Annotated in this window: 33 protein-coding genes; 15 read left to right on the top strand and 18 right to left on the bottom strand. The window is 73.5% G+C overall.

Going from position 1 to position 40747, the window contains the following annotated elements; genetic code table 11:
* On the top strand, positions 1–274 hold a 274-nt coding region (locus tag ACJ6WD_RS38815), incomplete at its 5' end, for a hypothetical protein (RefSeq protein ID WP_407617597.1).
* A 149-nt stretch (positions 275–423) separates the two neighbouring features.
* Here the strand turns inward: ACJ6WD_RS38815 and ACJ6WD_RS38810 are convergent.
* On the bottom strand, positions 424–1431 hold the full coding sequence (locus tag ACJ6WD_RS38810) for a stage II sporulation protein M (RefSeq protein ID WP_233661780.1): 1008 nt from the start codon (positions 1429–1431) through the stop codon (positions 424–426).
* Between the two features lie 168 nt (positions 1432–1599).
* Here ACJ6WD_RS38810 and ACJ6WD_RS38805 point away from each other — a divergent pair, with 168 nt between their 5' ends.
* Positions 1600–2664: an RDD family protein gene (locus tag ACJ6WD_RS38805; protein WP_407617596.1), complete on the top strand. Its 1065-nt coding sequence runs from the start codon at positions 1600–1602 to the stop codon at positions 2662–2664.
* Positions 2665–2697: 33 nt separating this feature from the next.
* Here ACJ6WD_RS38805 and ACJ6WD_RS38800 read toward each other — a convergent pair whose 3' ends face one another.
* The 8 genes from ACJ6WD_RS38800 to ACJ6WD_RS38765 all read right to left on the bottom strand — a co-directional run bounded on the left by ACJ6WD_RS38800 (position 2698) and on the right by ACJ6WD_RS38765 (position 11023).
* Positions 2698–3312, bottom strand: a complete 615-nt coding sequence (locus ACJ6WD_RS38800; RefSeq protein ID WP_233661782.1) for a hypothetical protein — start codon at positions 3310–3312, stop codon at positions 2698–2700.
* Positions 3313–3450: 138 nt separating this feature from the next.
* Positions 3451–4908 (bottom strand): adenosylhomocysteinase, encoded by a 1458-nt coding sequence (ahcY, locus tag ACJ6WD_RS38795; RefSeq protein ID WP_233661783.1) that lies wholly within the window; start codon positions 4906–4908, stop codon positions 3451–3453.
* A 378-nt stretch (positions 4909–5286) separates the two neighbouring features.
* Positions 5287–6231: a cation diffusion facilitator family transporter gene (locus ACJ6WD_RS38790; protein ID WP_331249532.1), complete on the bottom strand. Its 945-nt coding sequence runs from the start codon at positions 6229–6231 to the stop codon at positions 5287–5289.
* Positions 6232–6347: 116 nt separating this feature from the next.
* The gene (gene manA / locus ACJ6WD_RS38785; protein ID WP_038519787.1) at positions 6348–7550 is read right to left on the bottom strand and encodes a mannose-6-phosphate isomerase, class I; all 1203 of its coding nucleotides are present in this window, start codon (positions 7548–7550) and stop codon (positions 6348–6350) included.
* 73 nt (positions 7551–7623) lie between these two features.
* Positions 7624–8760: an SIS domain-containing protein gene (locus tag ACJ6WD_RS38780; RefSeq protein WP_331249533.1), complete on the bottom strand. Its 1137-nt coding sequence runs from the start codon at positions 8758–8760 to the stop codon at positions 7624–7626.
* Between the two features lie 43 nt (positions 8761–8803).
* Complete coding sequence (locus ACJ6WD_RS38775; protein ID WP_016573075.1) at positions 8804–8986, bottom strand: Trm112 family protein; 183 nt, start codon at positions 8984–8986, stop codon at positions 8804–8806.
* A 128-nt stretch (positions 8987–9114) separates the two neighbouring features.
* On the bottom strand, positions 9115–10473 hold the full coding sequence (locus tag ACJ6WD_RS38770; protein WP_038519790.1) for a phosphomannomutase/phosphoglucomutase: 1359 nt from the start codon (positions 10471–10473) through the stop codon (positions 9115–9117).
* A 103-nt stretch (positions 10474–10576) separates the two neighbouring features.
* Entirely contained in the window at positions 10577–11023 is a 447-nt protein-coding gene (locus tag ACJ6WD_RS38765; protein ID WP_078486929.1) for a DUF3499 domain-containing protein, read from the bottom strand.
* 268 nt (positions 11024–11291) lie between these two features.
* On the opposite strand from ACJ6WD_RS38765, the gene ACJ6WD_RS38760 reads away from it, so the two are divergent.
* On the top strand, positions 11292–11750 hold the full coding sequence (locus tag ACJ6WD_RS38760; protein ID WP_407617595.1) for a metallopeptidase family protein: 459 nt from the start codon (positions 11292–11294) through the stop codon (positions 11748–11750).
* Between the two features lie 49 nt (positions 11751–11799).
* On the opposite strand, the gene ACJ6WD_RS38755 is transcribed toward ACJ6WD_RS38760, so the two are convergent.
* The 3 genes from ACJ6WD_RS38755 to ACJ6WD_RS38745 all read right to left on the bottom strand — a co-directional run bounded on the left by ACJ6WD_RS38755 (position 11800) and on the right by ACJ6WD_RS38745 (position 17869).
* Positions 11800–13404: a DUF5719 family protein gene (locus ACJ6WD_RS38755; protein WP_407617594.1), complete on the bottom strand. Its 1605-nt coding sequence runs from the start codon at positions 13402–13404 to the stop codon at positions 11800–11802.
* On the bottom strand, positions 13401–17285 hold the full coding sequence (locus ACJ6WD_RS38750) for a glycosyltransferase (protein WP_407617593.1): 3885 nt from the start codon (positions 17283–17285) through the stop codon (positions 13401–13403). The genes ACJ6WD_RS38755 and ACJ6WD_RS38750 overlap by 4 nt, the downstream gene beginning before the upstream one ends.
* Before the next feature lie 320 nt (positions 17286–17605).
* A complete protein-coding gene (locus ACJ6WD_RS38745) occupies positions 17606–17869 on the bottom strand; it encodes a WhiB family transcriptional regulator (protein WP_003983763.1) in 264 nt (87 codons plus the stop codon).
* A 694-nt stretch (positions 17870–18563) separates the two neighbouring features.
* Between ACJ6WD_RS38745 and ACJ6WD_RS38740 the strand changes: the two genes are divergently transcribed.
* The 3 genes from ACJ6WD_RS38740 to ACJ6WD_RS38730 all read left to right on the top strand — a co-directional run bounded on the left by ACJ6WD_RS38740 (position 18564) and on the right by ACJ6WD_RS38730 (position 21579).
* Entirely contained in the window at positions 18564–19094 is a 531-nt protein-coding gene (locus tag ACJ6WD_RS38740; protein WP_233661788.1) for a cysteine dioxygenase family protein, read from the top strand.
* A gap of 116 nt (positions 19095–19210) precedes the next feature.
* Complete coding sequence (gene cofD, locus ACJ6WD_RS38735; RefSeq protein WP_233661789.1) at positions 19211–20200, top strand: 2-phospho-L-lactate transferase; 990 nt, start codon at positions 19211–19213, stop codon at positions 20198–20200.
* Positions 20197–21579, top strand: coding sequence for a coenzyme F420-0:L-glutamate ligase (locus tag ACJ6WD_RS38730; RefSeq protein WP_407617592.1), 1383 nt, complete (start codon positions 20197–20199; stop codon positions 21577–21579). Before cofD ends, ACJ6WD_RS38730 begins: the two co-directional genes overlap by 4 nt.
* A 39-nt stretch (positions 21580–21618) precedes the next feature.
* Here the strand turns inward: ACJ6WD_RS38730 and ACJ6WD_RS38725 are convergent, their stop codons facing one another.
* From ACJ6WD_RS38725 to ACJ6WD_RS38715, 3 genes are all read right to left on the bottom strand, one after another.
* Entirely contained in the window at positions 21619–22524 is a 906-nt protein-coding gene (locus tag ACJ6WD_RS38725; protein WP_233661791.1) for a DNA-3-methyladenine glycosylase, read from the bottom strand.
* Between the two features lie 74 nt (positions 22525–22598).
* Entirely contained in the window at positions 22599–23681 is a 1083-nt protein-coding gene (locus tag ACJ6WD_RS38720; RefSeq protein ID WP_020931099.1) for a sugar phosphate nucleotidyltransferase, read from the bottom strand.
* A 333-nt stretch (positions 23682–24014) separates the two neighbouring features.
* Complete coding sequence (locus ACJ6WD_RS38715) at positions 24015–25370, bottom strand: peptidoglycan recognition protein (protein ID WP_376444986.1); 1356 nt, start codon at positions 25368–25370, stop codon at positions 24015–24017.
* 125 nt (positions 25371–25495) lie between these two features.
* Between ACJ6WD_RS38715 and ACJ6WD_RS38710 the strand changes: the two genes are divergently transcribed.
* From ACJ6WD_RS38710 to ACJ6WD_RS38695, 4 genes are all read left to right on the top strand, one after another.
* Complete coding sequence (locus tag ACJ6WD_RS38710; RefSeq protein WP_233661793.1) at positions 25496–26254, top strand: TIGR03089 family protein; 759 nt, start codon at positions 25496–25498, stop codon at positions 26252–26254.
* Between the two features lie 384 nt (positions 26255–26638).
* The gene (locus ACJ6WD_RS38705; protein ID WP_374206913.1) at positions 26639–27772 is read left to right on the top strand and encodes an LCP family protein; all 1134 of its coding nucleotides are present in this window, start codon (positions 26639–26641) and stop codon (positions 27770–27772) included.
* 251 nt (positions 27773–28023) lie between these two features.
* On the top strand, positions 28024–29787 hold the full coding sequence (locus ACJ6WD_RS38700) for an LCP family protein (protein ID WP_407617591.1): 1764 nt from the start codon (positions 28024–28026) through the stop codon (positions 29785–29787).
* A gap of 148 nt (positions 29788–29935) precedes the next feature.
* Entirely contained in the window at positions 29936–31660 is a 1725-nt protein-coding gene (locus ACJ6WD_RS38695; protein WP_407617590.1) for an LCP family protein, read from the top strand.
* Positions 31661–31715: 55 nt separating this feature from the next.
* Here the strand turns inward: ACJ6WD_RS38695 and ACJ6WD_RS38690 are convergent, their stop codons facing one another.
* On the bottom strand, positions 31716–32744 hold the full coding sequence (locus tag ACJ6WD_RS38690; RefSeq protein ID WP_016572511.1) for a glycosyltransferase family 2 protein: 1029 nt from the start codon (positions 32742–32744) through the stop codon (positions 31716–31718).
* Between the two features lie 446 nt (positions 32745–33190).
* On the opposite strand from ACJ6WD_RS38690, the gene ACJ6WD_RS38685 reads away from it, so the two are divergent.
* From ACJ6WD_RS38685 to ACJ6WD_RS38675, 3 genes are read left to right on the top strand one after another with little or no spacing between them, the layout of a single operon-like run.
* Entirely contained in the window at positions 33191–34498 is a 1308-nt protein-coding gene (locus ACJ6WD_RS38685) for an LCP family protein (RefSeq protein WP_376558375.1), read from the top strand.
* Positions 34495–34947, top strand: coding sequence for a hypothetical protein (locus ACJ6WD_RS38680; RefSeq protein ID WP_016572660.1), 453 nt, complete (start codon positions 34495–34497; stop codon positions 34945–34947). Before ACJ6WD_RS38685 ends, ACJ6WD_RS38680 begins: the two co-directional genes overlap by 4 nt.
* Before the next feature lie 45 nt (positions 34948–34992).
* Positions 34993–35592 carry a VanZ family protein gene (locus ACJ6WD_RS38675; RefSeq protein ID WP_376444970.1) on the top strand — a complete coding sequence of 200 codons (600 nt, stop codon included), beginning with the start codon at positions 34993–34995 and terminating at the stop codon, positions 35590–35592.
* A 28-nt stretch (positions 35593–35620) separates the two neighbouring features.
* On the opposite strand, the gene ACJ6WD_RS38670 is transcribed toward ACJ6WD_RS38675, so the two are convergent.
* A complete protein-coding gene (locus ACJ6WD_RS38670) occupies positions 35621–36175 on the bottom strand; it encodes an acyl-CoA thioesterase (RefSeq protein WP_016572658.1) in 555 nt (184 codons plus the stop codon).
* A gap of 284 nt (positions 36176–36459) precedes the next feature.
* On the opposite strand from ACJ6WD_RS38670, the gene ACJ6WD_RS38665 reads away from it, so the two are divergent.
* Positions 36460–37752 carry an LCP family protein gene (locus ACJ6WD_RS38665; RefSeq protein ID WP_233661799.1) on the top strand — a complete coding sequence of 431 codons (1293 nt, stop codon included), beginning with the start codon at positions 36460–36462 and terminating at the stop codon, positions 37750–37752.
* 76 nt (positions 37753–37828) lie between these two features.
* Here the strand turns inward: ACJ6WD_RS38665 and ACJ6WD_RS38660 are convergent, their stop codons facing one another.
* The gene (locus ACJ6WD_RS38660; RefSeq protein WP_233661800.1) at positions 37829–39001 is read right to left on the bottom strand and encodes an acyl-CoA dehydrogenase family protein; all 1173 of its coding nucleotides are present in this window, start codon (positions 38999–39001) and stop codon (positions 37829–37831) included.
* 207 nt (positions 39002–39208) lie between these two features.
* On the opposite strand from ACJ6WD_RS38660, the gene ACJ6WD_RS38655 reads away from it, so the two are divergent.
* Complete coding sequence (locus tag ACJ6WD_RS38655) at positions 39209–40552, top strand: UDP-glucose dehydrogenase family protein (protein ID WP_407617589.1); 1344 nt, start codon at positions 39209–39211, stop codon at positions 40550–40552.
* Positions 40553–40747: the final 195 nt, after the last annotated feature.

Raw genomic sequence — 40747 nt, 5'->3', positions numbered from 1 at the left:
CGGCTTTCTCGCGGTTCCAACCTTACCAGATCCGTTTCCGTCTCTGGCCCCCTGCTGGAGCGGGGTCCGGCCGATTCGCTTTCGCTTCTCGACCTTTCCGACTTTATCAGATCTTCTTTCCGTTCCAGACCGCGAGGCGGTTGGTGCGAATTTCGTTCTGAATTACCCGTCAGAGGGGCTTGTCTTTCGACTTTTCCGACTTTATCAGAAGGCATTCGATCGAAATGATCGGGTGGCGCTTCTGGTAAATGATCGACGCGCTCGGCCGATGTGAAGTGCGGCCGGAGCGGAGGAGAGACTAACTGTCGCGATCGAACCTGTCCAGTTCGTTGCAACCGTTTGAATCTACCTCCCCCTCTGACCCGTGTCAACGGGTTTTTGGGACGGAGAGGAGATTAGCAGGTCAGGAGGGTCGTCCGCACATCACGCGGCGGTGGGGAGCAGAGCGGCGCGGTCGGTGGTGTCGACGTCGCCGGTCTCGCCGGCGCGCACGGCGCGGCCGCCCAGGACGTAGACGTAGATGAGGAACGCCAGCTCGGCGAGGACACCGATGGTGATGCGGGCCCAGGTCGGGAGGCCGGACGGCGTGACGAAGCCTTCGAGGATGCCGGAGACGAAGAGGACGGCAGCCAGGCCGACGGCGACGCCGAGGGCGGTGCGGCCCTCTTCGGCCAGTGCCGTGCGACGGGTGCGGGGGCCCGGGTCGATGACGGTCCAACCCAGGCGCAGGCCGATGCCGGCGGCGACGAAGACGGCGGTCAGTTCGAGGAGGCCGTGCGGGATGAGCAGGCCGAGGAAGGTGTCCAGCCGGCCCGCGGAGGACATCAGGCCCAGGCCCGCGGCCAGGTTCAGCATGTTCTGGAAGAGGACCCACAGGACGGGGAGGCCGAGGAAGGCGCCGAGGACCAGGCAGAGGGCGACGGCCTGGGCGTTGTTCGTCCATACCTGGGCGGCGAAGGCCGCGGCGGGGTGGTTGGAGTAGTACGCCTCGTACTCGCCGCCGGGGCGGGTCATCTCGCGGAGTTGCCGGGGGGCGCCGAGGGTGGACTGCACCTCGGGATGGGCGGCTATCCACCAGGCCATGAGGGCGGCGACGGTCAGGGAGAGCACCGCCGTGGGGATCCACCAGCGGCGCAGGCGGTAGACGGCGGCGGGGAAGGAGGCGGTGAAGAAGCGGGCGGCGTCGCGCCAGGAGGACGGGCGGGCGCCGGTGACCTTGCTGCGGGCGCGGGCCACGAGGGAGGTGAGGCGGCCCGTCAGGGCGGGGTCGGGGGCGCTGGACAGGAGGAGGGAGAGGTGGGTGGTGGTGCGTTGGTAAAGGACGACCAGTTCGTCGGCTTCGGCGCCGGTGAGGCGGCGCTTGCGACGCAGCAGGGATTCCAGGCGGTCCCATTCGGCGCCGTGGGCCGTGACGAAGACATCCAGGTCCATTACGGGGTCGCTCCTCGCAGCGCGGTGGGTGGGTGTCGGGTCAGCTTGGCAGACTGGCCGGGCGCGGGGCCCCGGACCTCAGGGGCAGGGGCACCGTGCGACGAGGCCGCGCGGTGGCGGGCTCGGGAGCAGGGCCACGAGGGAACTGGGTCGAGAGGGAGTGGACGGGTGAGCCAGTTGGTGACGGGGGAAGCGGTGGTGCTGGGGCTGCGGCCGGCCAGGCTGGCGAGCCGGGGCCTGGCGGTGGTCGTGGACCTCGCGGTGGCCTGGGGGACGTACCTCGTGGTGACGCTGGTGATGGTGGGCACGGCGTCCTCGTTGGACGGTGCGGTGCTGGCGGCCATACAGGTGGCCACGTTCGTGCTGGTGCAGGTGGGGATACCGATCGCGGTCGAGACGCTGAGTCACGGGCGGTCGTTGGGGAAGTTGATCTGCGGGTTGCGGGTGGTGCGGGAGGACGGCGGGCCGATCCGGTTCCGGCACGCGCTGGTGCGGGGGGCCATGGGGGCCGTCGAGATCGTGATGACGATGGGGGTGCTGGCGTCGATCGCGTCGATGGTGTCGGCACGGGGGCGGCGGCTGGGTGACGTGTTCGCCGGGACGCTGGTGGTGCGGGAGCGGGTGCCCGAGGCGGAGGGTGGGGGCGTGGTGCTGCCGGCGCCGCCGCCGTGGCTGGCCGGGGAGGTCGCCGGGCTCGATCTGTCGCGGGTGCCGGACGGGTGGTGGTTGGCCGTGCGGCAGTACCTGGGGCGGTTGGGCGAGTTGGACCCGCAGGCGGCCGCGACGATCGCCGGGCGGCTCGCCGGGGACCTGCGGGGGTTCGCGGGGGCCGTGGTGCCGGCGGGGACGGACCCGGTGGTGTATCTGGACGCGGTGGTGCGGGAGCGGCAGGAGCGGGAGTCGCGGCGTGCGTTCGGGGCGAGCGGTGTGCCGGGGGTGCGTCCTGGGGCGGATGTGGCGACGGGCCCGGGGGTCGGGCTGGGGGCCGTTTCGTCAACCGGGCTTGCTGTGGGCGGTGTTGGTGCGGGGGACGTTCCCGCGGGGGTGCCGGAGGAGCGTGCCGGTGGGGCGTGGGTGGCGCCCGGGGGTGCGGTGACGGCCAGGTCGGAAGGCGACGGTGGTGCGTCGGGCGGCGGGGTGGCGTGGCCGGCGGCGGAAGTGCCGGGGGTGTCGGGTGACGGCGGGGGCGGTCGGGCGCCGCGGAGTGGCACCGGGTTCGCGCCGCCCGTGTGAGAGGGGACCCGGGGGCGGCGTACCGGGGCGGCGTCAGCTGAAGGTCGAGGGCGGTGTGTCGAGGGATTCGAGTTCGATGCCGGGGGCGGCGAGGACGACGTCGCCGGCGAGGTGGACGGCGTGCTGTTCGCCGGTTTCGAGGTCGGTGACCTGGTACGCGTCGGCGATGAGCGGGGCGATGTCAGTGGCGTGTGGTGTGCTGGAGAGCAGTGCCCAGGACTGGTCGAGGGTGCGGGGGGCGAGGACGGGGGGCGTGAAGGCGACGAGGCGCACGCGGGTGGCGCCGGCGCCCTGGGCGGGGCGCAGCAGCCGGGCGGTGGCGACGAGGAAGGCCGGGGAGGCGCCGGTGAAGGCGTGGGCGGGGACGTTGCCCTCGGTGGCGTGGGCGCCGGTGGGGTCGGTGCGCACCCAGGTGACGCCGTCCAGGGCGGCGCCGCGGACCTGCCAGGCGGAGGCGTGGAGTTCGAGGCGGATCGGGCGGCCGAGTTCGTCGAGGGTGAGGTCGACGGATCCGGTGTGCTCGCCGGCGGTGTTGAGGGTCTGGGAGACGTAGCGCCAGCCGGAGGGGCCGGTGGCGCAGTGGAAGTGCTCCTCGCCGAGGGGGGTGTGGTCGTGCGGGTCGTACAGCGAGTAGTGGCCGCGGGGCATGGGGGTGCAGTCCTTGCGAGGGGCGGGTGGTTCCGGGGGTTCTGCGGGCCAGGCCCCCGCCGGGAGGGCGAGGGCCTGGTGCCAGCGTCTGCTGGAGGGGTGCCGGTCGCCGGCCCGTGGGTGGGCCGGCGGTAGCGGTCAGTAGCGGTAGTGGTCGGGCTTGTACGGGCCCTCGACCTTGACGCCGATGTAGTCGGCCTGCTCCTTGCGCAGGGTGGTGAGCTTGACGCCCAGCGCGTCCAGGTGGAGCCGGGCGACCTTCTCGTCCAGGTGCTTGGGCAGGACGTAGACGTCGGTCGGGTACTGCTCGGGCTTGGTGAACAGCTCCAGCTGCGCCAGCGTCTGGTCCGCGAACGAGTTCGACATCACGAACGACGGGTGGCCGGTGGCGTTGCCCAGGTTCAGCAGGCGGCCCTCGGACAGCACGATCAACACCTTGCCGTCCGGGTGGGTCCAGGTGTGGACCTGCGGCTTGACCTCGTCCTTGACGATACCCGGCAGCTTCGCCAGACCCGCCATGTCGATCTCGTTGTCGAAGTGACCGATGTTGCCGACGATCGCCTGGTGCTTCATCCGCGCCATGTCCGAGGCAAGGATGATGTCCTTGTTACCGGTCGTGGTGACGAAGATGTCGGCCGTCTCGACGACCTCGTCCAGCGTCGCGACCTGGTAACCGTCCATCGCCGCCTGCAGCGCACAGATCGGGTCGATCTCGGTGATGATCACGCGCGCGCCCTGGCCGCGCAGCGACTCCGCACAGCCCTTGCCGACGTCGCCGTAACCGCAGACCACGGCCGTCTTGCCACCGATCAGGACATCGGTGGCGCGGTTGATGCCGTCGATGAGGGAGTGCCGGCAGCCGTACTTGTTGTCGAACTTCGACTTGGTCACCGCGTCATTGACGTTGATCGCCGGGAAGAGCAGCACGCCGTCACGCTGCATCTCGTACAGACGGTGGACACCGGTGGTGGTCTCCTCCGTCACCCCACGGATCTCCGACGCCAGCCGGGTCCACTTCTGCGGACTGTCCGCGAGGGTGCGGTTGAGGAGCTCCAGGATCGCGTGGTGCTCCTCGTTCTCCGCGGTCTCCACCGCCGGAGCCTTACCCGCCTTCTCGTACTCGACGCCCTTGTGCACCAGCAGGGTGGCGTCACCACCGTCGTCGAGAATCATGTTCGGGCCACCGGTGGAGGTGCCCGGCCAGGTCAGCGCCTGCTCCGTGCACCACCAGTACTCCTGGAGCGTCTCGCCCTTCCAGGCGAAGACCGGCACACCCTGCGGCGCCTCGGGCGTACCGTTCGGACCCACCGCGATCGCCGCGGCCGCATGGTCCTGGGTCGAGAAGATGTTGCAGGACGCCCAGCGCACCTGCGCACCCAGGGCGACCAGCGTCTCGATCAGCACGGCGGTCTGCACGGTCATGTGCAGCGAACCGGTGATCCGCGCGCCCTTCAGGGGCTGCTGCTCGGCGTACTCCTTGCGGATCGCCATCAGACCGGGCATCTCGTGCTCGGCGAGGGTGATCTCCTTGCGGCCGAAGGCGGCGAGGGAAAGGTCAGCGACCTTGAAGTCCTGGCCGGTGGCTGCTGTCGTCATTCGGGCTGCTCCTCGGATGTCGAGGTCGGTCGGGCATTCGGGCAGTCTGCGGCGCGGGCTGGGGTTCCCAGTGGTGACGGGGTGCACGTGAGCCTACGTGGAGGCGGGTACACCTCTCCCCTTGCCGCAGCGCAGTCCGTCGGAGGCCCTCTCTCCCTCGGCCGGTCCCGCGGTGCGGGCCGACCGACCGCCATCAGCAGCGACGTCTGGCACTGCCCTCGAATTTACACCGATCGGCTCCGCTGCCCCAGACCGCATCGGTTCGATCGTTGGCTTGTTCCGTGCGGTGCGGGGGTGTGGGGGTGGGGTGGTCGGGTGCGGTGGCATGCGTGAGGCCCCGCCTCCCGGGGGTGGCGGGGCCTCGTGGCGCGTGGGGTGTCAGGTGTTGCTGGGGGGCTGGGCCGTGGCGGCCTTCTCGTCGTAGATGTCGGGTTCGAGGTAGATGACGCGGGCGATCGGGACGGCTTCGCGGATGCGGGCCTCGGCGGCGTCGATGGCGCGGGCGACCTCGGCGGCGGTGTCGTCGTGCTGGACGGCGATCTTGGCGGCGACGAGGAGTTCCTCGGGGCCGAGGTGGAGGGTGCGCATGTGGATGACGCGGGTGACGACGTCGCCGTCGACGAGGGCGGCGCGGATCTTGGCGACCTGGTCGGGGCCGGCCGCCTCGCCGAGCAGCAGGGACTTGGTCTCGGCGGCGAGGACCAGTGCGATCAGCACGAGCAGCGTGCCGATGCACATGGTGCCGATGCCGTCCCAGACGCTGTTGTCGGTGGCGAGGGTGAGGCCGACGCCGCAGAGGGCGAGGACGAGGCCGATCAGTGCGCCGAAGTCCTCCAGCAGGACGACGGGGAGTTCGGGGGCCTTGGCGCGGCGGATGAACTGGGCCCAGCTCTGCTGGCCGCGCAGTTCGTTGGACTCCTTGATCGCGGTGCGGAAGGAGATGCCCTCGGCGATGACGGCGAAGAGCAGGACGCCGACCGGCCAGTACCAGTTGTCCAGGGGGTGCGGGTGCTGGATCTTCTCGTAGCCCTCGTAGAGCGCGAAGACGCCGCCGATGGTGAACAGGACGATGGAGACGAGGAAGCCGTAGATGTAGCGCTCGCGACCGTAGCCGAAGGGGTGTTCGGCGGTGGCGGCGCGCTTGGCCCGCTTCCCGCCGAGCAGCAGCAGGCCCTGGTTGCCGGAGTCCGCGAGGGAGTGGACGCCTTCGGCCAGCATCGAGGACGAGCCGCTGAAGGCGAAGGCGACGAACTTGGCCACGGCGATCGCCAGGTTGGCGCCCAGCGCCGCCACGATCGCCTTGGTACCGCCGGATGCGCTCATGAGTGCGCCATGTCCCTTCCGTAGACCGGGCTTTACCGCCCCTTTAATGCAGTGCGGCGGTCATTGTTGCAGCCCGGTCTGCGGGCGGTGCGGGGAGGCCGGATGCCGGACGGGCGTCAGGCGACGACGGTGGCGCGGAAGACGGTGCCGTCGCCGGCGAGGGTGAGGCGTTCGCCGGCGGGCGCGAAGACGGCGGTGCCGGGGGTGAGGGTGAGGTCGCGGGTGGTGCCGCGGTCGCTGGTCAGGCGGACGGCGCCGGCGGTGCACAGGAGGATCTGCGGGGTGCGGGCGGCGAGCGGGCGGGGGGTGGCGCCGGGGGCCAGGACGAAGCGGGAGAGGCGGAACTCGTCGATGGGGGTGTCGTAGACCTCTTCGCCGTCGACGTCCTCGGGGCGCAGTACGCCGGCGTCGCGGGGGGTGAAGCGGACCACGCGCAGGAGTTCGGGGACGTCGACGTGCTTGGGGGTGAGGCCGCAGCGGAGCACGTTGTCGGAGTTGGCCATCAGTTCGACGCCGAGGCCGCTGAGGTAGGCGTGCGGGATGCCGGCGCCGAGGAAGAGTGCTTCGCCGGGTTGGAGCCGGACGTGGTTGAGGAGTGCGGCGGCGAGGACGCCGCGGTCGCCCGGGTAGTGGTGGGCGATGGCGGCGAGGGCGGCGTAGGCGTCGGCGTGCGGGCCGCCCTTGGGGGCGAGTTGGGCGGCGGCGGTGGCGGTGCGTTCGACGGTTTCGGCGAGGGCCTGGGGTTCGGCGCCGAGGACGGCGGTGAGCACCTCGCGCAGGGCGGATTCCTCGGGGCTGGCGCGCAGGACGTCGACGTACGGCTTGAGGTCGTCGACGTCGAGGCCGGCCAGGAGGTCGGCGGCCTGGTCGGGGTGGCGGAAGCCGCAGAGGCCGTCGAAGGGGGTGAGGGCGCAGAGGAGTTCGGGCTTGTGGTTGGCGTCCTTGTAGTTGCGGTGCGGGGCGTCGAGGGGGATGCCGCGGGCCTCCTCGTCGGCGAAGCCGGCGGCGGCCTGGGTGCGGTCGGGGTGGACCTGGAGGGAGAGCGGGGCGCCGGCCGCGAGGATCTTGAAGAGGAAGGGCAGTCGGGGGCCGAAGGCGCGGACGGCGGCGGCGCCCAGTTCGCCCTCGGGGTCGGCGGCTATCACGTCGGCGAGGGAGACCGGGCCGGCGCCGCGGTCGAGGCGGGAGGGGGCGCCGGGGTGGGCGCCGAGCCACATCTCGGCCTGCGGTTGGCCGGTGGGCGGGACGTCGAGGAGGTCGGGGAGGGCGGTGGTGGAGCCCCAGGCGTAGGGGCGCACGGTGTTGACGAGGCGGTCCATGGGACGGCTGCTTCCTGACGTGGCGTGGGTGGTCCGGTGGGGCGCGGGGCGGTGGGCTCCCCCGGAGCCATGATCACTCGGTGCCGGCGAGCGCCAGGTAAACGGCACCGAAATCGGCGATGGCGAGGAGTTCCGCGGCGCGTTCCAGCTCGCTGCCGGCGGTCGGTTCCAGTTCGCTGAGGGGGGTGTCGCGTTCGTCGGCGAGCTGCTGGGCGGCGCGGGTCGCGGAGAGCGGGCCGGCCTCGGCTTCGCGGAACAGGACGATCCGGGCGTGCAGGGCGGCCGGCTGGTCGACGCGGTCGCGGAAGAAGTCGTCCGGGTCGGCGCCGGCGGCGAGGGCGCCGGCGAGCAGGGCGCGGTGGGTGGTGAGCGCCTCGGGGAGGTCGGCGGCGAGCGCGGGGCGGCCGGCGAGTCCGGCGAGCTCGGTGGCGAAGTGGCGGCCGACCGCGCCGGCGACCAGTCCCTCGGTCCAGATCAGCGGGAGCGCGTCGGCGAGGTCGGCGGCGAGGGTCTTGCCGGGGTTGGTGTAGGTGGGGATGGCCGGACCGCAGCGTTCGGCGACCTGGTCGAGGCGGTCGGCGAGCTTGCTGACGGCGTCCGCGGGGGCGCTGATCAGGCCGATCCGGTCGGCGAGCACGAGCAGCGGGATGAGGACGGACCACAGGGTGCCGGGGGCCGCGGGCGGGGCGCCCTCGACGTCGAACTCGGCGTCGTAGGCGGTGGTGGCCAGGGGGACGGCGAGGCCGCGGGCCTGGACGACGGCTTCCGCGAGCGGGCCGCCGGCGGGGGTGACGGCGACGACCGCGCAGCCGCGGCGGTAGGACTGCTCGACGAGTTCGGCGAGGCCGGGGTCGGCGGCGTCGGGGCCGGCGACGAGGAGGAGGTCGAGGGGGCCGGCCCAGCCGGGCAGGATCCAGCGGAGGGCGCCGGGCACGGGGGCCACGCCGGTGGGCTGGATGAGGCTGACCGGGCAGCTGCCGCCGCTGAGGGCGCGCAGCAGGTCGGCGACGCCGGCGGCGGCCGGGCCGGGGCCGGCGACCAGGACGGCGCGCGGTCGCCCGTCGGGGGTCAGCTCGGGGATGCCGGATTCGGCGGCGCTGCGGGCGGCGGTGCGGACCCGGGCGCCGGATTCGGCGACGCCGCGCAGCAGGCCGAAGCGATCGGCGCCGGCCAGCGCCTCGGGTGCGTCGAGCAGTGACTCGTCGAGCATGGTGGCGCGGCCTCCGATCGCCGGTGGGCGGGGTGCTGCCGGGTCAGGCCGGGCGGCGGGCTTCGTCGACGAGGAGGACCGGAATGCCGTCCTGGACGGGGTAGGCGAGGCCGCAGTCGGCGGAGGTGCAGATCAGCTCGGCGGGGTCGGCCGCGGTGCGGTCCTCCAGCGGGGCGTGGCAGGCCGGGCAGGCGAGGATCTGGATCAGGCTGGCTTCGACCGGCATCGGGGTGCTCCTTCGGCGTGGTTGCGGCGTGGCCAGCGTACCGCCGGTGTGGGGGGCGGGGCCTGCCCGGAGGGGGTTTCGGCAGGTGGGAGGACCGGTTTGGGCGGCCCTCCCACCGGGGCGGCGGGTCAGCCGCGGATGATGCCCAGGGCCTCGTCGCGGATGCGGTCGACGGTGGCCCGGTCGCGGGCCTCGGCGTTGAGGCGGAGCAGCGGCTCGGTGTTGGAGGGGCGGACGTTGAACCACCAGTCGGCGGCGGTGACGGTCAGGCCGTCGAGGTCGTCGAGGGTGATGCCGTCGCGGCCTTCGTAGGCGGCCTTGATGGCGGCGAGCCGGCCGGCCTGGTCGTCGACGGTGCTGTTGATCTCGCCGGAGGCGGCGTAGCGGTCGTACTGGGCGACCAGCTGGGACAGCGGGCCGTCCTGGCTGCCGAGGGCCGCCAGGACGTGCATCGCGGCGAGCATGCCGGTGTCGGCGTTCCAGAAGTCGCGGAAGTAGTAGTGCGCGGAGTGCTCGCCGCCGAAGATGGCGCCGGTGCGGGCCATCTCGGCCTTGATGAAGGAGTGGCCGACGCGGGTGCGGACGGGGGCGCCGCCGTGCTCCTTGACGACCTCCGGGACGGACCAGGAGGTGATGCAGTTGTGGATGACCGTGCCGCCGGGGTGCTTGGCCAGCTCGCGGGCGGCGACCAGGGCGGTGATCGCGGACGGGGAGACCGGGTCGCCGTTCTCGTCGACGACGAAGCAGCGGTCGGCGTCGCCGTCGAAGGCGAGGCCGAGGTCGGCGCCGACGGCGCGGACCCGGGCTTGCAGGTCGGTGATGTTCTTCGGGTCGAGCGGGTTGGCCTCGTGGTTGGGGAAGGAGCCGTCCAGCTCGAAGTAGAGGGCGTCGAGGTCGAGGGGCAGGCCCTCGAAGACGGTGGGGACGGTGTGGCCGCCCATGCCGTTGCCGGCGTCGACGACGACCTTCAGGGGGCGGATCTGCGACAGGTCCACCAGGGAGTGCAGGTGGCCGGCGTAGTCCTTCAGGACGTCGCGTCGGGTGCGGGTGCCGGGGGTGGCGGCCGGCTCGGGGGCGCCGTCGGCGGTCCAGCGCTCGACCAGTGCGCGGATGTCGGCGAGGCCGGTGTCCTGGCCGACCGGGGCGGCGCCGGCCCGGCACAGCTTGATGCCGTTGTACTGGGCCGGGTTGTGCGAGGCGGTGAACATCGCGCCGGGCAGGTCCAGTGCGCCGCTGGCGTAGTAGAGCTCGTCGGTCGAGCACAGCCCGATCTCGGTGACGTCGGCGCCGCGGGCGGTGGCGCCGCGGCCGAAGGCCCCGGACAGGCCCGGCGAGGAGGGCCGCATGTCGTGCCCGATGACGATCGCGTCGGCGCCGGTGACCTCGACGAAGGCCGCGCCGAAGAGTTCGGCCAGGGTCTCGTCCCACTGGTCGGGGACCACGCCGCGCACGTCGTACGCCTTCACGATCTGCGACAGATCAGTCACAGCCAGCCCTTCTGGAGTCGCTACGGGCTGACAAACCTACCCGTACGTTCCGTGCGGGGGCCGTGAACCAGCCGTGAACGGCAGCGGAGCAGGTGGTGGCGGGTCAGGAGTCGGGCGAGCGCAGGATCCGGAGGTGGCCGCGGCGGGCGACCTCCATGGGGTGGCCGTCGCGGCCGGTGGGGGTGGGGGTGTCCGTGCCGCCGGCGGCGCGCTCCTGGGGGCGGGCCGCCTCGCGGACGGCGTTGGCCAGCGCTTCGAGGTCGTCGCCGCTGGGGCGGGCGGGTCCGGGGTCGATGGCGAGGCGGACGACTTCCCAGCCGCGGGGTGCGGTCAGGCGCTCGGAGTGTTCGGCGCACAGGTCGTAGCAGTGCGGCTCGGCGTAGGTGGCGAGCGGTCCGAGCACGGCGGTCGAATCCGCATAGACGTACGTCAGCGTTGCGACGGCGGGGCGGCCGCACGCAGTGCGCGAACAGCGACGTACAGGGCTCACGACGTTGGACGGTACCGCACTCTTGAGCGGGCCGCGACGACTCTCCCTCGGCTCACCCAACCGTGTCGTCCCGCTTCGTCCGATGCGTCTGACCTGCACCCGTCGGCCGGGGCCGCTCGGGGGTGCGGGCGGAGGGGGCACGCGGCGGGCGGCGAGCCGTCCCCAGGTGGTGCAATTCATGTCATTCTGCGTCGTCGCACGGGAAAGAGAGGGCACAAGAGGGAGCCACAAACGAACCGAACCGGGTCCGGTCCGGTCACCCGACGACAAGTGGCGAGTTGTCGCACAACGCCGTACGGCTCGTCCCCGGAGGGCTACGCTCGATCTGATGGACAGCCCCGTACCTCCCCGTCCTGCGGAGCCGCGGCCCCGCCGCCGTGACCGCCACGGCCGTGGCATGCGCGGCCCGATCGCGCCTCCCCAGGTGCCGCTGTCGGTGTCCCGCGCCGACGCGTTCGCGGATCTCGTCTACGACTCCCGGGACCGGCTGGAGCGGCGCTGGTCGCAGCTGGCGCAGGTCGATTTCCTGGTGCTGGAGGTGCCGGGCTTCGGACCGGACGGCCCAATCGATCCGCTCGCGGAGGACGAGGGCGTGCCGCTGGGTCGGGTGCTGTCGGCCGGCGACGGACATCGCGACCGGATCGTGATCTACCGCAGGCCGGTGGAGATCCGGACGAAGAGCCGCGACGAGCGGGCGCTGCTGGTGCACGAGGTCGTCGTCGAGCAGGTCGCCGAGCTGCTCGGGCTGGCGCCGGAGTCGGTGGACCCGCGCTACGGCCAGGAGTGAGCCGGCGGCGCGGGTCCGGGCGGCGGCGCCGCCGCGGCGCCGCCGCCGATCAGCGGGTGAGCAGGGACAGGTCCTGGCCGGCGGTGGGCACCAGCACCGAACCGCGGTCGTCGGGCACCGGCTGGATGGTGAAGGCCGGCAGCCCGCCCTGCGGCAGGGCCAGCATGCGGGCGGCGTAGACCGGACCGCTGCCGGACTGCGGCTCGACGGTCAGCGCGTAGGAGCCCTTCAGGCCGGACGGCAGCGGCGGCTGGACGGCGAGGTCGGTGCCGCCCTTGACCGTGAACGTCTTGGTGACCGGGGAGCCGCCGCCGCTGCCGGCCGACGCGGTGACCTTCACCGTGGCGTCCTTGCCCTTCTCGGGGGCGACCAGGGTCAGGGTGCTGCCCTTGGCCCGGTTGTCGGCGACGGTGCCGCGGGCCTCCACGGGCCGGGTCGCCGGGATGAACGCCATCTCCTGGCTGTCGCCCTTGCCGCGGAGGACCCGCAGCGCCGCGGTGATCGGGGCGGTGGACCCGTCGCCGCTCGGCGTGAGGACCAGCGAGCCGGCCTCGCCCTTGGTGATGTCCTTGAGGTCGACGGTGGTCGTCATCCCGCTCTTGACGTGCAGGGTGTTGAGGCCGGCGGGGGTGATCAGGCCGGTCGGGGTGGCCAGTTGGACCGTGACGTCGGCGTCCGCGTCGCCCGGGGCGACGGCGACCAGCTGGACGTCGGTGGCGTCGGCCGGGATGCCGGGCAGGACGGCGCTCGGGGCCGGGTCGGCGGCCGGCGGGAGCCAGTCGCCGCCGGTCTTGGCGTCGGCGGCCTGGACGGCCGCGCCGATCCGGCCGGAGCGGACGGTGACGTGCAGCGCGGCACCGTCGACGGCGGTGGTGGTGAGGGTGGACAGCAGCACCGGGACGGTGGTGTGCGGCGGCACGGTGATGTCCTCGCCGCCGCCGCTCTCGGTCAACGCGCCGTCCTTGCCGCGCAGTTCGAGGTCGACGACGGCCGGGATCGCGTCGGGGTTGGTCAGGTGCACGTAGTCGGTGCGGCCGGCGGCGGTGCTGACGCCGGGGAACCAGAACTGGGTGTCGGGGGCGGTGCAGGTCAGCCCCTGGAGGCCGCGGCCGGAGCCGGCGGCGACGGCGGTGGTCTGCTGGACGGTCCAACCGGGGGCCAGCAGTCCGTCGGCGGAACCGGTCAGGGCCGGTGCGTCGGGGCTGTCGGTGGCCGCGGTCACCGGCTTGCCGGCCTGCTGCAGGGGCACCACGGGCTTGGTGTCGGCCGGCGGCACGGTCTGCGGCGCGCCGGCGTCCGCGGCGGTGCCCTTGCCCTTGCCGTCCTTGGCGTCCTTGGCGTCCTTGCCGCCCTTGCCGGCGGGGTTGCCGTGGCTGTCGGCGACCGTGCCGGCGGGCTGGAGCTGGGCGGTGCCCTTCTTGGTGTCCGCGCCGGTCGCGGCCCCGGGGGGCGCGAAGGCGGTGTAGGTGGTGTCGGCGACCTCCGACGAACTGGGCGCCGGGCACACCAGCGTGGACCGCTGGACGGGCAGCCGGGTGCCGCTCGCGGGGGCCACGGCCGCCGCACCGCCGCCGGGGGCCGTGAGCGCGGCGACGCCGGTGACGGCGGCCAGCGCGGCGGCCGCGGCGGTCAGGGAGATGATGGTGCGCTTCACTGCTGCTCGCTCCCGTCACGGCGCGGCTCGGGGAAGGCGCCGGGGTACGTCGTGCCGTCGTAGGGCTGCGGGTGCTGGGGGTGCTGGGGATGCTGCTCCGTCCCGGCGTCCGGGTACGGCTGCTGCTGAGCGCCGTAGCCGTACGGGTCGTAGGCGCCCGCCTGGTAGGGGTCGGCCGCGTAGTCGCCGGGCTGGTAGGCGCCGGACTGGTACGGGTCGGCCGGCGGGTAGGGCTGCTGCTGACCGTCGTACTGGCCCTCGTACTGGCCCTCGTACTGACCGCCGTACTGGGCGGCCTGGTACGGGTCGGCGGTCGGGACGTAGGGCTGCTGGTCGGCGGCGGTCGGGTCCGGGGCGGCCGTCCAGTCCTCGTAGGAGGGCTGCGGGGGGACCGCGGCGTACGGGTCGGCGGACGGGACCGGGTCCGGGGCCGGTTCGGCGCCCGGGGGCTCCTCGCCGGGGCCGGCGACCGGCACGCCGTCGACGGTGCCGTCGGCCGCGGCGCCCGGTGCCGTACCGGCCGCCTCGGCCTGGGCGCGCAGCCGGCGGGCCCGGCGGCCCTCCCCCGAGGTCGGTGCGGCGGCGACCGCTGCGGTCTCCTCGGGCAGGTCGTCGTCGACCTCCCGGCGCCGGCCGGGCAGCGCCATCACGACCAGGACGAGGGCGAGCAGGCCCTGGGCCCAGAGCCACAGGGTGTGGCCCAGGGGGTTGTCGTGGGTGAGGTCGAGCCGGCCGCCGTTGGACGGCAGTTGGAAGCCCTGGGCCCAGCCGTCGACGGTGACGGGCTTGAGGGCGGTGCCGTCGAGGGTGGCGTGCCAGCCGTCGTCGGCGGCGTCGGCGATCCGCAGGATCCGGCCGGCGGGGCCGGCGGGCACCTTGGTGGTGTGCGCGTCGACCGGTCCGGCCGGCACCGGGACGGGGACGGCGGCGTCGCCGTTGCCGGTGCCCTCCTTGGTCTGGCCGGGGACGATCGCGATCCGGGAGACGCGCTGGTCGACGCGCCACAGGGCGCTGCCGTCCTCCTGGCTGAGCCGGGTCAGGCCCGGGGTGGCGTCCAGGACGCGGCCCATCTCGCGCGGGGCGCCCTTGCGGACCAGGACGTAGCGGACCGCGTAGGCGCCGAGCCGGTCGGTCTGGTCGGCGCCGGAGCCGGCGACGAGGTGGGCGACGACGCCGTCCAGGCGCTCGTCCGGGCCGGCCTCGGCGGCCAGGTCGGCGTCGCCGAGCTGGGCCCCGGAGCCGCGGACGAGGGAGTAGGAGACGTGCCCGGGGGTGCCGTCGAGGACGAGCGTGCGGGCGCGGTCGGTGGTGGTGGACTCCTCCGCGACGAACGCCGGGACCTGGGTGGCGTCGCGCCGCTGGACGGGGCCGGCCGCACCGGTGACCATCCAGCTGACCGCGGCGTACAGCGGGGCGATCAGGCAGGCCAGCGCGATCAGCACGGCGGCCGGCTGCTTCCAGCCGAAGCCGAGCGCGGTCATCCGGGTGCGGATGCCCTCGGCGCCGATCGCGGCGGCACACAGCAGCGCCAGGCCGTAGACGAGCATGGCCGGGCCGGTCCAGCCGGAGCCGTTGCCGAGCGCCGCGCACAGCAGGCCGGTCAGGGCCACCGCCCAGGCGGTGCGGATCGCGGTCTGCCGCTCGTCGCGCAGGGTCGCGCCGAGCGCGGCCAGCACGATGCCGAGGAGCAGCAGCCCGCCGGCGGCCTTGGGGCCGCCCGGGCTGAGCCCGATGAGGTCGAGGACGGAGGCGGAGCCGGCGCCGTAGTCGAGGCCGGCCTCGCGGAAGAACTGCGCGGGGTGGGTGAGCAGCGACAGCGACCAGGGCGCCAGGACCACCAGCGGGGCGAGCGTCACGGCCAGGAACCGCAGCAGGTACGGCACGAGCGGTCCGCGGCGGCCGCCCTGCTTCGCCGCGCCGTCGGTCGCCCCGTTGGCCTTCGCCGAGCCCAGGAGGCGCAGCACCAGCAGGGCCACGCCGAGCAGTACCGAGATCGGCCAGACGATCGGGGTGAAGGCGGTGGTGACGGTGACCAGCAGGGCGTACGCCCAGGCGGCGCGCCAGCTGGGCCGGGTGCCGGGCGCCAGTCGCAGTCCGCCGGCGGCGACCGCGGCGCGGGCCATCAGCGGCAGCAGGACGGCCAGCACGGCGGTGCCCAGGCGGCCGCCGGCGAGCGCGCCGGTGGCGGCGGGCAGGAAGGCGTAGGCGATGCTGCCCCAGGCCCGCAGCAGTCGGGAGGCGACCAGCGGGCGGGACGCGAAGTAGGCGGTGAGGCCGGCCAGCGGGACCGAGCAGACCAGCAGCAGGGTCAGGGTGAAGCTGGTGCTGCCGAGGAAGATCGTGGAGAACGAGGCCAGCACGGCGAGGTAGGGCGGTGCGGAGGCGGTGTCCCCGACGCCGACCGGATGCCAGCTGTCGACGTAGGACGACCACAGGGCGCCCAGGCCGTCGGGGGCGGGCAGCAGGGCGCCGCCGACCAGTGAGCCGCCGCCGAGGAGTCCCCGGCAGGCGATCAGCGAGACGAGCAGCAGCACGAGGAAGAGCACCGGCGCGGGCCGGCGGGCGATCCGCTTGAGCCGCGCGAACTGCTCGATCTCCAGGAAGTCGGCGTCGTCGCCGCCGGGGCCGGATTCCACGGCGCCGTGCCGGCCGGCGGAGGCCACGTCGGGGGCGGCCCGGCCGGCGAGGTTGCCGGCGACCTGTTCGACGGTGGCCCGGACGGTGGCGCCGGGCGGCGGGAACAGCGGTCGCAGTTCGCTCGCCTCGACCGTCGGCTTCCCCCGGCGGGTGCGCGCGGCGAGGATCTTGCCGGGGCGCAGCAGGGTCCCGAAGAGCCCGGCGAGTTCGTCCAGCGCCTGGCCGGGGACCTTGCCGACGAGGTAGGCGACGACCCGCAGCAGGGTCCCGATCAGCAACCGCAGCAGGGTGTACGGGAGCAGCGCGCCGCGGGTGTTGGCGAGCAGGGCGTAGACGGCGCCGGCCTTGTCGACGCGGTGCGGGTTGGCCACCGAGCGGCCGACGCAGTCGATGGGGCGGCGTTCGCGGGCGGCGGCCTCGGCGTGCCGCAGGACGGCGTCCGGGGCGACGAGGACCTGGTGGCCGGCGGCCTGGGCGCGCCAGCACAGGTCGACGTCGTCGCGCATCAGCGGCAGCCGGCGGTCGAAGCCGCCCAGTTGCTCGTAGACGTCGCGGCGGATGAGCATGCCGGCGGTGGAGACGGACAGCACCGGGCGGACCTGGTCGTGCTGGCCCTGGTCCTGTTCGCGGCGGTCCAGGCCGGTCCAACGGCGACCGCTGCGGGCGATGCTGACGCCGACTTCGAGGAGCTGCCGTCGGTCGTACCAGCTGCGCAGCTTGGGGCCGACGATGGCGGTGGACGGGCTGGCGTCGGCGACCCGCAGGAGTTCGGCGAGCGCGTCGGGGGCCGGCGCGCAGTCGTCGTGCAGCAGCCACAGCCACTGGACCGGTTCCCCGTGCGGGAGTTCCGGCATGTCGTACGCCTCGTCGTGCCAGGTGCGGCTGACCGGGTCCCAGCCGCTGGGGCGGCGCAGGTGGGGCAGGTCGTCGGGGCCGAGGACGGGGGCGGTGCGGACGGCCTCGTCGACGGCGGTGCCGAACCCGGAGCGGCGGGCGAGGTGGAGCACGCGATCGTCGCCGATCGCCTCGGCGAGCAGGCGGGCGGAGTCGTCCGCGCTGCCGGTGTCGGCGCCGATGACGTTCTGGACCGGGCGCTCCTGGCCGAGCAGCCCGGCCAACGCGTCGGGCAGCCAGCGGCCGCCGTCGTGCGAAACGATCACGGCGGTGACGACGTGTCGCGGGAACTCAGGGGTGGCAGCTGCGTACGGGGCGGCCTGGGCCGCCGACTGGCTGTGCACGGACATCGAGGTACGGGCCCTCCGGACCCGGGAGTCCGGGGCCCACGGCGAAGTCGCTGAAAGGCCCCCGCCCCCGGAAGACACTGCGACGGACTACGAGGGACACGCGCACCCCGCGCCGGCGGTGCTGGCGTGTCTCGGACGGGGCCCCACACTAATGGTTCGCGCCGGGACCCCGATCGACTCCGTACACAGCAGACCGCCTCCGGCGGACAGAGCGCTGGAGGCGGTGCGTTCGCTATAGGGGGATATGGGGAGTTGGGTCGGTGCGGTGGCGTGGTCGGCGCAACCGCGGGGTGCTGGTGCGGGGGGCTGGCCTGTCACGGTCAGACGGCGGCCTTCTTGAGCCGGCGGCGCTCGCGCTCGGACAGACCGCCCCAGATGCCGAAGCGTTCGTCGTTGGCGAGGGCGTATTCGAGGCACTCGGACCGGACTTCGCAGGCGAGGCAGACCTTCTTGGCCTCGCGGGTGGAGCCACCCTTCTCCGGGAAGAAGGACTCGGGGTCGGTCTGGGCGCACAGTGCGCGCTCCTGCCAGCCGAGCTCCTCGTCCGCCTCCTCGACCAGCAATTCCTGGAACAGCTCGGTCATGTGCGCCCCTCGTCTGTCTTTACGTCCCCGTGATCAAGCCGTGATCGAATTCGGCTGAACGACACGAGTGAAATTACAAGTGTGCTGATCCGGGCCAGTCAAGCCGAGATCTGCTATTGGGCCTCTTATTCACTCTGCGGAACCAAGCATATGCGGAAAGTGTTCAAATCATCCAAAAACAGGACACTTCCCCGGGCGGGTGACCCGTGGCTCCCTTCTCAACGAGTGAGACGCCAACGAGCGGCCTGCGCGTTGCACCGCGCGCCTCGGAGCGGGCAAGATCACAGCCAGATCACAGGACCGCAACGGCAACCGGAGCGCGATCGCTGACCGCTTCTCCCTGTCACGGACTGCACAAACCTTTCTCCGGACGGAGTAACCGGATGAGGTGAACGCCGTCTCATGCACCGCTGCGCGTTTGACAGCGCACGTCCGCCCCGTGTCTCCTTGACCGCATGCCAGCGACCCCCGCGCACCGACTGACCCGTTCCTACGGGTCGCTCTGCGCCGTGCAGGCTCGCTGTCGCTGTTCCAGCTGTCGCAGCCACTGAGCTCCAGCCTCCCGCGCCCGCACCATCCCGCCGGCGCACCGCTCCGCCGCGATCACCGCGCCGCGTCCCCACAAGGAACGGCCCGGCGCCGTGCCGCACCCCCTGTCGCGCGCCACCCAGCACTTCCGCCGAGGAACCCCGCCATGAACAGCGACGTCCAGATCGCCGGCGACCCGCTCGCCATCCCCCACCTGCTGCCGCCCGTCCCCGCCCACCCCAGCACCGTCGCCGGCTTCGCGGGCCTGGCCCGCTCGATCGCCGCCGACCGCGCCGCCTGGGCCCCGCTGGTCCGCTACGACGCCACCACCCGCTGGTACCACCGGCTGCGCACCGCCCCCGGCTACGAGGTGTGGCTGCTGAGCTGGGTGCCGGGACAGGGCAGCGGACGGCACGACCACGGGCCGTCCTCCGGCGTACTGACCGTCCTGGAAGGCGAGTTGACCGAACACGCGGCGGACGGACCGCGGACCCTGGCGGCCGGTGCGCAGCGGGTCTTCGCGCCCGGCTACGCCCACGAGGTCGTCAACGACGCGCTGGTGCCGGCCGTCAGCCTGCACGTGTACTTCCCCGGTCTGACCGAGATGCCGATGCTCCCGCGGGCGGGCGGACGGAACGCCGTCGCGCAGCACAGCGCGCGGTGCGCGGCGCCGGTCCAGGGGACCCCGGCCTCCTGAGCACCCGCCCCTCGTCGGCCACCACCCCGTATGGATTCGGCCTGCTGCTGACGGTCCGCCCGTAGCCCGACCACCGCCCCTCTTGGAATCGGCCGGCGGCTGACAGACTGACGGGCATGCGCATTGTGGTTCTGGCCGGCGGTATCGGCGGCGCCCGCTTCCTGCGGGGACTGAAGGCAGCGGCTCCGGACGCGGACATCACCGTCATCGGCAACACCGGTGACGACATCCACCTGTTCGGGCTGAAGGTGTGTCCCGACCTCGACACCGTGATGTACACGCTCGGCGGCGGGATCAACGAGGACCAGGGCTGGGGCCGGACGGGCGAGACGTTCCGGGTGAAGGAGGAACTGGCCGCGTACGGCGTCGGGCCGGAGTGGTTCGGGCTGGGCGACCGGGACTTCGCCACCCACATCGTCCGGACCCAGATGCTGGGTGCCGGCTACCCGTTGAGCGCCGTCACCGAGGCGCTGTGCGACCGCTGGCAGCCCGGCGTGCGGCTGCTGCCGATGTCCGACGACCGCGTCGAGACGCACGTGGCCATCGAGGACGAGACCGGCGAGCGCAAGGCCGTGCACTTCCAGGAGTACTGGGTGCGGCTGCGGGCCTCGGTGCCGGCGCTGGCCGTCGTGCCGGTCGGCGCCGAACAGGCCAAGCCGGCCCCCGGCGTGCTGGAGGCCCTCGCCGCGGCCGACGTGATCCTCTTCCCGCCGTCCAACCCGGTCGTCAGCATCGGCACGATCCTGGCCGTGCCCGGCATCCGGGAGGCCGTCGCCGAGGCCGCGGCGCCGGTGGTCGGGCTGTCGCCGATCGTCGGGAACGCCCCGGTGCGCGGCATGGCCGACAAGGTGCTGGAGGCGGTCGGCGTGGAGTCCACCGCGGCGGCGGTGGCCACGTACTACGGCGGAGCGGAGCGACGTCCTGTGGAGGGCGGCGCGGGGCTGCTGGACGGCTGGCTGGTGGACGAGGTGGACGCGGACGCGGTGGCCGACGTCGAGGCGGCGGGCATCCGCTGCCGGGCGGTGCCGCTGATGATGACGGACGTGGACGCCACCGCCGCGATGGCCCGCACGGCGCTGGCGCTCGCCGCGGAGGTGCGGAAGTGACCGGGGCCGCGCAGGCGCCCGGCTACCGGGTGTGGGCGCTGCCGGGGATCCCCGAGGTGCGGCCCGGCGACGACCTCGTCAAGCTCGTCGCGTCCGCGGCGACCGGGCCGGGAGCCCCCCAACTGGCCGACGGTGACGTGGTGCTGGTCACCTCGAAGATCGTCAGCAAGGCCGAGGGCCGGATCATCGAGGCCACCGACCGCGAGGCCGCGATCGACGCCGAGACGGCGCGCGTGGTGGCCCGCCGCGGCACCCTGCGCATCGTTCAGGACCACCGGGGCCTGGTGATGGCCGCGGCCGGCGTGGACGCCTCCAACACGCCCTCCGGCACGATCCTGCTGCTGCCCGAGGACCCGGACGCCTCGGCCCGCGCGCTGCGGGCCGGACTGCGCGAGACGCTCGGCGTGGACGTCGGCGTGATCGTCACCGACACCTTCGGGCGGCCCTGGCGCAGCGGACTGACCGACGTCGCCATCGGGGCGGCCGGGGTGCGGGTCCTGGACGACCTGCGCGGCGGCACCGACGCGTACGGCAATCCGCTGGTCGCCACCGTCGTGGCCACCGCGGACGAACTCGCCGCCGCGGGCGACCTGGTGAAGGGCAAGGCGACCGGGCGGCCGGTGGCGGTGGTGCGGGGTCTGCCGCACGTCGTCCTGCCGGCGGACGCGGAGCCGGCGGCGGATCCCGGGGCCGACTCCGACGCGGACGCGGCCGGCGCGGACCCGGGGGCGCGGGCACTGGTGCGCGACACCGCGGACGACATGTTCCGGCTGGGCACCTCCGAGGCCGTGCGGGAGGCGGTGACGCTGCGGCGCACCGTCCGGGAGTTCACCGACGACCCGGTGGACCCGGGTGCGGTGCGGCGCGCGGTCGCCGCCGCGCTGACCGCGCCGGCACCGCACCACACCGCGCCGTGGCGGTTCGTGCTCCTGGAGTCGGCGGAGTCCCGGACCCGCCTGCTGGACGCGATGCGGGACGCGTGGGTGGCCGATCTGCGCGCGGACGGGAAGTCGGAGGAGTCCATCGCCAAGCGGGTGCGCCGCGGCGACGTGCTGCGCAACGCGCCCTACCTGGCGGTGCCGTGCATGGTGCTCGACGGTGCGCACGCCTACCCCGACGCGCGGCGCGCCGCCGCCGAGCGCGAGATGTTCGTCGTCGCGCACGGCGCCGGCATCCAGAACTTCCTGGTGACGCTGGCCGCCGAGCGGCTGGGGTCGGCGTGGATCTCCTCGACGATGTTCTGCCGGGACGTGGTCCGGGAGGCGCTGGAACTGCCGGCGGACTGGGAGCCGATGGGCGCGGTGGCCATCGGGCGGCCGGCCGCACCGCCGCGGGAACGGCCGGCGCGGCCGGTGGACGACTTCGTCAGCGTCCGCTGAGGACCGCGTCCGTTCCTGCGCCGGGCGGCACCGCCTCGGTCACAGCCGGGCGATGTCGCCCACCGGGAAGCGCGGCGCGCGGCGCGGCGGGACCAGGCCGGAGAGCAGGATGAGCCGGGCCGCGCGGTGCCGCTGGCCCTCGTAGGGCGCCAGCAGTTCCAGCATCTCCTCGTCGGTCGTGCCGCGGCGGCCGGTGAGCGCGTAGCCGATGACGTTCGGCAGGTGCAGGTCGCCGACGGTGATCGCGTCGGGGGCGCCCAGGGCGCGCTGGAGGGTCTCGGCGGCCGTCCAGGGGCCGATGCCCGGGATGGCCGTCAGCCGGCGGGTGGCGGCCGCGAGGTCCATCCGCGCGGCCTCCTCCATACGGGCCGCGACCCGGGCCGCGCGCACGATCGCCGACGACCGCTTGGCGTCGACGCCGGCGCGGTGCCACTCCCAGGACGGGATCAGCGCCCAGCCGCGCGGCTCGGGCATCACCCGCAGCCGGTCCCACGGTCCGGGCGCGGGCGTGCCGTGCCGCTGGAGCAGCAGCCGCCAGGCGCGGTACGCCTCGTCGCTGGTGACCTTCTGCTCCAGGACCGAGGGGATCAGCGACTCCAGGACCAGGCCGGTGCGGGCGAGCCGGACGCCGGGGTGGCGGCGGCGCGCCTCGTGGACGACGCGGTGCCGGGCGGTGAGCGCCGTGGGGTCGTCGTGCTCCCCCAGCAGCTCCGGCAGGTGCTCCAGCAGCCACTCCGCGCCCGGGCCCCAGGCCGTCGCCTCGACGTGGCCGTCGGCCGGGCGGGCGGCCAGGCGCAGGGTGCCGGGGCCGTCGGGCGTGCGGCAGGCGCGCCAGACCTCGTCGCCGCGGACCGCGAACGCCGGGTCGCCGGGACCGCGGCGCAGCACCCCGAGGGTGCGGTGCAGGTCGTACGGGCCGGGCGGGACCCAGGTGCGGGCGGGCATGCCGCCAGGTTAGGCGATCGGGGTGACGTCGCTCCCGGGTGGCCGACGGGTGACGGAGGGGACGGGCGGTGGCGCTACTGGTCGGAGGAGAAGCGCACCGAGCCGGCGGGGATGTCGGCGCCGCACCAGATGCGGATGCCGTCGCGCAGCTCGTTGTCGGGCCCGACCACCGCGCCGTCGCCGATCACCGCGCCGTCCAGGACGGTGCGGGCGCCGATCCGGGCGCCGGCGCCGATCAGCGAGTCGCGGACCTGTGCGCCCGCCTCGATGACGGCGCCGTCGAGGACAGTGCTGCCGTCCACCCGGGCGCCGGCGCCGATGGTGGCCGTCGGGCCGACGACCGTGCCGCCGGTCAGCTTGGCGTCCGGGGCGACGTCGGCGCCCTCCAGGACCAGGCGGTCGCCGCAGCGGCCGGGGACGGCCGGGGACGGGGCGCGGCCCAGGACCAGGTCGGCGGAGCCGCGGACGAACGCCTGCGGGGTGCCGAGGTCGAGCCAGTAGGTGGAGTCGACCATGCCCTGGAGGTGGGCGCCGTCGGCGAGCAGGCCGGGGAAGGTCTCGCGTTCGACGGAGACCGGGCGGCCGGTGGGGATGGTGTCGATGACCGAGCGGTTGAAGACGTAGGCGCCGGCGTTGATCTGGTCGGTGACGATCTCCTCGGGGGTCTGCGGCTTCTCCAGGAAGGCGGTGACCCGGCCGGTGTCGTCGGTGGGGACCAGTCCGAAGGCGCGCGGGTCCTCGACCCGGGAGAGGTGCAGGGAGACGTCGGCGCCGCTGGTGCGGTGGGTGTCGACCAGGGCGCGGATGTCCAGGCCGGTGAGGATGTCGCCGTTGAAGATCAGCACCGGGTCGCCGGGGGCCGAGTGGAGGCGGGAGGCGACGTTGCGGATGGCGCCGCCGGTGCCCAGCGGCTCCACTTCGGTCACGTATTCCAGGTGCAGGCCGAGCGCGGACCCGTCGCCGAAGTACGGCTCGAAGACCTCGGCGAGGTAGGACGTGGCCAGGACGACGTGCTCGACGCCGGCGGCGCGGGCGCGGGCCAGTTGGTGGGTGAGGAAGGGCACGCCGGCGGCCGGGACCATGGGCTTGGGCGTGTGCACCGTCAGCGGGCGCAACCGGGTGCCCTTGCCGCCGACCAGGAGGATCGCTTCGGTCACTTGTGTCCTCTTGTTCGCTTCTCCGCCCCCGCGGCGCAACGGCGCGGGGATCGTCTCGTCGGCCGCGGCCCGGCGGCTGCGGGGGCGACGCTCACGTGGTCTTCTCTGCTTCCTGGGGGTCGGCTGGTCGGCGGACCAGTGTAGGCAGATGGGACATCGGGCCCGGCCGGCGGGACGCCGGGACGCGGCCGGGGTGGTGACGGGGTGACGGGTGGTCTCGCGGCACCTAGGACGCGTGGTGGCGGTGATCGGTTCAGTGTCCGGGCCGTCGAGTCCGCGGGAGCGGGGTGACGAGTTTCACGGCTGCGGCGCCGCCGGGGGCTCCGTTCGAGGTCAGCGGCCCTGGAGGCGGGCCGCGGTCTGGCGGACGTCGGGGAGGTCGGCGTAGAGGAGGGTGCCGGGGCATTCCGTCTTGAAGCCGTCGCGGTGGCCGGAAATGACGTGCTGTTCGACGACCTTGCCCTTGCGGTAGAGGTTGCCGCCGGTGGACGTCATCGCGGTGCGGCCGCGCGGGTCGGCGCCGTGCAGGCCGAGCTTCCAGGCCGCCAGCTTGCCCAGGGCTTCGAGGGCCGCGTGGGGCGGGGCGGTCTTGACGAACGAGCCGAGCAGGGCGATGCCGGTGCTGTCGTTGTTGAAGCCGAGGGTGTGGGCGCCGAGCACCGGTTTGGCGACGCCGCCGGCGCGGCCCTCGTAGATGGTGCCGCACTTGTCGATCAGGAAGTTGTAGCCGATGTCCCGCCAGTGGCTGCTCTTGACGTGGTAGCGGTACAGGCCGCGGATGACCGAAGGGGCCTCGGCGCAGGTGTAGTTGTTGCCGGTGGCGCTGTGGTGGACGAAGACGGCGCGGACGTTGCGGGTGTAGACGAAGCGCGCCTCGCGCAGTTTCTCGTCGGCGCCCCAGCCGGCGCGGGTGACGATGCGGGGGCGGGCGCCGATGTGCACCGGTGCGGCCGGGGCGGCGCCGCCGGCGGCGGTGACGTCGGCTTGCGCGGCGGCCTGGTCGGCGGCCGGGATCTCGGTGGCGCCGAGCGGCGCGAGGGGCGCGTTGGCTGCGGAACTGGCGGTGGCCTCGGGGGTGGCGGCCGGGACGGTGCGGGCGGCGGGGGTGTCGGGGCCGGGGTCGACGAGTTCGAGGCGGAGGCCGTGCGGCACGGCGAGGGCGGCGCGGTGCGGGTCGGCGAGCGTGAGGCGGACCTGCACGGCGTCGCTGGCGCCGACCCACAGGGGGGCCGTGCTGCCGCGGGTGGCGCTGCCGAGGCCCTCCGGGGCACCGGGGTCGGGGGCGTCGTCGCTCTTCTCGTTCTGGAGGTCCTGCCAGCCGGACCACCGGCCGTCGTCGCGGGCCCGGGTGCGGATCTGGACCCGGCCGCGCAGGGCCACCGCGACGTCGTCCCAGACGATGCCGACCAGGGAGAAGGGGCGGACGGTGCGGGGGGCCAGTTCGTGGACGGCGCCTCCTTGGGGCGCGGCCATGTCCTGGGCGGGGGCGCCCGGGGCGGCCGGGACGAGGTGCTCCAGCGGCAGGGACTGGGTGCCGCCCGGCAGGTCACTGGCGCGCGATGCCTCGGGCCCGGCGACCGGGCCCGCGGGGTGGGCGGGGTCCGCGGGGCGTGCGGCGGCCGGGGCCGGGGGCAGGGCGAGGGCGGCCGTGCACGCGGCGCCGAGGCAGGACGCGAGGAAGGGGCGCATGGGAAATCCTGGACACGGCCGGGTGCGGCCCGCCAACGCTGGTCGACGGGAGCATCGGCCGAACCGGTGGCCCGCGGGCCGCACCCGACTGACCGTCAACGGCCCGCGCGCGTACCCTGGCCGCGATGAACGCCACCGATCGCACCCCCGCCGACCTGCTGGGTTCCGCGCTCGCCGCGGACCCGGCCCGCCCGCTGGTGACCTTCTACGACGACGCCACCGGCGAGCGGGTCGAACTCTCCGTCGCGACCTTCGCCAATTGGGTGGCGAAGACCGCCAACTACCTCCAGGGTGACCTGGCCGCCGAGCCCGGCGACCGGCTCGCGCTGCTGTTGCCCGCGCACTGGCAGACCGCCGTCTGGTTGGTGGCGTGTGCGTCGGTGGGCGTGGTCGCCGACGTGGGCGGTGATCCGGCCGCGGCGGACCTCGTCGTCAGCGGCCCGGACACCCTCGACGCGGCGCGGGCGTGTTCCGGCGAGCGGGTGGCGCTGGCGTTGCGCCCGTTGGGCGGCCGGTTCCCGCAGCCGCCGGCCGGGTTCGCGGACTACGCCGTGGAGGTGCCCGGCCAGGGCGACCGGTTCGCGCCGTTCGTCCCGGTGGATCCGGGGGCGCCGGCGCTGGCCGTCGACGGGGTGGAGTTGACCGGTGCCGGCATCGGGCAGCGGGCGGCGGCGGACGCCGCGGACGCCGGGCTGCCGGCGGCGCCGCGGGTGCTGTCGGGGCTGGCGTACGACACCTGGCGGGGCCTGTCGCTCGGGCTGTACGCGCCGTTGGCGACCGGTGGTTCGGTGGTGCTGTGCCGCCACGCGGACCGGCTGGACGAGACGGCGCTCGCCGCGCGGGAGGCCACCGAGAAGGTCACCTTCACGGTGCCCCGCCCGTAGGACGGGCGGCCCGGCCGGGGGCGTCGGCTCCCCCGTCCGGCCGAGGGGAGCCCCGCCGGGCGGGCCGGGCCGGCCGCGCGGGGCCATGCTCGGTGTACGTACGCCCGGCGCGTACGGGCTCCCCGGTGCGGGGTCCGGTGGTCTCCTCCCCGGCGATGCCCGGCGGCGGGAGCGTGTCGCCGACTTCCGTGAGGGAGGGACGCCCCCGTGACCGAGAGCCCCGACACCCCGCCCGGCCGCCGGCGTCCTTCGGAGGGCGGTGGGCGCGGGGCGCGGTTCCGGGGCTGGCCGGCGCGGCCCGTGGGGCGGTTGGCGGCCGGCCGGCCGGGGCCGGTGCGCACCCCGGCGCCGCGGCACCGCCACTGGCTGCGGGCCGCCGCGCTGGTGCTGACCGTCGCGGTGGTGGCGTCGGCGGGGTTGGGGTGGGCCATCTGGACCCGGCTCAACGGCAACATCCGCTCGGACAGCGCCACCGAGCGGGAACTGGAGAAGTACGAGTCGGAGCGGCCGCCGGCGGGCCCGCCGAACGCGCAGAACATCCTGCTGATCGGCTCGGACAACCGCGGTGGCGACAACGGCGAGTACGGGGCGGACAGCGGCACCCAGCGTTCGGACACCACGATCCTGCTGCACCTGGCGGCGGACCGGAAGAGCGCCACCGCGGTCAGCGTGCCGCGCGACGTGATGGTGGCGGTGCCGCACTGCAAGCGCGCGGACGGGACGGAGTCGGCGCCGCAGACGGTGCAGTTCAACTGGGCGTTCGCGTTCGGCGGTGCGGCGTGCACGATCCGCACGGTGGAGCGGATGACCCGGATCCGGATCGATCACCACGTCATCGTGGACTTCACGGGCTTCAAGAACATGGTGGACGCGGTGCACGGGGTGCAGGTGTGTCTGGCCCGGCCCATCGAGGATGACGAGGCGCACGTGGCGTTGCCGGCCGGTCGGCAGACGTTGGACGGCGAGGCGGCGCTCGGTTTCGTACGGGCCCGCAAGAGCTTGGGCGACGGCAGCGACACCCAACGCATGGAGCGGCAGCAACAGTTCCTCGCCGCTTTGGTGAAGAAAGTGCAGAGCAATGGTGTGCTGCTCAATCCGATGCGGCTGTATCCGGTGATGGATGCCGCGACGAGTTCCCTCACGACCGATGCCGGACTCGCTTCCCTCCGGGGGTTGTACGAATTGGTCCGCAGCATGCGCGGCATTCCCACCGCGCACGTGCAGTTCCTGACCGTGCCGCGCACCGCTTACCGCTACGACCCGAATCGCGATGAGCTGGTGCAACCCGATGCGGACCGGCTCTTCGGGCGGCTGCGCAAGGACCAATCGGTGACGGTGGTGCCGCAGCGGCCGTCCGCGGCGGCCGACGACAAAGCGCTCGGCAAAGCGGTCGACAAGGCGATCGACAAGGCGGTCGGCACGGCGGTCGACAACGGTCGGGCCGGTCGGCCGGGGCCCGCCGCGAGTTCACCACCGGCTTTTCCCGGAACCACCGCAGAACACGGCGCCTGCGAATAAAAAGGCCGCACGGTGCGCCGCGGCGCCGTGAAGGGAATGGGCGGATTGCCCAGTTGTAGGGAAGTGGAATGTGTCACGGGCGTCGCCCGACGCTGAACCGGGCGGATAGTGTGAGCGATCCGGTCCGCTCGACCAGCTGACCGATGACCGTTGACCGGCGACCAAGTACTGAATCATTTACTACGCGATCGACCGACCGAGCGCCTTGAGGGGATGGCGCCGCGGGGTACCGACGGAGGACTCAAGGCACCGTGGACGCGCAAGGCCGTGGGCGGGCGGGCGACGACAACGTCGACCCCGCCGATCAGTGGGTGTTCGATCCGAACACCGGCAACTACGAGTTGCGGCTTGACCCGACGGGTCAGGGCCAGGCTCGGCCCGCCGACCGCAAGGCGCCCGGCAGACGTTCCGCGCGGAATCCGGGCGCGGGGGGCGGCGACACCGACACCCGTCCGCTGCCGGTGCAGCGGGGCCGGCGCAAGGACGACGCCGGCGAGCCCGCGGCGGGCGGCCGGGCGGCGCGCCGGGCCGCGGAACGGGCCGGGTCCGCGGCGGCGGCAGGTGGTGCGGCGGCGGGTCGCCGCAGGCCCAAGCCGAAGCAGTCGGGCAAGCGGAAGTTCGTGTACTGGACGGCCGGTGTGGTGGGCTTCGTGCTCGTCGCCGGCTGCGGCACGGCGTTCGTCATCTACCAACAGCTCGACGGCAACATCAAGAAGGTCGACGTCGGCGAGGAGAACTCCGCGGTCACCGACGGCCCGGTGAACCTGCTGGTCATCGGCACCGACGCGCGCACCGGCAAGGGCGACGCCGGCTACGGCGACTCGGGCAGCGTCGGCCACGCGGACACCACGATCCTGATGCACGTGTCCAAGGACCGCACCAACGCCACCGCGTTGAGCATCCCGCGCGACCTGGTCACCGACATCCCGGACTGCCCGACCAAGCAGCCGGACGGCTCGACGAAGGTCATCCCGGGCCAGCAGCACGTGCGGTTCAACACCAGCCTGGGCCAGGAGGGTCGGGACCCGGGGTGCACCTGGCGGACCGTCGAGAAGCTCACCGGCGTGAAGGTCAATCACTTCATGATGGCCGACTTCAACGCCGTGAAGGACCTGTCCAACGCGGTCGACGGCGTCGAGGTGTGCGCGGGCAAGGACATCGACGACCCCAAGTCGCACCTGAAGCTGACGGCCGGTCGGCACGTCGTCAAGGGCGAGCAGGCGCTGGCGTTCGTGCGGACCCGGCACGCGGTGGGCACCGGCAGCGACCTGAGTCGGATTCAGCTCCAGCAGCAGTTCGTCGGATCGCTGATCCGCAAGCTGAAGTCCAGCGCGTTCAGCAGCCCGAGCAAGCTGCTCGACGTGGCGCAGGCCGCGACCAAGGCGCTGACCGTGGACACCGGCATCGGCAGCGCCTCGAAGCTGATGGACTTCGGCAACGACCTGAAGAAGGTCGACCTCAACAAGATCACTTTCGCCACCGTCCCGGTGCTGGACAACCCCCGGGACAAGGCCACCGTGATACTGGACGAGGCCAAGGCCGACCCGCTGTTCAAGATGGTGCAGCAGGACCACACGCTGTCCAAGGGCGCCGGCAAGGACAAGGGCGGCAAGAAGTCCGCACCGGTCAAGAAGGCCCCGCCGGAGCTGGTCCGAGTCGACGTCACCAACGGGGGCGGGCCGTTCGGCGCGGCCCAGGAGACCGTCGACTGGCTCCAGAACAACAAGGGCGCGCGGCTCTCGACCAACGCCGGCAACGCCGCGGAGAAGCTGTCCGCGACCCGGCTGGAGTACGCGCCCAACCAGGCGGACCAGGCCGCCACGCTGGCCGAATGGATGGGGCTGCCCAAGAGCGCGTTGAAGCAGACGACCGCGGACGCCGGTGCGCGGGTCCCGATGAAGCTGGTGCTCGGCAAGGACTTCACCGCCCCGGGTTCACCGATCGAGGCCCCGACCGAAACCCCGGAGGGGGTTCAGCACGTCAATGCAGATGACAAGAACATCTGCGCGAAGTAATCCGGCGGGCCCCGGCACGGGCGCCCCGTAGCGGACCCGGCGTCCGCCGCGTCCGACGGAGCCGGAGCTCGCGCCGGGCGCCGCGGCGGCACCGGCCCTCGTGCCGGGCCGCCGCACGCACCGGAACGGACGACGGGGAGTGGGCCGAATGCCGCAGAGCGGTGTGCGCGGTGAGGGGCAGCGTCGGGGGCGACGGGAAGCGGAGCCGGAGCCCGAGCCGAAGCGGCTCGGCTGGACGGCGGAGAAGGGCTTCGAGGACAAGGGGCTGCCCCCGGACGCGCCGGGCTGGGCCCCCGAGGGGGGTTCCGGCGGCCCGGCTCCCGACGGGGGCGGCGGTCCGCCCGAGGACGGGCCGGGCGGGCACCGCGAGGGGCGCCCGCCGCGCCGCCGCAGGGGACGCCGGGTGCTGCGCTGGACCGCGTTGGGCCTGGGCGTGCTCCTGGTGGCCGGGGCGACCGGCGGCTACCTCTACTACCAGCACCTGAACTCCAACCTCCGCAAGGAGGCACTGGACCTCGGTCCGGGCGGGCTGGCGAAGCCGGAGCCCAACGCGTTCGGGCAGACGCCGATGAACATCCTGCTGGTGGGTTCGGACGGCCGGAACAGCGAGAAGAACATCGAACTGGGCGGGGCCCGCCAGGACGCGGACCGCAAACCACTGGCGGACGTGCAGATGCTGCTGCACGTCAGCGCCGACCGCAGCAACATGTCGGTGATCTCCATACCGCGCGACACCCGGGTGGACATCCCGCAGTGCACCGACCCCAAGGACGGCCACGTCTACCCGCGGACCACCGCCGCCATCAACGAGTCGCTCCAGCACGGCGGTCCGGGATGCACCGTCGCCACCTGGAAGGAGCTGACCGGCATCTACATCGACCACTTCATGATGGTCGACTTCGCCGGGGTGGTGGACATGGCCGACGCGGTCGGCGGGGTGCCGGTCTGCGTCGACCGCAACGTCTACTCGCACGACAGAAGGGGCCACGGCAGCGGGCTGAAGCTCACCAAGGGCACCCACTCCGTCCAGGGCGTCCAGGCGCTCCAGTGGCTGCGCACCCGTTACGGCTTCGAGGACAACACCGACATCGGCCGGGCCAAGGCCCAGCACATGTACATGAATTCGATGATCCGGCAGCTCAAGCAGGGCACCAAGCTCACCGATCCGGTGCAGCTGCGGGACCTCGCGGAGGCCGCGACCAGCGCGCTCACCGTCGACGACGGGCTGGGCTCGGTCAAGAAGCTCTACGACCTGGGCGGCGACCTCCAGCGGGTGCCGACCAAGCGCATCACGATGGCCACCATGCCGTGGCAGTACGGTCCCGGGGAGAAGTACGTGCTCCCCAAGCCCGGTGAGGCGGAGGCGACCTTCGCGATGCTGCGCAACGACGTCGCGCTGGACGGCAAGGCCGGCGCCGGCGCCAAGAAGAAGTCGGAGCCCGGACCGTCGACGCCCAAGGCGAAGCTGGACGTCGTCGTGCAGAACGGCACCGACGGCGCGCGCGGCCCGGCCGGCGGTCGCGCCAACGAGTTGCACGCCCGACTGCTGGCGCTCGGCTACACCGGCGCGCACACCGACTCCCAGCTCACCAGCCGGGCCGACACCACCCTGCTCTACCGGGACGCCGCCCAGCGCGGCGACGCCCTGGCGCTCGCCAAGGCCCTGGGGCTGCCGAGCGGTGCGGTGCGGGAGTCGTCCGCGGTCGGAACCGTGCGGCTGGTGGTCGGGAACGACTGGCGGACCGGCACGACGTACCCGGCGGCCGACGGCGACGGCGGGTCGACGCACCAGGCCCCCAAGAGCGCGGACCCGCTCAACGCGGAGAAGGACTCCTCGGCCTGCATGAAGGTCAACCCGCAGTACTCGTTCTGACGGGTCGACGCCCGCGCCATGCGGTGCGCGCCCCGAAAGGCGCGCACCGGGGCGGTTACTCCGCGGCCGGGGCCGGCACCACCGCGGGCCGCCGGCTGGCGATGACCTTCTGCGCGAGGGCGCGCGGGCTGGTGAGGAAGCCGGTGCCCCACGACATGTGCATGGTCGCCAGGGCCAGCGGGATCTGGGCGCGGGCCTTCAGCGACAGGCCCTTGCCGGCCGGCAGCGAACCCGCGGTGATCGCGGCCAGGTAGCCGGCCGGGACGACGAGGCCCCAGGGCGTGACGGCCGCGCCGACGACCAGGCCCGCCGCGATGGCGCAGACCGCGGTCGGCGGGGCGAGGTAGCGCAGGTTGATCGATCCGGAGTGGTAGCGGGCGACGACGTGCCGCCACTTGCCGTAGTCCTTGTACTGCTTGGCCAGCGCCCTGACGCTGGGCCGCGGCCGGTACTGGACCTTCAGCTCCGGCGAGAACCAGACCTGCCCGCCGGCCTCGCGGATGCGGAAGTTCAGCTCCCAGTCCTGGGCGCGGATGAACTCCTCGTTGTAGCCGCCCTGCTGCTCCAGCACCTCGCGCCGGAAGACGCCGAGGTAGACCGTTTCGGCGGGGCCGGCCGCGCCGCCGGTGTGGAAGGCGGCGTTGCCGACGCCGATCTTGGAGGTCATGGCGGCGGCCACCGCCTCCTCCCAGGCGTTCTCGCCCTCGGCGTGCATGATGCCGCCGACGTTGGCCGCGCCGGTCTCCTCCAGGAGGCGCACGGCGGTGGCGATGTAGTTCGGCGAGAGCATGCCGTGGCCGTCGACGCGGACGACGACGGGGTGCCGGGACGCCTTGATCGCGGCGTTCAGGGCGGCCGGGGTGCGGCCCGTGGGGTTGGCGACGGTGTGCACCCGGGGGTCCTCGCGGACCAGTCCCGCGGCGATCTCGTCGGTGCGGTCCGTGGAGGGGCCGAGGGCGATCACCACCTCCATCTCGCCGGCGTACTCCTGCGCCAGGATGTGCCGGACCGCGTTGCGCAGGTGACGTTCCTCGTTGAGCACCGGCATGATCACGGAGACGGCCGGGAGCTGCTGCTGGGGCATGGTTCCTCGGGGGTACGGCCCGCGGCGAGCCGCCATCGGGGCGGCAGCGCCCGCCGGGAGACTGCGGTATTCCGCCTCACGGTACCGCGAACGGGGGACCCCGTCGGACGGCAACCGGGTGGCCGGACGACGACCGCCCGGTGTGTGGCGTTTTGATGCAGATCGTACGGGTTTACGGTGACTCGGTCCGTTCCGTGACGGGCTCCGTACCGCACCCGTCCGCGCACCGGCCGGACCCGCCCGCGCGGCCCCGCCGCCCCTGTCCCCGTCCACCGCGGAGGTGGCCCGTGACCGTGCCGTCCCCCTCCTCCCGCACCGTCCCGGGCCGACGCCCCCGACGGTCCCGCCGCCGCCTACGACGCCGGCCGCAGCGAGCCCGCTGGGGGGTGCGGATCAGCGCCGCGGCGACCGCCCTGCTGCTGTCCGCGAGCGGGGTGGGCCACGCCATGGTCACCGGCGTGGAGACCGGGATCAGCCGGGTGGACGCCTTCCAGGGCATCAGCGACCGGCCCGGCGGCGGCGCCGGCCTGACCTTCCTGGTCGTCGGCACCGACGGCCGGGACAAGCTGACCGACGAGGAGAAGCAGAAGTACCACCTGGGCGGTGACCCCTGTCACTGCACCGACACCCTGATGCTGGTCCACCTCTCCGCCGACCGCAGCCGCGCCAGCGTCGTCAGCCTGCCCCGCGACTCGTACGCCGAGGTGCCCGCGCACCAGGACGCCGACGGCCGGCGCCACCCGCGGCACGCCCTGAAGCTGAACGCCGCCTATGCCGAGGGCGGCCCCAACCTGACCGTGCGCACCGTCGAGCACATGACGGGGGTGCACATCGACCACTACCTGGAGGTCGACTTCACCAGCTTCATGCGGACCGTGGACGCGGTCGGCGGGGTGGAGGTGTGCACGGTGCGGCCGCTGCGGGACCGCTTCTCGGGGCTGGACCTGCCGGCCGGCACCTCGCGGCTCAACGGCGGCCGGGCGCTCCAGTACGTCCGCTCGCGCCACGTCGACGCCTCCGCCGACCTGGGGCGGATGCAGCGCCAGCAGCGGTTCCTGGCCGCGCTGCTGGACCGGATCACCTCGTCCGGCGTGCTGATGAACCCGGTCCGCTTCAAGGAGGTGGCGGACGCCATGCTCCGCTCGGTGCGGGCCGACGACGGCTTCGGGGCGGGCGACCTGGCCGACCTGGCACAGGCGATGCGCGGCTTCGGCCCGGCCTCGTCGGAGTTCGCCTCGGTGCCGCTGCGCGGCGAGGCCGAGAACGTGCCGGGGCTGGGCTCGACGGTGCGCTGGGACCCGGTCCGGGCGCCGCAGCTGTTCCGGGCGCTGCGCGAGGACCGTCCGTTCGCGGCCCGCCCGGACCCGAAGGCGCCGGCCGCGCCGGTCGTGGACGTCCCGCCCGAGCACGTCCGGGTGCAGGTCGAGAACGGCACCGGGCGGCCCGGTCAGGCGGCCCAGGTCACCCGGCAGCTGCACGCCATCGGCTTCGCCACCGAGGTGGCCGGCGACGCCGCGCACGGCACCGCGACCGAGACGGTGCTCTCCTACGACCCCCACTGGGACCGCTCGGCGCGCTCGCTGGCCGCGGCGCTGCCCGGCGCCCGGCTGCGGCCGACGGCCGGGCAGGGGCCGGTGATGCGGCTCACCGTCGGGACGGGCTTCCGGGCGGTGCGGCCGGTGCGGGCCGAGGAGCCGACCGCGGCCCCCGGGTCGTTGGCGGCGATCACCGGCGACCAAGCGGTGTGCCGATGACCGTTCCCGCGCCCCGACGGACCGCGCCGGGGCCGCAGCCGGCCGGGCCGGGCCGACGGCACCGCGCGGGCCGGACCGCGGCCGCCGTCGCCGTGCTGGGACTCCTCGCGGCCACCGCGGCGGCGGCCCCGGCGGCCCCGGACGCGCCGACCGGCTGCGGCGTCCTGGTCCGCGGCCGGCTGTGCCTGCGCGGGCCGGTCGGCGCCCCGGGCCGCTACACCGCCGTCTACCGGCGCGACGAGCCGATGCCCGGCGAGCTCACCGTCCGGCTCGGCTACCAGCGCAAGAACTCCCGGATCACCGCGTTCCCCGGCTGGTTCGGCACCGGACGGACCCAGGGCGGCACGCTCCGGCTGAGCGGGCGGGTGGAGATGCTGCCGGACGAGTGCATCCGGGGCGTCATGGAGCACACCGCGACGGTCTTCGTCACCAAGTGGAGCTGCGGCTGACACCGGGCCTGCGGCGTCCGGGGTCCGGAAAGGTGGGTGCGGAGCATGTGGCAGGTCGTCCTGGCCATCACACCGACGACGGTGGTCCTCTTCCTGCTCGGGGCGCTGGCGCTGGCCCTGGGCCTGGCGCTGTGGGCGCTGCGGGCCCCGCAGCGGCGGGCCCCGCGCACCACCGCCCGGGTGCTGCTGGCGGCCTGGCTGCTGCTGACGCTGGTGGTCACCCTCGCCCCCACCCAGCCGATCGGCTCCGGGGACGCCACGTTCTGGTGGCGCCCCGGGGAGGGACTGTTCGAACTGGGCGCCCAGCTGGAGCCGAACCAGGTGGCGCTGCTGGTGCGGCGCCTGATCGCCGGCACGGCGCTCTTCGTGCCGTTGCCGCTGCTGCTGCGGTGCGCCGCGCCCCGGTGGTCGGCGGCCGGGGCGTTCCTGCTGGGGGTGGGGCTGAGCGTCGTCATCGAGGTGGCGCAGCTGCTGATGCGGGCGGGCCGGGTCGCCGACATCGACGACGTGCTGTGCGCGGCGGCCGGGACGGTCCTCGGGGCGGCGCTGGCGCTGCTGGCGAAGGCGGCCGCGGCGGTGCTGCACCACCGGGCGCTGCACCACCGGACGGTCGCCGCCGCGGCGCCCGCGCCCGAGGAGGCGTGAGCGCCGCCGCCCGGCCGGGCGGCGGCGCTCAGGCGTCGTCGAGGCCCTCGGCGGCGCGCCGCTCGCGCAGCTCCTTGATGGCGCGGCGGCGGGCCAACCGGTGCGTCCGGCGGATCTGGGCCTCCTGGTAGCGCCGCCTGTCCCGCTCGGTCTCGGGGACCACGGGCGGCACCGTGCGGGGCTTGCCGTGCTCGTCGACGGCGGCGAAGACGAGGTAGGCGGAGCCGACCTGCTGGGCGGGGGTGGATTCGTTCCAGCGCTCGGCCAGCACCCGGACGCCGACCTCCATGGAGGACCGGCCGGTCCAGTTGACCTGCGCCTTGACGTGGACGAGGTCGCCGACCCGGACCGGCTCCAGGAAGGCCATCTCGTCCATGGACGCGGTCACCGCGGGGCCGCCGGAGTGCCGGCCCGCGACCGCGCCCGCGGCGTCGTCGACCAGTTTCATGATCACGCCGCCGTGCACCGTGCCGAGGAGGTTGGTGTCGGCCGCGGTCATGATGTGCGACAGCGTGGTGCGGGAGACGGAGGTGGGCTTGCCCGCAGGGCCGTCCTCCGGGCTGTTGGTGGCGAGGTCGGTCATGCAGAACAGCGTAAGCCGGTGCCGTACGGGACCGTACGGCGCGGGCCGGGGAACGGACCCGGCCCGGAGTGACGCAGGTCTCGGTGCGGGCGTGAGATGCCTCTCCTCTCCGACGCCTGGAACCATCCGGAATGGATGCTTCCGATGGTCGCGCCGGAATCGTCGGGCCCTTCGGGGTATGGCCCGTTAGGGCTGCGTCGCTTTGCATCAGCTCTGCAACAGCCGCGGCCCGATCCGGTACCCGCCCTATGGAGCGGACTCCCGCGGCGTGCACACTTCCCCCTATGAATGAGTGGCCCCAAGGACGGTCCGGCGACCAGAGCGGCAACCGGTACGGGCGCGGCAGCGGCGCCGAGCCGGAGGGCGCGCGCGCCATGCCGCACGTACGGCGCGACGCAGGCCCCGGCTACCAGCGCAACGAGCCCCCGCTCCCGCCCTCGCTCTCGCCGCGCGGCGGCAGCGTGCCGCCGCAGCAGTCCCGGAGCCACGACGACGGCTACAACACCGGCCAGGTCTACGGCGGGGGCGGCGGCCGCGGCCGGGGCGGCGACGGCTACGGCGGAGGCGACGGCTACGACGCCCGACCCCGCCCGCGGTGGGGCCGCCGCATCAAGTGGGCCCTGATCACCCTGGTCGTGGTGGTGCTGGCCGCCTCCATCGGCACCTACTTCTGGGCCGACGGCAAGCTGCGCCGCGAGGTCGACCTGAGCAAGGTCATCGACCGCCCCGCGACCGGCGACGGCACGAACTACCTCATCGTCGGCACGGACAGCCGCGAGGGCATGACCGACGAGATGAAGAAGCAGCTGCACACCGGCGGCCCCACCGACGGCGGGCGCACCGACTCGATGCTGATCCTGCACGACGGCAGCAACGGCCCCACGCTGATATCCCTGCCCCGTGACTCCAACGTCGAGATCCCCTCGTACGTCGGCTCGACCTCCGGCAAGAAGTACCCGGCGACCGGGCGGCACACCAAGCTGAACGCGACCTACGCCGAGGACGGCCCGGACCTGCTGGTACGCACCGTCGAGTACAACACCCACCTGCACATCGACCACTACGTCGAGATCGGGTTCGCCGGCTTCGCCAACATCGTCGACGCGCTCGGCGGCGTCGAGATGAACATCCCCCAGGCGTTCAAGGACAAGGACTCCGGCGCCGACTTCAAGGCCGGCACCCAGACCCTCACCGGCGCACAGGCGCTCGCCTTCGTCCGGACCCGGCACGCCTTCGCCTCGCAGGACCTCCAGCGCACCAAGAACCAGCAGAAGTTCCTGGCCGCCGTGGCCAAGCAGGCAGCCACCCCGGGCACCGTCCTCAACCCCTTCAAGCTCTACCCGACGCTGGGCGCCGGCCTGGACACGCTGAAGGTCGACAAGGACATGGGCCTGTGGGACCTGGGCCAGATGTTCTTCGCGATGAAGGACGTCAGCAGCGGCAACGGCAAGTCCATGAACATGCCGATCTCCGGCACCGTCGGCGGCAACCTGGTCTGGGACCAGGCCAAGCTCAAGCAGCTCGTCCAACAGCTCAACAACGACGAACCGGTCACCGTCTCCGGCGGCGACAGCTGACCGGACCGGCCGCCTAAGGGACGGGGCCCCGACCGCAGTTGCGGTCGGGGCCCCGTCCCTTAGGGCGGACCCTGCACTACGGCAGGTTCCGCGCCATGACGATCCGCTGGACCTGGTTAGTGCCCTCGTAGATCTGGGTGATCTTGGCGTCCCGCATCATCCGCTCCAGCGGGTAGTCACGGGTGTAGCCGTAGCCGCCGAGGAGCTGGACGGCGTCGGTGGTGATCTCCATGGCGGCGTCGGAGGCGTAGCACTTCGCGGCGGCGCCGAAGAAGGTCAGGTCTTCACCCTTGCTGCCGGCCGAGACGCGCTCGGAACGGGCCGCGGCGGCGTAGGTGAGCTGCCGGGCCGCCTCCAGCTTCATCGCCATGTCGGCGAGCATGAACTGCACGCCCTGGAAGTCGCCGATCGGCTTGCCGAACTGCTTGCGCTCCTGGACGTAGCCCTTGGCGTAGTCCAGCGCGCCCTGGGCGATGCCGAGTGCCTGGGCCGCGATGGTGATGCGGGTGTGGTCCAGGGTCTTCATGGCGGTGGCGAAGCCGGTGCCCTCCGCGCCGATCATGCGGTCGGCGGGGATGCGGACGTTGTCGAGGTAGACCTCCCGGGTCGGGGAGCCCTTGATGCCGAGCTTCTTCTCCGGGGCACCGAAGGAGACGCCTTCGTCGCCCTTCTCGACGACGAACGCCGATATGCCCCTGGACCGCTTCTCCGGGTCGGTGACGGCCATGACCGTGTAGTACTCCGACACCCCGGCGTTGGTGATCCACCGCTTCACGCCGTTGAGGACGTAGAAGTCCCCGTCCCGCACCGCCTTGGTCTTCATCCCCGCCGCGTCCGAACCGGCGTCCGGCTCGCTCAGGCAGTACGAGAACATCGCGTCGCCCTTGGCCAGCGGCGCCAGGTACTTCTTCTTCAGGTCCTCGCCGCCGGAGAGGATCACCGGGAGCGAACCGAGCTTGTTGACCGCCGGGATCAGGGACGACGAGGCGCAGACCCGGGCGACCTCCTCGATGACGATCACGGTCGCCAGCGCGTCGGCGCCCGCACCGCCGTAGGACTCCGGCACGTGCACGGCGTGCAGGTCGTTGGCGACCAGGGCGTCCAGCGCCTCCTGCGGGAAGCGGGCCTCCTCGTCCACCGCGGCGGCGAACGGCGCGATCTTCGCCTCGGCGAGCGAGCGCACCGACTCGCGGAGCATGTCGTGCTCCTCGGACGGCCGGTACAGATCGAAATCAGCGGTTCCCGCCAAGGTCTCTCACTCCCCAAGAGGTGCCGGCAGCGCTAACTACCGTTAAGTAACCCTTACTGAGAAGGGATTCTAGGGCGGATCCCGGGGCCGCGGGTAGGTGAGGTTCCCGACAGTCCCCCATGGTGCGCACCACGGCCGGGAAGGGGCGTTCCGTGCGCGGATATGCTCGGTCAGCACCACATTCCGCCAGACGTCTGGAGCCCCTCAATGGCCCTCAAGATCACCGTGATCGGCACCGGCTACCTCGGTGCCACCCACGCCGCCGCGATGGCCGAGCTGGGTTTCGAGGTGCTGGGCCTGGACGTGCAGCCGGAGAAGATCGAGATGCTCCGCCGGGGCGAGGTCCCGATGTACGAACCGGGACTCGAAGAACTGCTGCGCCGCCACGTCGCCGGCATCGAGGGCTCCACCGGCCGGCTCCGCTTCACCACCTCCTACGAGGAGGTCGGCGCCTTCGGCGACATCCACTTCGTCTGCGTGAACACCCCGCAGAAGCACGGCGAGTACGCCTGTGACATGTCCTACGTCGAAGCCGCCTTCGACGCGCTGGCGCCGCACCTGACGCGGCCCACGCTGGTCGTCGGCAAGTCGACGGTGCCGGTCGGCAGCGCGGCCCGGCTCGCCCGGCGCCTGACCGCCGCCGCACCCGCCGGCACCGACGCCGAACTCGCCTGGAACCCCGAGTTCCTGCGCGAGGGCTTCGCCGTCCGGGACACCCTGCACCCCGACCGCCTCGTGGCCGGCGTCACCAGCGAACGGGCCGAGGCGCTGCTCCGCGAGGTCTACGCCACCCCGATCGCCGAGGGCTCGCCGTTCGTCGTCATGGACTACCCCACCGCCGAGTTGGTGAAGACCGCCGCCAACTCCTTCCTGGCCACCAAGATCTCGTTCATCAACGCCATGGCCGAGGTGTGCGAGGCCGCCGACGGCGACGTGGTGAAGCTGGCCGAGGCGATCGGCCACGACGAACGCATCGGCAAGAAGTTCCTCCGCGCCGGCATCGGCTTCGGCGGCGGCTGCCTGCCCAAGGACATCCGGGCCTTCATGGCCCGCGCCGGCGAACTCGGCGCCGACCAGGCCCTGACGTTCCTGCGCGAGGTCGACTCGATCAACATGCGCCGCCGCGGCCACATGGTCGAACTGGCCCGGGACGCCGTCGGCGGCGGCGGCTTCCTCGGCAAGCGCGTCGCCGTCCTCGGCGCGACCTTCAAGCCCGACTCCGACGACGTCCGCGACTCCCCCGCCCTCAACGTCGCCGGCCAGATCCACCTCCAGGGCGGCCAGGTCACCGTCTACGACCCCAAGGGCATGGCCAACGCCCAGCGACTGTTCCCCACCCTCGGCTACGCGGAGAGCGCCCTGGAAGCGGTGCGCGGCGCACACGTCGTCCTGCACCTCACCGAATGGCGCGAGTTCCGGGAACTGGACCCCGCCGCACTCGCCGAGGTAGCCGGCGAACGCCGCATCCTCGACGGCCGCAACGCCCTCGACCCCACCCTGTGGCGCAAGGCCGGCTGGACCTACCGGGCGTTGGGGCGGCCCTCGGCCTAGGGCTTCGCTTCCCACGTTGTCGGCTGTCCCGCCGTGGGGGTTGCCGTTTGCGCCTGGCGGCGCGGGGCGTTGTCGGCTGTCCCGCCGTGGGGGTTTCTGTGTGCGCCTGCGGCGCGTTGCCGCTGCGCGGGGCGTTGTCCGCTGCGCGGGGCGTTGTCCGCTGCGCGGGGCGTTGTCCGCTGCGCGGGGCGTTGT

This window comes from Streptomyces sp. VTCC 41912 (assembly GCF_045799175.1).
Classification (GTDB): Bacteria; Actinomycetota; Actinomycetes; order Streptomycetales; family Streptomycetaceae; genus Streptomyces; species Streptomyces albulus_C.
This window is presented reverse-complemented; position numbering and strand designations above follow the sequence as displayed.

Excerpts from the sequence above, each read along its gene's own strand:
- ACJ6WD_RS38710 (WP_233661793.1), top strand. The coding sequence starts at position 25,496 with ATGAACGCCACCGATCGCACCCCCGCCGACCTGCTGGGTTCCGCGCTC.
- ACJ6WD_RS38690 (WP_016572511.1), bottom strand. The coding sequence starts at position 32,744 with ATGCCCCAGCAGCAGCTCCCGGCCGTCTCCGTGATCATGCCGGTGCTC.
- ACJ6WD_RS38725 (WP_233661791.1), bottom strand. The coding sequence starts at position 22,524 with ATGCCCGCCCGCACCTGGGTCCCGCCCGGCCCGTACGACCTGCACCGC.
- ACJ6WD_RS38790 (WP_331249532.1), bottom strand. The coding sequence starts at position 6,231 with ATGAGCGCATCCGGCGGTACCAAGGCGATCGTGGCGGCGCTGGGCGCC.
- ACJ6WD_RS38715 (WP_376444986.1), bottom strand. The coding sequence starts at position 25,370 with ATGCGCCCCTTCCTCGCGTCCTGCCTCGGCGCCGCGTGCACGGCCGCC.
- manA (WP_038519787.1), bottom strand. The coding sequence starts at position 7,550 with ATGGACCGCCTCGTCAACACCGTGCGCCCCTACGCCTGGGGCTCCACC.
- ACJ6WD_RS38775 (WP_016573075.1), bottom strand. The coding sequence starts at position 8,986 with ATGCCGGTCGAAGCCAGCCTGATCCAGATCCTCGCCTGCCCGGCCTGC.
- ACJ6WD_RS38655 (WP_407617589.1), top strand. The coding sequence starts at position 39,209 with ATGGCCCTCAAGATCACCGTGATCGGCACCGGCTACCTCGGTGCCACC.
- ACJ6WD_RS38675 (WP_376444970.1), top strand. The coding sequence starts at position 34,993 with ATGTGGCAGGTCGTCCTGGCCATCACACCGACGACGGTGGTCCTCTTC.
- ACJ6WD_RS38780 (WP_331249533.1), bottom strand. The coding sequence starts at position 8,760 with ATGCTCGACGAGTCACTGCTCGACGCACCCGAGGCGCTGGCCGGCGCC.
- ACJ6WD_RS38670 (WP_016572658.1), bottom strand. The coding sequence starts at position 36,175 with ATGACCGACCTCGCCACCAACAGCCCGGAGGACGGCCCTGCGGGCAAG.
- ACJ6WD_RS38680 (WP_016572660.1), top strand. The coding sequence starts at position 34,495 with ATGACCGTTCCCGCGCCCCGACGGACCGCGCCGGGGCCGCAGCCGGCC.
- ACJ6WD_RS38665 (WP_233661799.1), top strand. The coding sequence starts at position 36,460 with ATGAATGAGTGGCCCCAAGGACGGTCCGGCGACCAGAGCGGCAACCGG.
- ACJ6WD_RS38760 (WP_407617595.1), top strand. The coding sequence starts at position 11,292 with ATGGACAGCCCCGTACCTCCCCGTCCTGCGGAGCCGCGGCCCCGCCGC.
- ACJ6WD_RS38695 (WP_407617590.1), top strand. The coding sequence starts at position 29,936 with ATGCCGCAGAGCGGTGTGCGCGGTGAGGGGCAGCGTCGGGGGCGACGG.
- ahcY (WP_233661783.1), bottom strand. The coding sequence starts at position 4,908 with ATGACGACAGCAGCCACCGGCCAGGACTTCAAGGTCGCTGACCTTTCC.
- ACJ6WD_RS38740 (WP_233661788.1), top strand. The coding sequence starts at position 18,564 with ATGAACAGCGACGTCCAGATCGCCGGCGACCCGCTCGCCATCCCCCAC.
- ACJ6WD_RS38685 (WP_376558375.1), top strand. The coding sequence starts at position 33,191 with ATGGTCACCGGCGTGGAGACCGGGATCAGCCGGGTGGACGCCTTCCAG.
- ACJ6WD_RS38800 (WP_233661782.1), bottom strand. The coding sequence starts at position 3,312 with ATGCCCCGCGGCCACTACTCGCTGTACGACCCGCACGACCACACCCCC.
- ACJ6WD_RS38750 (WP_407617593.1), bottom strand. The coding sequence starts at position 17,285 with ATGTCCGTGCACAGCCAGTCGGCGGCCCAGGCCGCCCCGTACGCAGCT.
- ACJ6WD_RS38745 (WP_003983763.1), bottom strand. The coding sequence starts at position 17,869 with ATGACCGAGCTGTTCCAGGAATTGCTGGTCGAGGAGGCGGACGAGGAG.
- ACJ6WD_RS38810 (WP_233661780.1), bottom strand. The coding sequence starts at position 1,431 with ATGGACCTGGATGTCTTCGTCACGGCCCACGGCGCCGAATGGGACCGC.
- cofD (WP_233661789.1), top strand. The coding sequence starts at position 19,211 with ATGCGCATTGTGGTTCTGGCCGGCGGTATCGGCGGCGCCCGCTTCCTG.